The sequence below is a fragment of the Bacillus sp. CECT 9360 genome (genome assembly GCF_918741275.1).
Classification (GTDB): domain Bacteria; phylum Bacillota; class Bacilli; order Bacillales; family DSM-1321; genus Peribacillus.
Genome location: NZ_CAKKNA010000017.1, coordinates 1 through 57,671, shown reverse-complemented (window position 1 = coordinate 57,671; position 57,671 = coordinate 1). Strand labels below are relative to the sequence as shown.

Here is a 57,671-nt window from a genome sequence, read left to right as displayed (position 1 = left end):
GAAAATCTTCAGTGATTTTTTCTTCAGGAAATTGATCATCCAGACAACTGCGATATAACCGAAAATAGCAGCGGATAGCGTTGCGACTAACAGGGAAGGGAAAGAAATGTATTCAGCATTCCCGGTCAGTACAGGTTTCATTTGAAACACGATGCCTCCCGAAATCGCCGGGATCGACAGCAAAAAGGAAAAATACGCGGCGGTTGCGCGGTCCAGCTTGCAGAAAAGGCCTGCGGCGATCGTCAGGCCGGACCGCGAAAGGGCTGGCATGATTGCCGCAGCCTGGAATGAGCCGATGATGAACGCATCCTTCACAGAGATATCCTGAATTGTTTTGCGGCCGGTCTGAATGCTGTCAGCAAACCATAAAATAAACCCGGTAACAAGGAATTCCCAGCCGATAGTTACGCCGGTTCTTGATAACTCATCAAACCAATCTCCTAAGAGTACACCAGCAAACACAGCAGGAATTGTTCCAGAGATAAGTAGCAGCGTCAGTTTTGAAAAAGGATTTTTGAGCAAGGAGAACAGCTCCTCTTTATAAACGACAATGAGTGCCAGCAGCGTACCGATATGAAGCATCGTATCCAAAAAAATGCCCGCTTCATCCAGCCCGAAAAGATGGCGCCCCAAATATAAGTGGCCGGTGCTTGATATAGGCAGGAATTCAGTCAGGCCCTGAATCAGTCCAAGTATGAATGCTTGAAATTCACTTAACATAAAACTCACTCCCGTTTACATGTAAGGACAATCTGTTTAAATGTATGCCGGCAAAAGAGGAACATGTCTAAAAAATGAGCATTTTATCAAAAATGAAACCGGCATCGCAATCATACGTATAATAAAGTATAGAGACATGAAGGGGGAATTTGAAGGTGGTAAACCAAGATGAAAAATTGTTGGCAGCACTTATCTATATCGCGAGCTTTTTTACCGTTTTTATCGGCCCGCTCATTATTTGGCTGATTAAAAAGGGCGACTCCGCTTTTATTGATTATCACGGAAGGGAATACTTGAACTTTCTGATTTCCTATACAATATACGGAATTGTGGCGAGTCTGCTGATGTTTGTGCTGATTGGCTTTGTAATCCTTCCTATTCTAGGAGTGGTCGGTATTATTTTCACAATCATCGCGGCCGTCAAGGCGTATGATGGGAAAGAGTACCGCATACCGTTGATCTTCCGCATTTTATAAATGAAGAATCCTGGCCAATCGGCCAGGATTTTTTCTGCTTTTATAGACGTTCTTATTTCTTTTTAATTTCCTCGTACTTTTGGAACCAGTCCGGAAAGACCTTTTTAAACTGGACAGGCTTAAATGTATCCTTGGACACGATAATATGCGTTGTGGTTCCTTCCGCGCATACCTCATCCTTATCATTAACGATTTCAAAACCATATACCGTACGCAGCCCAAGGTTTTCCTCGATCCATGTTTTCACAAAAACCCTATCGCCTAGTTTGATCGATTTTTTATAAGTGATTTCAAGGTTATAAACAGGAGCATAATAGCCCGCTTTTTCCATTTCAAGATAGTCGTACCCTGCGTCCTCGATAAGCTGAGTTCTGCCAAATTCGAGCCATTTAACGTAATTACCGTGATAGATAACTCCCATCATGTCGGTGTCCGCATAAGAAATCTGGACTTCCTTTTTTGCTATGTAAAAATCATTCATTTGCCAAGTCCCTCTCTGTCAAATATTATCGTGATAGAAGCAATCATAGCATAAAAAAAGTGTTGATATGGAATGATAGGCTCCTTTCTCTCACTCGGAAAACTTTATAGTAGAATATAATGCTTAGTATTCTATTTATACAAACAATGAATATCATTAATAGAAATGGATCAAAAAGATAGGACTAAAAAGGATAAGATAGAAACGAAGGTGTAGAGCATGAATATCCGTACTTATTACGAAAAAACTGCCAGGATGTGTTTCCATGTTTCCTGGATCACGCTAATCATCGCCGCTGTATTTTTTGTGCTCCATGTCTGCCATGTTATTGGAGGGAACGTCATTGCCGAAACGGCGCCGTTTTTAATCCTGAGCATTGTTAATTTTATCGGGTCGCGGATTTATGAAAACAGGATGAAGGACCTGCCGGAAGAAAATGTCGTCTCGCTAATATCTCCGTTGGAAACTACGGACATTTTACTTGCGTTCATGCCCGCGCCAACATTGCGGGTGCTGCTGTTCCATCCCGATGGTTCGTTACTCGGTGAAATAAGAGACCGGAGGATGCAACGGTTTATGTGGATAATTCCCAATACCATTTCGGTTCTATTGCCAAAGCGATACGTCCTAACGAATGCTGCAGGGATAGTGCTTGCCGAATATGAAATGAAAGCAGGAATCAAGACGATGATCACGATGATGGACGGCACCGGAAATCGAGTGGGGTACTACAAGGAAAGCTTGAAAGAATCAATTGTTCGCCTGAAGGGCATGATATATACGGCAGAAGGACAAGAATGGATGCCGGTGAATGTCAGCGGGCTGCTCAATAAATTTCACATGGACACAACTGACGGGAAAACAATTGCTTCCTTTCAAAAAGGCTGGATGCCTCTTGAGTGGGCCAAGCGGTTTAAGGAAATGAATACACCGATACTCTCATTTCATGACGCTGCGACAGCAGACGAGAGAATCGCAGTTTTCGGATTTTGTGCGGCAGCTTTTAATCACCGATCCAACTAGCAATGATCCCTAATGCTTATCAGGGGCATTTTACGATAGTATCTGATATAATTTCATAAATACATAGAAATTGTGGTGATAAAAGTGACTTTGCTGAATGAAATCATTGAATTTAACAGTAAGTTTGTAGAAGAGAAAGAATACGCCAGATATCAAACCGATAAATTCCCTGATAAGAAAATGGTGGTATTAAGCTGTATGGATACGAGACTTGTGGAGTTGCTTCCGAAAGCAATGGATATCAAAAACGGCGATATTAAGCATATAAAAACGGCAGGAGCTGTCGTATCTTCGCATTTTGGAAGCGCCATGCGCAGCATTCTCGTGGCTGTCACCGAACTGAAAGCGGACGAGGTATTCGTGGTGGGGCACCACGATTGCGGCATGTCGTCAATTAATCCGGATGCAATGATTGAGAAATTGATCAGCCGGGGCATTGCACCAGAAACGATTCAAACGATGGAACATTCAGGAATCGACTTGAAAAAGTGGCTTCGCGGCTTTGAAGATGTTTCGGATAGCGTGGAGAACAGCGTCCAAATCATCCGCAACCACCCATTAATCCCGAAAGATGTATCTGTTCACGGACTTGTTATATCGCCTGAAACCGGAAAGCTTGATGTGGTGGTTGATGGTTACAAAGCTTGAACTGCAGGCGTTGCTGCAGTTCTTTTTTATGTCTGATTCAGGGTGACGATTATGATTCGAGCGGGAAAACAGGGCATTCAAGCGAAAACAGAGTTGATTTAAGCAAAAGCAAAGTCCATTTACGCGACATTTAAGCGAATACAAATGACCTGATTAAAATCACGCACTTTTCTTTCTGTATAAGGAAACCTATGCCTAATCTCCGCCTTACGGCTCGTCAATCTTTAGAAAACTTGAATATAGACAAATATCTGTTACAATCACATAGTGTGGTTTGTCACTGAAACAAACGGGTGGGAGAGGGATATTACGTAGTAAGGACACAACATGAAACAGTCAATTTTTGAAAAGATATTTCAGCTTTCTGAAAGCGGAACGACAGTAAAGCGGGAGATACTTGCCGGCTCCGTCAGTTATTTTACGATCGTTTATATTATCGTCGTCAATTCGATGATTCTTGCTGAAGCGGGCATACCGCTGGACGGCGCGATAATCGCGACCATCCTTCTTTCAGCAGTGAGTTGTTTATTGATGGGGTTTTGGGCGAATGTACCGATTATCCTGGTACCCGGTATGGGAATCAATGCTTTGTTTGCTTATACCATGGTTGGAAGTATGGGATTGTCCTGGCAAGCCGCTCTAGCCGCCGTCTTTGTATCTGGGCTTATTTTTGTTTTTGTCGCGTTCAGCCCTTTCTCCAAGGTCCTCAGCGACTCGATTCCTAATTCCCTAAAAGAAGGGATTACGGTTGGCCTCGGGTTATTTTTAATGTTTTTGGGACTGGAAAAAGGCGGATTGATTACAAAGGGCGAGACCTCGATGATAGCGCTCGGCAACCTCGGGAATCCGGACGTAATCGTTACGGTATTGACACTGTTAATCGCGCTTGTATTGTTTATCAGAAACATACAGGGGAGTTTTTTGATTACAATCATTGCAGGTTGCACCATTGCTTTTCTGTTTGGAACCATTGATTTCTCCGAACTGTCATTTGGCGGAATGGATCCAGGGGCATATAAAGAAGTGTTCTTTTCCATGTCTTTTATGGAACTAGGGAAATTTGAATTCTGGATTGCCGTATTTTCGTTGACGATGGTCATCATTTTTGAGAATATCGGCCTCGTTCACGGCCATGTTAACAGCATCAAACGGCCTGAACGATATCAAAAAGCGTTCCGGGCAACGGGTGTATCGGTTCTCTTGTCAGGCGTATTCGGCTCGAGTCCTACTGTGGCAACGGTAGAAACGGCAGCAGGTGTGGCTTCCGGCGGCCGTACCGGATTTACTTCGGTTGTGACCGGCCTTTTATTTCTTTTGTCGATGCTTTTTATACCGGTCATTAAAATCATTCCTGATAGCGCCATTGCTCCGATACTGATCATCATTGGGATACTCATGCTTGAAAATATCAAGCATCTCGATTTCAGCGATTTGTCTGAAAGCATTCCGGCTATCATGATCATCGCGATGATTCCGTTCACGTACAGCATCGCTGACGGAATGGCAGTTGGATTTGTCCTGTATCCTTTTCTAAAGGTTATGCTTGGCAAAGCGAAACAGGTTTCCATCGTCATGTATGCAATAGCAGCACTTTTCCTGGTGTACTTTGTATTCCAAGTGCTCGGGTAACAAAAAGAAGCTGTTCCTGCGTTCAGGTTTCTGCCATTTGCGGAATCCTTTGCGCGTGGAATGGCTCTTTTTATTTCATAGGCTCTGTTAAACGATAATGTTGTTTTTGGGAAGGGAATCTGCGAGACTCCTCGAAAATGCATACGCATTTTCTCGTGCGGTGTCTATTCAAGGATGATAAATCAATGTCCTGCGGAAAAACGGGCTGGCAAGACCCCGCAGCGAGGTACGAGTGAGGAGGCTTGCCAGTTCGTCCGCGGAAAGCGAGTAGATTCCATGACCATTTGAAAATCAACAATGGAATTTAACAGAGCCATTTCATAAAAAAGGCTTTTGAGGCTTGATATACCGTCTCAACTCCCCGAGCATCATTTTTTTCATCGACAGGGGACCGGAAATCGAGTTCACATCTTCAGGCAGAGGGTATATGCCAAACTCGTTTACTTTCACGCGGATACGTCCGCTCCACAATAACTGTTTATCGAAAGTTTGTATGACCGTAGTGACAGTCGCCAGTTTGGCAGGGGGCTCTTCATTTTCTATGGAAATGACCGAATCAACAAAAAAATCAAAAATGAAATGGTTTTTTCTAAAAGTAGATTTCACTTTCATAATCGCATCTCCTTTACTTAGCGCTTATTCTTTAATAGAATAATATAATAATTCACAGTTGTAACTGTTTAGGAGAAGTGACTTAGATGATTTTAGAATTGTTAAAGTGCCATGGATCTGGCAATGATTTTTTGATAATTGATGAACTGACAAAGGATCTTTCATTTTCGGAAGAAGAACGGAAAAACCTCGCGCTGGCTCTGTGTGAGCGCAATAGCGGCCTTGGCGCAGATGGGATTCTTTTTGTAATGAAGAGTGATACATGTGATGCGAGAATGCGTGTCTTTAATGCCGACGGTTCAGAGGCATCGATGTGCGGCAATGGGCTGCGCTGTGTGGCGCGGTTCACCCACGAAGTGCTTGGTAAAGACAAATTGATGATTGAGACGATGAAAGCCGATCTAGCAGTCGAGAAGGCAGAAGAAATTTATCGTGGCATACCTACCTATAAAGTGGAAATTTCACCGGTTTCCTTTCATGTCAAAGACCTGCCTCTTCAAATCGAAAGCGAGACACTGTTAAATGCGAAGCTGCCGGAGCTTTCTGATTCCCTTGATTTTACGGCGGTTGCCGTGCCGAATCCGCATTTGATTTCGATTGTTACCGATGAGATACTTGCTTCCGGCATTCAAGAAGATTTGGCGACGAAGGTGAATGGACCAAATGATTTATTCCCGGACGGGGTTAATGTAAGCTTCATCAAGCCAATTGAAACAGGGCGTATTTTTGTCCGCACCTTTGAAAGAGGCGTTGGTTTCACGAATGCATGCGGAACCGCCATGTCAGCATCGAGCCTTGTCACATGCTTAAACGGTCTCAATGAACTGGAAAAAGAAATTTCCGTTTATAATGATGGCGGACAAGTGAAATGTGTCGTTCATCATGACCCGGAAAAAGATCAATATCATATTGATCTTATCGGCAATGGAACGTATGAATATAAAGCAGAGATTAATGTCGAACTTGGAAATGAAAAGAATTTCAATATGCTTAGTCAAGATACATTCAACAATGAAACCAGTTTGTACGCTGAATTTCAAAAGGAAATCCAGGAATTTTTGCAGGGTAAATAATCGAACACGAAAAACCGGCCTGTACTCCAGCAGACCGGCTTTTTTTATGGTACATCTATTTTCGTTTCAAAAATGGGATCACTTCCTCAAACGGCTGCTCGTGCCTGGCCTTTTCATAATCTGCGAAAGGACACCCTGAACTCCTGATCCGTTTTGGAACATTCCAAACCGTATAGTCCTTTATCGATAAATCCTCGGTTAATTCCTCCCAAAAGAGCGGGGCGGCAACGCCGCCGAAATCATTTCCGCGGGGGGAGTAAGGAGAAATGATCGTCTTCCCTTCACTATGCTGGACAAAATCCAGATAAAGACGGTTATGGCGGTTTTTCTTAAGCCGCTCAACGGTAAAGTCATCCGGGAATGAGCTAGTCAGAAAGTCAGCAAGAAAATTGGTGAAAATCCGCGTGTCGTGGTAGCTGTATGTATTTGCTGGCAAGGGAATATGAATCTGCAGGCCCTTATTGCCAGAAGTTTTGATAAACGCCTTCACGTTTATCGAATCCAGGACCTTCTTGCTTTCAAGGGCAGCCTTTACTGCTAGATGAAACGATTCAGGCGCCGGCGGATCGAGATCAAGGACAAGCTCATCCGGATGGGTTTTTCCTGCTCTTTGGAAAGGCGTGTGGAACTCCAGCGCAAGCTGGTTACCGAGCCAGAGTAAAGTGTCCAAATCATTGCAGAGAATATAATCATTGTCATTCGCAAAAAAAGATTTGATGAAGTCAGGGGCATAGTCCGGCCGGTTTTTTTGAAAAAAGCGTTCTTTGCTGTGCATCGTTCCATGCGGGTACCTGATTGTCGTGAGCTCCTTATCCTTTAAGTGGGGCAAAAACCAGGATGAAACCTCGCGCAAGTATTGTAAGTATTCAATCTTTGTGATAATTTTATTGCCTGATTCCCAAATAGGCTTGCCAGGTGACGTAATCGAAATATGGGCAGGGAAGGTGAATTGGCTTTCGATAAACCCGTCCCAGGTGCATTCTTCGGGTCTGACTGTTGGTAGAAATTCCTTGAATTGCGGCTCGCGCAGTTCGGTTTCTTCATACACATGCAGAAATTCAACCGCCAGGCATATGGAAGGATGGATATAAAGGCTGCCATCGTCCTCAGAAGAAGCGTTTTGTTTAATAATATCCTGTAGGATTGACCGGTCATGTTGGTTGATCCCGTTTTTCATTTGCCCGATGCTTGTCGGTATACCATCTCTATAGACCCCTAACGCGAAATAACTATTTGCCTTATTCATGGCCGTGATAAAGCAGGCAGCCCTGCGCCAATTCTTAACCTTTACCCATTGAGACGTTCTTTTTCCCTCCTCCCACATGCTGTTTTCATGCTTGGCGACAATCCCTTCCCCGTCATACAGCACAACTTTTTCCATAAGATCTGAAAAGTTTTTGAAAAGCGGGACATATTGAATGATTGCTTCATTGATGGGATTTGGAGATAGCGGAAGTTTTGCCTCCTTGCAAAGTGTTTCGAGCCGTTCTTTTCGTTTTAAATAGGCCAATGTTTGCAGTTTTTCCTCTTTATGAACAAGGAGGTCAAACGCCAAAAACCGGACTGGGGAAACAAGAGCCGCCTCTTCAATCGTTTTTTTTGTTTTCAGGCGGCCACGCCACTGAAGATGCATGAAATCGGACTTGTATGGGTTGGCAAGCCAAACAACTTCGCCGTCGAGTTGAATCGGCAAATGCTCCGTTAATGCGGGTTTTATTCGATCAACGAATTCTTCGATTTCCGGGAATGACGGGAGCAGATTCTTACCGTTTCTGCTAGTCAGTTCGATTTTATTTTTGCCAATTGTAAGCAGGGCACGGAAGCCGTCATATTTCACTTCGTATCTCCATGGTTTTCCGGTCGGGGCACTATCATGATACGTCGGAAGCATAGGTTTCATCAGATCACTCTTTCTGTTTGCCAATTGTTTATAGGTGTTATTTTGAAGCTGGAGAGAAAAAATATGCTTAGGCAAATTAACTTTAGAAAAAGAAAATGAAGAAGGTGAAATCATGCATACGATGTGGAAGGGCAGCATCAGCTTTGGGCTGGTTAATATTCCGATAAAGCTGCATGCCGCAACAGAAGATAAGGATATATCCCTGAGGACGCTTCATAAGGAATGCCATTCTCCGATTAAGTATGAAAAAGTTTGTCCTGTCTGTGAAAAAGAGGTGGGCAAAGATGATATCGTCCGAGCTTTTGAATATACAAAAGGTAAGTTCGTCGTTATTGAAGATGAAGAATTGGAGCAGTTGAGAAAGGTAAATGAAGACAGAGCGGTCGAAATCATTGATTTTGTTAAAATAGAGGAAATTGATCCGATTTATTTTAACAAAAGCTATTACATGTCGCCCAATGAAGGCGGCGTCAAAGCGTATTCACTGCTTCGGGCTGCTCTGGCAGATTCAAAAAAGGTGGGTCTGGCAAAAATCATCATTAGAGCGAAAGAACAGATGGCGGTCATCCGGGTAGTGGAAAACACTCTGATCATGGAAACGATCCATTATCCTGATGAAGTCCGCTCTGTCGCTGACGTCCCGAATATACCCGCTGCGGATAATGTGAGCGACAGGGAGCTGTCTACGGCGATCATGCTTATTGACCAGTTAACGACCGAGTTTGAACCAAGTAAGTACAATGATGATTATCGTACCGCGCTTTTGGAACTTATTGAATCAAAAAAGACAGGCAAAACGATTACGCCAAAAGAACGAGAACCGGCTACATCCAATGTGACCGATTTAATGGCGGCACTTCAGGCGTCCATCGACAGAACAAAGCCTCCAGCAAAGAAAAAGCCGGCGCGTAAACGGGCCGCAACGAAAAAGAAAGAGGCTTGATTAATCAGAGCGGCTAAAGGAGATCTTTTCCGCTCTGATTTTTTTATATAGCGTTAAGATAAAAGTCTATGGTCTGAAACGCTAATGAGCAGATTTTTCCATTATCGAGCACAAATTCGAATCATCGAGCAGAAATCGGGATCATCGAGCAGAAATTCGGATAATCGAGCACAAATCGGGATTATCGAGCACAAATTTGGATCATCGAGCAGAAATTCAATTAATCGAGCACAAATCCGGAATATCGAGTAGAAATTCGGATCATCGAGCAGAAATCCGAATCATCGAGCAGAAATTCAATTAATCGAGCACAAATCCGGATTATCGGGCAGAAATTCAATTAATCGAGCACAAATCCTCATCATCGAGCAGAAATTCGATTAATCGAGCACAAATCCTCATCATCGAGCAGAAATTCAATTAATCGAGCAGAAATCCGGATCATCGAGCAGAAATTCAATTAATCGAGCACAAATTCGGATTATCGAGCAAAAATTCAATTAATCGAGCACAAATTCGGATCATCGAGCAGAAATTCAAATTATCGATCACAAATTCATATCATCGAGCAGAAATTCGAATGATCAAAGACAAATTTGAAGAATCGATCCACAAATCTCACATTTCGAGGTTGAAATATCATCATAAGTATTGCATCTTGTTTGAAAAGCGGGTAGTGAGGTATATTTCTTAAGAATGATATTTCGCTCGAGGTGATTTTGCTGAAAATTAAAACTATCGTATACTTTACCTTTATAGCCATGTTGTTGGCCTTATATTTTTTCACATTCACAAAATTTGCAGAAAAATTGAAAGAAAAAGAACTTGAACAGTTCGATACTCCAATCATACAATTTATTCAAGGGCGGATTTCCGATCAGCTGACGTCTATCATGAAAGTGCTGACTTTCTTTGGGTCAGTTCCATGGTTTATCATGGCAGCAATCGCCATATCGATTTTTTTGGTTCTCTTTCAAAAAAAACGATATGCCGTTTTTTTATTGTTTACCTCCTGGTCAGGGTTAGTATTGAATTTCATGCTAAAATGGATGTTTAAAAGGGAAAGGCCTGATTTGCTGCCAATCATCGCTGAAAACGGCTTTAGCTTTCCAAGCGGGCATTCCATGGGTTCGTTTGTTTTTTACGGGGCTCTGGCAGTTATCCTTGTAAGAATTTCTAAGTATGCCCTACTTGATTGGATTTTTGGCAGCTTATGTGCGCTGATCATTCTGTTAATCGGGATAAGCAGAATATATTTAGGGGTGCACTATCCAAGCGATGTAGTTGGGGGCTTTGCCGCGGGCGGAGCATGGTTGACCATTTGCGGACTAGGCTTGCGCTACTTTGAATACAGTCTTACTAAAAAAAGGAGGGGAGACCGACAATAATGCAAAAAATCTTTCCAGCTTCCAGAAATATGAAGGAATTCGAGCAATTTCTTGAAAGTTCCTATGAAATCGGTGTTTTTTTGGAAATACATATTTCGATGCTGAAATCTGTCCAAAGGCTGGCCGAGCAGCGCGGAAAAAAGATGATTTATCATATGGACCTGATCCATGGGATAAAGAACGACGACTTCGGAACCGAATACGTGTGTCAAGAGTATAACCCGTACGGACTGATCTCCACAAAAATCAACGTGATTTTAAGAGCAAAGAAAAAAGGTGTTAAAGCGATACAAAGAATGTTCTTAATCGATTCGGGGGCGCTGAAAAAAAGCTTGAAGCTGATTGAGAAAACGCAGCCGGATTGTATCGAACTATTGCCTGGCGCGATGCCATGGGTGATTGAAGAAGTCTACAGCAAGGTGAACATTCCGATTATGGCGGGCGGATTTATCAGAACAAAAGAGGATGTCGAAAATGCCTTTAAAGCGGGAGCGGTCGGGATCACCACTTCAAATATGGAGTTATGGCGATCGTTTTCGCAAGAGTAGAAGTTTTATCTTTTACAAATTTAGAAATAGGTATATAATGAAAGTAAGTTAATATTCGGTTCGAGATTTGGAGAGGCCACGATGCTGCGATTACTTTTGATAATCGTCTGTTTCGTGGCCTTTTTATATAAAGAAGCATTTATTATCATAATCATGGGGAAGTAGGGTAATACATTAACTAGAGAGACATTAAGGAGGAACTTATTATGAAGTTTTCGAATCTTGACCGCGCGCAACTGCGTGGAAAATTACAGTCGGAAGAATTTGATCTGTTGATTATCGGCGGGGGAATAACAGGCTCAGGAATTGCGCTTGATGCCGTTACCCGCGGAATGAATACAGCGTTGGTTGAAATGCAGGATTTCGCAGCAGGCACGTCAAGCCGTTCCACCAAACTCGTCCATGGCGGCCTTCGTTATCTTAAGCAGTTTGAAGTGGCGATGGTCGCGGAAGTGGGCAAGGAACGGGCGATTGTTTATGAAAACGGACCGCACGTCACTACTCCTGAATGGATGCTGCTTCCTTTCCATAAAGGCGGAACATTCGGCAAATTTACAACTTCAATTGGACTGCGAGTATATGACCTGCTTGCTGGTGTTAAGCGCAAAGAATGGCGAAAGATGTTAACAGTCGATGAAACAATTAATAAAGAACCGCTTGTAAAAAAAGAAGGCTTAATGGGAGGCGGATATTACGTTGAATACCGTACCGATGATGCCCGGTTGACGATTGAAGTCGCCAAAAAAGCAGCCGAATTCGGCGCAAATTTAATGAACTATGCTAAAGTGGTTGATTTTATCTATGAAGACGGCAAAGTGGCCGGTGCGGTTGTAGAAGACCGGTTAACGAAAGAACAATTTTCAATCAAAGCAAAGAAAATTGTCAATGCGGCTGGTCCTTGGGTGGATACGCTTCGTGAAAAGGATGGTTCCAAAAAAGGCAAAACCCTAAAATTGACAAAGGGAGCTCATGTTGTCATAGACCAATCGCGTTTCCCGTTAAAACAGGCTGTCTATTTTGATACCCCGGACGGGCGCATGGTCTTCGCGATTCCCCGTGAAGGCAAAGCGTATGTAGGGACAACCGATACCTTTTACGATAGCGATCCGGTGAATCCGAAAATGACCGCAGCCGACCGAGCCTATATTATCGAGGCGATCAACTATATGTTCCCTGAAGTCAAGATTGTGGAACAAGATGTAGAATCAAGCTGGGCAGGTGTCCGTCCATTGATCCATGAAGAAGGGAAGGATCCATCAGAAATTTCCCGTAAAGATGAAATCTGGGTATCGGATTCGGGCTTAATCACAATCGCTGGCGGAAAATTGACAGGCTACCGTAAAATGGCGGAAATGGTGCTTGACCGGGTTGCAGCCCAATTTGAAGAAGAGCTCGGCATTAAGTATGACAGCAGTCAAACGAAGCACCTCCCGATTTCGGGAGGCGACATTGGTGGTTCCGGTAACCTGGATAGTTTCAGAAAAACGGAAGCAACGGGAGGAACCCGTCTCGGTTTAAGCCAACAGACGGCCGAAAAGCTTGCACAAATGTACGGGACGAATGTTCGGAAGCTGTATGAAATCATTGAAAACAGTGGAAAAGATGCAGAAAAATATAACTTACCCGTTGAGGTATACGCTATGCTTGTCTATTCAATCGAACAGGAAGCTGCTGCAACACCGGTGGATTTTTTACTAAGAAGAACTGGTGCGATCTTGTTTAACATTGACGAGGCAAAACAGTGGAAACAGGGAGTTGTTGATTATATGAAAGAAACATTCGGTTGGGATGAGAATCAAAGACAACATTTTGAAACGGAAGCGGATGCGGCGATCGAAGAAGCGCAAACTCCCGAAATGTGAAGCTATATAAAAGAAAACTCGCCGATTGGCGAGTTTTCTTTACTAGGTATCAGTGCTTAATTCGGTTTCATCTGCAGTCAAATAAGTCGTGCAAGCAGGGCAACGCTTAGCCGAAACAGGAATTTCCGAAATACACTCCGGGCATTTTTTTGTTTCAATCTTATTGGGTTCTTCTTTTTTGTGAAAGCGATTGACTTGCTTAACAATCATGAAGATGACAAATGAGATAATTAAGAAATGGATGATATTATTAATGAAAAGACCGTAGTTGATTGTGGCCGCTCCCGCTTCCTGTGCCTCTGCAAGCGAGCTGTAATTCTTGTCTGACAGATTTATGTATAGATTACTGAAATCGACTTTGCCTACAATCAGCCCGATTGGCGGCATAATGATATCGTTTACGACAGAGTCAATGATTTTGCTGAAGGCTGCACCAATAATAACACCGATTGCGAGATCCAACACATTTCCTCTCATAATGAATTTTTTAAACTCTTTAAACAAAACTGGGTTCCCATTCCTTTCTCTGCATATGGATGTATTTATGATACCACTTGTTTGGACATCTTGTAACAATGAGAAAAGTATGATTGGCGAGCATCTTAAGACGAGGAATAAGCGTATTTGGGTATATATAGCTTGAAAATTCCATACTTTTCAAGGTACAAAAAAATCGCTCTTTGACAAACAAGAGCGAAAGAAGCGGAAATATCGATCTCTAGAATCAATATACAGGCGAACGCGATAGGGTCTCGACTATATATTGTGTTTCTATTTTACCATATCTTTTTTCACGATCGCAACTATTGTTAGAAAATTTTGACGAAACTTGACTAAATCTCTCGTTTGAGAACTAGGACAATAGTCATTATTTCACAAAAATAGAACGAGTGTTCGTAAAATAGTGTTTGTTGTGATATAATAATTGTACGATAGGACAATCCCTAGGAGGTCTCCTAAGGGCGGTCGGCTAACCCCGAGGAAAGGGGGTGAAGCCTTGACAATTTTCGAAACCTTAATGGCGATGTTTACTTTTGCTACTCTGATAATTGCCATTTTGTCATTCCAAAATAAAAAATAGACCTCCCTTGTCCGAAAAATGAGGGAGAGGTCTATTCATCCAATGTAGGCCGATCCCCTATTGGGGGGACCATGTCTATCGTAGGCCGTAAATGCTGCAACATTTACGGCTTTTTATTTAGCAGAAAGTATAAACTTTCCTTTCTGCATAAAGCAGGAAACAGACTAAGTGCGCCACGTCCTGTGGGCCTCAACTACGTCTAACCTCCGCCTTACGGTCGTCAATCGACGAGTTTTTTTTATTTTATTACATATCCTTCTTTAGAATACCACATGATTTCTTATCTGTCACGAAACCTGAAGAACGACTATAATTAATGAGCAATTCTCAAAAAAGGAGAATCAGAAAATGGGGATAACAGGAAAAATTGTTTCTTTTCAGATTGGCAGGCCACAATTGAGAGTCTTTTCCGGTGCTCAATTTAATACGGGGATCAATAAGCAGAAGGTAAAAACCGCCTTTGTAACAAAGGCTGAGATAGAAGGCGACGGCATCGGCAACAAGAAACACCATGGTGGTCCGGACAGGGTCATTTGTTTTTATCCATACGAACATTATGAGATGTGGGAGAAACGATTTGGAAAAAGAATATCGATCCCCGCTTTCGGTGAAAATTTGACGGTTTCTGGGATGAAAGAAGAACAAGTGTACATAGGAGATATTTTCAGAATTGGTGAATGCATCACTCAGATTACACAGGGACGAATACCTTGTGCGATGATATCTCATTTCAATAACGAGACTGGCTTTCTAAAGGAGGTTATCGAGACATCATACACTGGTTATTTCGCAAGAGTTTTGGAGGAAGGGCAGGTCCGTGAAGACGACAGTATCGAGCTCGTACAAAGGGTACAAAATCATGTCAGCGTTCTATCTGCGAATGAAATTTATTTTCATAACAAGGAGGGCTTGATAGGACTTGATAGATTACTTACCATTGATGAGCTGGCAATCGTATGGAAAAGCAAAATTATGCGGAAAAGAGCCGCCTTGTTAGAAACAGAAGGTTAAATCCCTCCATGCTATGTGAAAATAAATGCTGGATGACCTCTGATTTTCAATCATATATGCTTTTTTTTACAAACGCCTGTGACGCAGACTGTTAATTCGGGTTTTACTTTTTTGAATTTTACAGAAATATCCCGGAAGCCAGCATAGACTAAATCCTGTTCAATCTGGAACGCATGGGAAAATGTTTTTTCGCGGGAGGCGTCGTCTTCCCTCGGCTGGACTGTGATGGCGATTCTGCCGCCATCCTTCAACAATTGATGGATGCGCATCAATGATTTCCTTTTATTCTTCCATAACGGATAATTATTTACGGATATGACTTTATCATATTGGTACTCACGCTGATTATAATCCATTACATCTTTCTGGTAGAGATTCAGCCGTCCTTTGTCGATCGCTTTTTCATTCCGGATGTGGGCAGTCTCGAGCATCGTTTTCGAAACATCGACGCCATCTATTTTGAGGTTATCATATTTTTGCAGCATTTCTTCGATGGCATATCCGGGGCCAAAGCCGACTTCCAATATATGATCGCCCGGTTTTACTTTAAGCCGATCAATTGTCCAACGGTTAATCTTGCGGTTTTCAAAAGCCATAATCATGCCTGCTAGCCTGCCCAGTATACCTACGGGTTTGCGAAACTGCTTTGCGATGGTTTCAAGCATATCAAACCCTCCTCATGTTAGTGAATATATTATATTTTCACCAAATGAATCGTTTTAAACCACATATTTGCAAATCAAATTGATTGTAACTATTGAAATATATCCTTTCATCATGTAAAGTAATAATTATTAAATTTAGAATATGCAAACAATTATATAGTGATCTTATCGAGAGAGGTGGAGGGACTGGCCCTGTGAAACCTCAGCAACCGGCTATCGCCAAGGTGCTAAATCCAGCAAGCTCGTGCTTGGTAGATGAGGAGAATGTGACAAAAAGCCTTCTTCTTACAGAAGGCTTTTTGTTTTCCCTCACAGATTCGATAGACACAAACTGTTTGAGAGAGGGGCGCATAATGAATTTTCGTGAAGAGTTGAAGAGTAGAATACTAATAGGTGATGGGGCGATGGGTACCCTTTTATATTCAAACGGAATCGGCCACTGCTATGAAGAATTGAACATCAGTGATCCTGGCCGGATCGAAACAATCCATGCTGCCTATTTGGATGCGGGAGCGGATATCCTGCAATCCAACACTTACGGTGCCAATTATTATAAACTCAAACGCTACGGCCTTGAGGATGAGGTAAGCAATATAAACAGGAAAGGCATTTCCCTGGCAAGAAAGGCTGCTAAGGATAAAGCTTTTGTTTTTGGAACCATCGGTGCGTCAAGAAGCATCCGTAAATCTGACTTAAGTTTGGAGGAAATCAAACGGGGATTTCGCGAGCAGTTATACAGCCAGCTCGTGGAAAGTCCGGATGGCCTGCTTTTCGAAACATACTATGACTTAGAAGAACTGGAAACCGTTCTGCAAATTGCCCGCAATGAAACAGATTTACCAATCATTGCAAATGTATCAATGCATGAAATCGGTTATTTGCAAAATGGGATCCATCTGAATGAAGCGTTTCAAAGACTCGAACAATTAGGTGCTGATGTAGTTGGCATCAACTGCCGTTTAGGACCACACCATATGATTCGGTCTCTTGAAGAAGTGCAGCTTCCAAAGCAGGCGTATATTTCCGTCTATCCTAATGCGAGCCTTCCGGACTATGTGGATGGACGGTTGGTGTACGAAGCCGTTCCGGACTACTTCGGGTCAAGCGCCTTAAAGCTTCGCGAACAAGGTGCCCGTATCATCGGGGGCTGTTGTGGAACGACTCCTAAGCATATTGAATCGGTAAAGCAGGCGATTGGGAACTTGAAACCCATTACAGAAAAAGAGATTAAAGCTCGTCGGATTGAGATCATTGCAAATGACCATCACGAGAAAACGACGGCCCTCTATGAAAAAGCCAGAAAAGAACGGACCATTCTCGTCGAACTGGATCCTCCTAAGAAATTAGGCGTTGAAGCTTTTATGGCAGGCGCGAAAGCCTTGCATAAAGCCGGGGTCGATTCCATCACATTGGCGGACAATTCACTGGCAACGCCAAGAATCAGCAATGTTGCAATCGGGACGATGCTGAAAAATCAGATCGGTACTGACCCGCTTATTCACATTACCTGTAGGGATCGTAATTTAATCGGACTACAGTCCCATTTAATGGGCTTGCAAACGCTCGGATTAAATGAAATCTTAGTTGTAACGGGAGACCCTTCAAAAATCGGTGATTTTCCGGGAGCTACTTCCGTTTATGATCTTTCATCGTTTGATTTGATCAGCCTTGTGAAGCAGTTTAATGAAGGTTTGTCCTTTTCAGGTCAAAGTCTCGGACAGCGCTCGAATTTTAAAATCGCCGCAGCCTTCAATCCGAATGTTCGTTATCTTCACAAAGCAGTGGAGCGGATGGAAAAGAAAATTGCCTGTGGCGCCCAGTCATTTTTGACCCAGCCTGTTTATTCCATCAGCCAGATCGAGGAAGTCCACGCGGCAACAAAGCATCTGGAGACACCGGTTTTTATCGGGATCATGCCGCTTACGAGCTCCCGCAATGCCGAATTCATTCATAATGAGGTACCCGGCATCAAGCTTCCGGACGATGTAAGAAACGCAATGGCCACGGCCGGAAGCGATCCTGCCCGTGCTAGGGCTGAAGGAGTGGCTATCGCTAGGGAGCTAGTTGATGCGGCGCTTGATAGGTTTAAAGGAATCTATCTAATCACGCCTTTTTTACGTTATGAAATGACCGCGGAGCTTTCGCGCTATATTAGAAAAGTTGACAGTGAACGATTCGTTGAGGTGACCATACATGAATAAACGACAGATACAGGAACAAATGAAAGAGAAGATCCTCCTGCTTGATGGAGCGATGGGTACGATGATACAGGATGCCGATTTAACGCCTGAAGATTTCGGCGGGGAAGAGTACGAGGGCTGCAATGAATATTTATCGATAACCGCACCACAAGTCATTCAGTCGATTCATGAAGCTTACTTGAAGGCTGGAGCGGATATCATTGAAACAAATACATTCGGTGCGACGAGCATTGTGCTGGATGAATATGATCTTAGCTCACTTGCGTATGAACTGAACAAAAAATCGGCAGAGCTGGCAAAAGCCGCCTGTGATATATACTCGACTGACAGCTGGCCTAGATATGTCGCAGGGTCTATGGGACCAACAACCAAGACGTTATCCGTAACCGGAGGAACGACATTTGACGCGTTATCAGCCTCATATGAAGAACAGGCTCGAGGCTTGATCGATGGCGGGAGCGACCTGCTTCTTATTGAAACAAGCCAGGATATGCTCAATGTTAAGGCGGCTTTTACCGGAATAAAGCAGGCTTTCTCTTTAACCGGGACTGAACTTCCGATCATTATTTCAGGAACGATTGAACCAATGGGGACAACGCTTGCGGGACAGTCGATCGAAGCGTTCTACTTATCATGCGAACATATGAACCCGATTGCGGTCGGCCTGAATTGTGCGACAGGGCCCGAGTTTATGACTGATCATATCCGGAGCTTGTCAGAGCTCTCCATTTCGGGTGTCAGCTGCTATCCGAATGCCGGACTTCCTGATGAGGAAGGACATTATCATGAATCACCCGTGTCACTGGCCGGAAAAATGCTTCAATTTGCGGAAAAAGGCTGGGTTAATATTGTTGGAGGCTGCTGCGGAACGACACCTGCGCATATCGAGGAATTAACTAAGGTATTACAAGATATAAATCCTCGTCAACTTTCCCGAGAGCCACATCAGCATGCCGTTTCGGGAATTGAGCCGCTTTTATACGATGACTCGATGCGTCCGCTTTTCGTCGGTGAACGCACGAATGTAATTGGCTCTAAAAAATTCAAGGAGCTAATCCGCGACAAGCAATTTGAACCTGCAGCCGAGATTGCAAGGGCACAGGTAAAAAAAGGCGCGCATGTCATCGATATTTGTCTGGCTGACCCTGATGATGATGAGCTTGGCAATATGAAAGAGTTCGTCCAAGAGGTTGTGAAAAAGGTAAAGGTGCCACTTGTTATCGATTCGACTGATGAAGCTGTGCTCGAGATCGCTTTAAAGAATTCGCAGGGAAAAGCAATCATCAATTCAATCAATTTAGAGGATGGAGAGGAACGGTTTGAAAAAATCGTACCGCTCATCCATCAATATGGGGCTGCTGTTGTTGTCGGTACGATTGATGAGACAGGCATGGCGGTCGACGCTGAGCGCAAGCTCGAAATTGCAGCGCGCTCTGTGGACCTGCTCGTGAATAAGTATGGACTTAATGCCACAGATCTCATTTTTGATCCGCTCGTTTTTCCGGTTGGAACGGGGGACGAGCAGTACATTGGTGCAGCTCTGGAAACGGTGAAAGGGATTCAGGCGATTAAAGAAACGTTTCCGGACTGTTTGACGATACTCGGAATTTCAAACGTTTCATTCGGGCTACCAGCACGCGGCAGAGAAATATTAAACGCTGTGTTTTTATATCATTGCACGAAAGCAGGACTCGATTATGCGATTGTGAATACGGAAAAGCTGGAGCGGTTCGCTTCGATTCCTGAAGAAGAAATCAAGCTAGCTGAGGCGCTTCTTTTTGAAACATCAAAGGAAACGCTGCAGACGTTCACTGAATTCTATCGCGGTAAAAAAGTAGAAAAAAAGGAAAATATCGCTCTGCTTCCATTAGAGGAGAGGCTGGCCAATTATATCATTGAAGGTACAAAAGAGGGACTAATTGATGATCTTAATATAGCCTTGGAAAGAGGAGATAATCCTCTTGCTATCATCAACGGCCCGCTTATGGATGGAATGGCAGAGGTTGGCAGATTATTCAATGATAATCAGCTTATTGTCGCAGAGGTCCTCCAAAGTGCAGAAGCGATGAAAGCTTCGGTTTCCTACCTTGAGCCATTGATGGAAAACGAAGCGGACAGTGCCAGTAAAGGGAAGGTACTGCTGGCAACGGTTAAGGGCGATGTCCATGATATCGGGAAAAATCTCGTTGATATCATCCTGTCCAATAATGGGTATGAAGTCATCGATTTGGGGATTAAAATTACGTCTCAGCAAATCATCGAAGCAGTTCGGACTCACAAGCCTACTGTAGTGGGGCTATCGGGGTTACTGGTAAAATCAGCGCAACAAATGGTGCTGACCGCACAGGATTTAAAACAGACCGGGATTGATACGCCAATTTTGGTTGGCGGTGCTGCGTTATCCCGTAAGTTCACGGACTTTAAGATCGCTCCTGAATATGAAGGGCCAGTGTTATATGCAAAAGATGCAATGGACGGGCTGGCGACGGCAAACATCCTGCATGATGAAGAAAAGAAGACAGCCCATTTACAAGCACTGGATGCTAAACGTAAAATCGCAGCTTCCAATGCGGAGGCAGCGGCTCTCATCGTCAAACCTGAAGTGAAAAAATCTGTAGCTCCTGTTTTAACGAATGTTCCGGTGAAAAAACCGTCAGACTTAAAACGGCATATTTTAAAAGACTACCCCTTTGAAGTCGTACATCCTTATATCAACAAACAAATGCTGATCGGGCATCACCTTGGCTTGAAAGGCAAGGTTGACCAGTTATTGAAGCAAGGAGACGAAAGGGCCATTTTGCTGAATGATTTAACCGAAGAACTCGCTTCGTTTCTGAGAGGCAATAAGGATTATTCTTTAAACGGCGTCTATCAGTTTTTCCCGGCTCAGAGTGAAGGGAACAAAGTATGGATATATCATCCGGAAAATCACACTGAGGTACTCGAAACCTTTGATTTTCCTCGCCAGGAAACAAGTCCGTACCTTTGTCTCGCTGACTATATTAAGCCGATTTTATCAGGCGAAATGGATTATGTCGGAATGTTTGTCGTTACGGCAGGGAATGGAATCCGTGCGTTAGCGGAACAATGGAAGCATGACGGTGATTTCTTAAAAAGCCATGCGATTTCTGCATTGGCTCTGGAAACCGCCGAGGGATTCGCTGAACGGATGCACCAGTTGATGAGGGATTCCTGGGGGATTGGCGATTCAGTCGATATGACGATGAAGGATCGATTTGCAGCCAAGTATATGGGACAAAGATATTCTTTCGGGTATCCGGCTTGTCCGGATCTAGAAGACCAGGCAAAGCTATTCCGTCTCTTGAAGCCCGAGGAGATCGGCGTGAATTTGACGGAAGGATTCATGATGGAGCCTGAGGCTTCTGTTTCGGCGATTGTACTAGCGCACCCTGAAGCAAGATATTTTAATGTGAATAGATAAAATACATCTGTACGGGGCCGATCCAAAGCTGAATTTTACGCACTTTGGGTCGGTCCTTTTATTTTTGTACAGAGTGGATGTCTTAGAAAAATTAATGATCAATCCAAACACCATTCTTGGATGTTGTTTTTTGTTTGTTCATACCGAACCTGTATGAAACATAGCCCAAATGCCAACCTTAAACAGTAAAAACGAAAGGTATGTTATATTATGAGGGTTCTGTTTAGTTTTTTACTTTTCTTTGTCCTGATTTTTGATTCAGCTGAGGCACCTATGGCCGGTAAAACTGAAGCAGTTCAAGCGTCAAGCCAGACAGGTGTACGTCCTATTCCTGCTGAATTATCGCCGTTTAAACAAAATGACGAACAAAAGGTTGCTTATTTAACATTTGATGATGGGCCTTCATTGAATACAAAGAACATTCTTGATGTACTTGATCGTTACCATGTGAAGGCCACTTTTTTTGTTAAAGAAAACGAAAAACCATACGCCATGAAGGGATACCGGGAGATTAATAAACGGGGCCATGTTATTGCGCTCCACTCTTCTTCCCATGATTATTCGGTTATTTACCGTTCAAAAGATGGTTTTTTCGAGGATCTGAACCAGCTTGAAGCCTTTTTAAAAGGAAACTTCGGCATTTCATCTCGGCTAGTCCGGTTTCCCGGTGGTTCAAGGAATATCACGACGCGCCAGGCTGCAACAAAACATGTCGTCAATGAAGTGATTCAGGAGCTTTCTAAAAAAGGGTATGTGTATTGTGATTGGAATGTCGATTCGAAGGATGGATTCAGCTCTTCCATAAGCGAGCAAACCATCATCAATTCGGTCTTAAAGGGGACAAGAAACCAAAAGCAGGCGGTCATCCTGCTCCATGACATTACCGAGATGAAAAATACCGTCCGCGCGCTTCCTGAAATCATTGAAGGCTTGAAAGAACAAGGATATATTTTTGATATAATCCATGATGATTCACAGCAAGTACAATTTAAATGATGGCTGTGTTAAATTTTCTGTTGATTTTTGGGTCATTTGCTTCCCATCCATGAAACGATTGGAGAAAGCTCGCTTTCTCTTTCGGTTTCATGGATGGGAAGCTACCTTTCAGCAGAGTTGAAAGGCGTGTGAAACCCTGGTTTCACACGAATGAACCAAAAATACTATTAATGAACCATACTTTATAACAGATAAGAAGACTCCTTCTTGGTTGAACAGTTGCGTTATTTGACTATAATGAAGATATGAAGAAGGAGGCAATATCCGTGAAAGAACTATCCATTGACGAATTTATCCAGCAGTCAGATTCCGTCGCCATCGATGTTCGCTCTCCCGTTGAATTTGCGGAAGGTTCGATTCCCCATGCCGTCAACCTACCGCTGTTCACAAATGAGGAAAGAGCGGAGATAGGGACGATTTATAAACAGGAAGGATCGGAAGCGGCAAAATGGAAGGCGATGCAAATTGTTTCTCCAAAGCTTCCGCAACTTCTCGGTGAAATAAAAGCGATAAAAGAGAACGGAAACGAACCGGTTTTGTTTTGCTGGCGCGGCGGGAGCAGAAGCCAGTCAGTTGCTGCTTTTGCCACTCTATCGGGAATTGAGGTATCAAGAATTGTCGGCGGCTACCGGGCATATCGTGAAAGGATTCTTGAAAAAACGCCTGAGCTCTTGCCGGGTAAAGCAATTGTCCTTCACGGCATGACAGGAGTAGGCAAGACATCCATTCTCCATGAGCTGAAATTAAGAAGGTACCCTGTTCTTGATTTGGAAGGAATCGCGAAACATCGTGGCTCCGTTTTTGGCTCATTTGGAGAGGGCAGTGCCCATAACCAGAAAAAATTTGATGCCCTGCTCTTTGACGGACTATCATCTATCCAGCCGTCGAATTATTTTATTATGGAGGCCGAGAGTAAACGGATTGGGCATGCTACACAGCCTGATTTCCTTCTCAAATCAAAAGAAGAAGGAATTCATATTAGTGTCGATACATCAATGGAAAACCGGATTCAACGGACGTATGAGGAATATGTCGAACTCAATAAAGAAGATCCAGGGTTTAAAGCTAATGTGCTCGAAAACCTGCGCAAAATTGAGAGACGGATTAAAGATAAGGAGAAACTGAAAGACCTGTATCACGCCGTTGAAACGGAAGATTACAGAAAGCTGATTTATATTCTCTTTGTTGACTATTACGACCCGCTCTATTCACATAAAGAAAATTCTTATGATGGGAAATTTTTTTATGTCAAGGGCGATTCGATCACAGATGCGGCTGAAGAGATAACCAAAATCATCGAGAAAGCCGGATTTGATAGACCTTTATCGTCATTAATCAAATAAAACATTAGGGGATCTGTACATTTTGTGTCAGGTCCTTTTTATGGGGGGCACCTGCCGAATATGGGCTTTAACTAAATGGTTTACATTCTAACATTTTTCTGAATGACACTAATATTTATTGACATTTTTAGCTAAAAATTTCAAAATGGTACCATAGGGTTGTTTTAAAACTTTAGGGTACATTACCAGACGAAATTTAAAAGATTACTATATTAGTGTTTTACATTTACATACTACAAGAAAAGCAGAAGATGAACACCTTAATGTGTGACTTCTGCTCTTTTTTGTATAGACAAGGAGGGATTACATGAATTATATTGCTCACATCCGTGGTAGTGACAGTCAGATACAAACTGTTGAAGAGCATCTATTAGAAGTAAAACAATTAGCAGAATCATATGGGGAAAAGCTTGGTGTCAAACATTTAACTGGCTTAGCTGGTATGCTCCATGATCTAGGCAAATATACCAATGAGTTTAGAGAATACATATTAGAAGCAGTAAGTAATCCTGATTCTCCACCTAAAAGAGGAAGTGTTGATCATTCAACGGCAGGCGGAAAACTTTTATATGAACTTTTCCATACGGGGAGGGAAATTACCCTGTACAAAGGGATAGTAGCCGAAATCGTAGGAAATGCTATTATTTCTCATCATGCGTATCTCCAAGATTTTTTAAATCCAAATTTAGAATCAAATTATTTAAAAAGGGTTCGCGATAAAGAGTTAGCCGAATTTGAAAAGACTAAGGAACACTTTTTTAAACATGTTGTAAATGAGAATGATTTTTTTGAATATGTTGATCGGGCTGCAGTTGAATTGGAGAATTTTTTATTGAAAGACGCTTCGGAAACCAATGAGAAAAAAGTTATGTTTCTCACTAAATTTATTTTTAGCGCTCTAATTGATGCCGATCGCACAAATACTCGGCTTTTTGAGGAAAATAAGACTAGCGATTCTGTAGTTAACCATAAAGGGCTGTTTATTGCTTACTATGAAAGACTGTTAACAAAAATCGGATCCTTTCAAAAACATCCTGACGCAAATTCGCCTATTAATCTTTTAAGAAGAGAAATGTCAGATCAATGCGATCGTTTTGCCGAAAAGCAATCAGGAATCTATACATTGTCCATCCCAACCGGGGGAGGAAAAACATTAGCGAGTTTAAGATATGCGCTAAAGCACGCCAACCTCTATAACAAAAAACATATTATTTACGTTGTTCCCTATACCACGATTATCGAGCAGAATGCGGCAGAAGTGAGGAAAATATTAAAGGATGAGGAGGAGAATATTTTAGAGCATCATTCCAATGTAATAGAAGATGCAAATGATGATGATGAGAATCAAGATGGCAGGATGAGTGTGCAGCAAAAATTAAAGCTGGCAAAGGATAATTGGGACTCCCCAATTATTTTCACAACAATGGTCCAATTTTTGAATGTTTTCTACGCTAAGGGAAGCAGGAATATCAGAAGGCTTCATAATTTAAGTGAGTCGGTTATTGTCTTTGACGAGGTGCAGAAGGTTCCGGTTTCTTGCGTATCATTATTTAATGATGCTTTGAACTTTTTAAAGGAGAATGGGCAAACAAGCATTGTACTTTGTACAGCAACACAGCCTGCATTGGACTTTGTCGAACATAAGCTGGCAATCGATACGGATGCAGAAATAATTGAAAACCTTGATCAAGTAATTCATGCATTCAAGCGTGTTGAAATTGTCGATCTTGCAACGGATCAATCGTTCGATAATGAAAAGCTGACTGAATTGATTGATGCCAAAATAGAAGAAGTGCAGAGTATATTAGTAATTTTGAATACAAAATCAGTTGTAAAAGATTTATATGAGCGATTAAAAAACAAGGGCACTTATATCCCGGTTTATCATTTAAGCACATCGATGTGTGCTGCACATAGAAATGGAATTTTAAATGAAGTAAGATGGCAGCTTAAAGAGGGCAATAAAATCATTTGTGTGAGCACCCAGCTCATTGAAGCAGGAGTAGATGTCAGCTTTGAATGTGTCATTCGCTCACTTGCAGGACTAGACTCTATTGCTCAAGCGGCAGGCCGCTGCAATCGGCATGGGGAAATGGGAATCCAAAATGTTTATGTTATTGATCATGAGGAAGAAAACTTAACCCGTTTAAAAGAAATCAAAGTTGGCAAACAAGTTTCGAATAGAATCCTCATTGATATGAAGCAAGATGATCAGAATCATGGAGGCCATATTCTGTCAAGACAAGCTATGGAAAGATACTTTCAAGAGTACTATGCCGAATTTGAATCTGACTTAAATTACTTTATCCCTAAGTTAAAGAAGGAAATGACAGAGCTATTGGCCGCGCCTAAGTCAAAGTATAGTTATTACCAGGCTTATTTTCAAAATAATAATAAAACGCATCTTCCATTACTTATCGCTAATAGCTATCAAACAGCAGCGGAGCATTTCCATGTCATTGATAGCCTAGCAAATTCTGCGATTGTTCCATATGGAGAAGGTGAAGATATTATAGCTGAATTAAATAGCAATAGATCGATTGAGGATCTCTCCCGTTTATTACGGAAAGCCCAACAATATACGATTAATCTATTTAACTATGAAAAAGAACAATTGTCTAAAAATGATGGGCTTGTTTACTATATGGACGGAAAAATTATAGCTCTGAAAGAAGGAGCTTATAATAACGAATATGGTTTAGATCTTAATAATGAGAGCGGTTTTACATCAACAATATTTTAAAATACCTATCTCATTTAAGATAAATATATTTAACAAGAAAAAGTTATAGTTTGAAAAAACAAAAAAGGAGGTGAATGGAATTGAGAAATTCTATTGAATTTGAAATATTTGGAGATTACGCGCTATTTACGGATCCTTTGATGAAGATGGGCGGAGAAAAATTAACTTATAATGTGCCCACTTACCAGGCTTTGAAGGGAATTGTTGAATCGATTTACTGGAAGCCAACTCTACTAATGATAGTGGATGAGTTAAGGGTTCTGAATTCTATCAAAATGGAATCGAAAGGCATTCGCCCGATTGATTATGGAGGCGGGAACACACTTGCAAATTACACTTATCTTAAGGATGTCCGTTACCAGGTCAAAGCTCATTTTATCTTTAACCCACATCGGCCGGATATGGCTTTTGACCGAAATGAAAATAAGCATCATAACATCCTTAAGCGCTCCCTTAAAGCTGGAGGCCGCAGAGATATTTTTTTAGGCACAAGGGAATGCCAGGGTTATGTAGAACCATGTGAATTTGGTGAAGGCAAAGGTTTCTATGACAATTATGGCGATATTCATTTAGGAACTATGGTTCACGGGATTAATTATCCTGATGAAACGGGCAGAAACGAAATGGAAGTTCGTTTATGGAATCCGGTTATAAAAGATGGAATTATCCGATTTATTAGGCCGGATCAGTGTACGCAAATTCGCAAGATAATGGATATGGAAGCGAAATATTTTGATGGTTCAAACGTGGAATCAGCAGATGAGCTATTCAGACAATTGGAAGAGGGGGGTGAATAAATGAGCTGGTTGTTAAATCTTTATGAGACGTATCAATCCAATTTGGATCGGGTCGGCGAGATTAATAAGAAAAATAACGGCCAAGAGTATACTTTGCTGCCAATTTCCCATACCACCCAAAATGCACACATCGAAGTCTCAATAACAGAAGATGGTGAATTTCACTCAGCAGCAATTATTGATAAGAGTGATGCGAGTACGTTAATTCCATGTACGGAAGATTCAGCAAACCGGGCTGGATCAAAAATAGCACCTTATCCGCTTCACGATAAACTGAGCTATGTGGCTGGGGATTTTGTGGCCTATGGCGGAAAGATAAAAAAAGAAGAGCCCTTTTCATATTACATAAAACAACTAGAAGAATGGGCGGAATCGCCTTATAGCACAGCGAAAGTAAAAAGTATTTATAACTATTTAAGCAAAAAAACGTTGATAAAGGATCTAGTACAGGAAGGAACTTTGCATGTAGATGCTGATGGCCAGTTAATTGATACCTGGGATAAAAAGGATGAGTCATTATTCGGGCAAAAGCCACCGATCTTTTCGGCCATTACCGGCAGCCAGGAAAGCGCTTTTATCAGGTTTAATGTGTATTCTCCTAATGAAATTTTAACCAAGGTCTGGAAGGATCCTGATATGTATGAATCCTTCATCCGCTTTTACAAAGATTTTCTAAGTGATGATGATTTTTGCTATGTAACAGGAGAACTTAAGCCAGCTACTGATAAGCATGCAAACAAAATAAGGAATCCTGCGGACAAGGCGAAATTGATTTCTGCAAATGACACAAGCGGTTTTACGTTCAGAGGGAGATTTAACAAGGCAAACGAAGTAGCAAACATAAGTTACGAGGTTTCACAAAAAGCACATAATGCACTCAAATGGCTTATTAACCGCCAGGGAAAAATTGTTGATCAGCGTGTTTTCCTTGTCTGGGGGAATGACGTTACTGATATTCCAGATCCTGTAGAAGATAGTTATTCTATATTTGCAACGGCCTTGACGCCTACGGATAAAACAGAAATTAAATCTTACACAAATGAAGATTTTGCAAATGAAGTTGCTAAGGCTATCGAAGGATATAAAAATAATTTAACGTCTACGGCCAATGTGAATATTCTTATACTTGATTCAGCTACAACAGGAAGATTGGCAGTTCTATACTATCGCAATGTGGATAAGGAACTGTATTTAAATAGGCTAAAAAGCTGGCATTCGACTTGTGCATGGGTTCATCGCTACCGAAAAAATGAAGAAAGTGAATTTGTTCAATTTTATGGAGCTCCGGCTACAAAGGATATAGCATTTGCGGCATATGGGCCAAGAGCGAATGAGAAACTCGTCAAAGGACTGATGGAGCGTATGCTGCCATGTATCATCGATGAAAAAAAAATCCCTCTAGACATTGTCAAGAGTGCGTTAAATCGGGCTTCTAACCCTGTTTCAATGGAAAAGTGGGAATGGGAAAAAACACTCAGCATTACATGTGCATTAATCAATAAACTGGAGGGATATAATGTGGCTTTAGATATAGAGAATAATGACCGTGATTATTTGTTTGGCCGGTTGTTGGCTATTGCAGATGTCTTGGAAAGACGTGCACTTGGCTCTGAGGAAACACGTGCAAGCAATGCAATTCGTTATATGAATTCATTTTCCAAGCATCCTGCAAGAACATGGAAGACGATTCAAGAAAGCCTTCAGCCATATCAAGCAAGGCTGGGAACAAAAGGATTATATTTATCGAAGTTAATAGATGAAGTGGCCTCTAAAATGAATATTGAGGATTTTAATAATAAACCGTTATCCGGCAAATATTTATTAGGGTTTTACAGTCAGCGGCATGAGTTATATCAGAAAAAAGAAACCAATGATGCGAAAGAGGTAGCAACCAACTAAAGGAGGAGAAAGAAGATGACAATATTAGATCATAAAATTGATTTTGCTGTTGTATTATCCGTAACGAAGGCCAATCCTAATGGGGATCCGCTGAATGGAAATCGTCCGAGACAAAATTATGATGGGCATGGAGAAATTTCTGATGTAGCGATCAAAAGGAAAATTAGAAATCGGCTTCAGGATATGGAGGAATCTATTTTTGTCCAATCCAATGATAGAAAGGCAGATCAATTTAATAGTTTAAGGGAGAGAGCTGACGGAAATCCAGAACTGGAAAAAATATTGAAATCAAAAGACAGTTCAAGTGAACAATTTGCAATGCTTGCATGTAAAGAATGGATGGATGTGAGAAGCTTTGGCCAGGTTTTTGCCTTTAAAGGCAATGGTAAAGGTGTGTCCGTTGGTGTAAGAGGCCCTGTATCTATTCATACGGCAACAAGTGTTAATCCAATCGATATTACCAGTATGCAAATTACCAAAAGCGTTAACTCTGAACCTGGGAAGGAGAGAGGTTCAGATACAATGGGAATGAAACATCGTGTCGATTTTGGGGTTTACGTTTTTTATGGAAGCATTAACACCCAACTTGCAGAAAAAACTGGTTTCACCAATCAGGATGCGGAAAAAATAAAAAATGCACTTGTCACCCTGTTTGAAAATGATACATCAGCTGCCCGACCTGATGGAAGTATGGAAGTTCATAAAGTGTGCTGGTGGGAGCACAATTCAAAGCTCGGGCAATACTCATCTGCTAAAGTCCATCGGTTACTCGATATTAAGCCGGAAATTGAAGAGCCAAAGACAATTAACGATTATACTATTACGGTTAATGAATTAGATGGTTTGAAGGTTGAAGTCATTAATGGACTATAATGACGAAGACAGTTATTTGATGCTATCGGGCATTCAGCATTTTCAATTTTGTCGACGCCAGTGGGCTCTCATTCACATTGAACAGCAGTGGGAAGAAAATGTTAAGACGGTGGAAGGTCAACATCTCCACCGAAAAGCTGACAAGCCATTTGTAAGAGAGAAACGTGGGGATAAACTCATTGTTCGTGCGATGCCTGTAAAGTCAAATGAACTTAAAATAACAGGTATTTGTGATGTAGTAGAGTTTATTCAAGATAACCGCGGCGTTGAAATACAAGGTGCTGAAGGAAAGTACTTACCTTATCCTATCGAATATAAGCGCGGAAAGCCAAAAATGAACGATTCAGATATATTACAATTAACAGCCCAAGCTATGTGTTTAGAGGAAATGCTGCTTTGTGAAATAAGCAAAGGTTTTATGTTTTATAATGAAATAAAACATAGAGTTGAAGTATCGCTAACAGTAGATCATAAGAATAAAGTCAGGTCAATTGTCGCGGAAATGCACGAATATCATAATCGCAAGTATACACCTAAAGTAAAAACAGGATCCTTTTGCAAAAACTGTTCCCTTGAAAATATTTGCTTGCCTAAATTAATGAATAAGCGGTCTGTAAGCAGTTATATTGAAGGGAAGATCAATGAATGAAAAAACTTCTTAATACGTTATTTATTACACAGCCAGACGTTTATTTATCGTTAGACGGCGATAATATTGTCCTTCTCAAGGAACAGGAAAAATTGGGGAGGCTTCCTCTTCATAATTTAGAATCGGTTGTATCCTTTGGTTATACGGGTGCAAGTCCGGCTTTAATGGGGTATTGTGCAGAAAGAAATATTTCATTAGTTTTTCTAACAATGAACGGAAGATTTCTTGCACGAGTAATCGGAAAAAGTAAGGGTAACGTAGTTCTAAGAAAGAAACAATATGGTGTATCAGATGATGAGGCTGAGTCAGCAAAGATTGCGCGTAATTTTATTATTGGAAAGATTTACAATAATAAATGGATCATCGAAAGAATGACAAGGGATTATCCTTTACGAATAGATGTCGCACAATTTAAAGAAATATCGCAACGTTTATCTTCTATTATTCTTGAGGTAAGGATCTGTGAAGATTTAGAAAGACTACGAGGTTTAGAGGGCCAGGCTGCGATTAGTTACAATAAATTGTTTAATCAAATGATATTACAGCAAAATGAGGATTTTTATTTTAATATGCGCTCTCGGAGACCACCGTTAGACAATGTGAATGCTATGTTATCATTTGCTTATACGTTATTAGCCAATGATATGGCATCTGCGCTAGAAGGAGTTGGACTGGATGCGTATGTCGGCTTTCTTCATCGAGACCGGCCTGGAAGAGTATCTTTAGCCTTAGATGTTATGGAAGAGCTGCGAGGTGTCTATGCAGATAGGTTTGTCTTGTCATTAATCAATAAAAAAGTCCTGAACAAGGATGATTTTCTAAAAAAGGAAAATGGAGCAGTGATTATGACGGACGACGCAAGAAAGAAATTTTTAGCGGCCTGGCAAAATAAAAAGCAAGAAAAGATAACTCATCCATATCTAGGAGAAAAAATATCCTGGGGATTAGTACCACATGCACAAGCTTTATTATTGGCCCGTTATTTACGTAATGACTTAGATGAGTACCCACCATTTTTATGGAAGTAGGTGTAGCATTTGTTAGTGTTAATTACGTATGATGTAAGTACTGTTAATAATGGAGGCCAAAAAAGACTGCGGAAGGTTTCGAAAGTATGTCAAAATTATGGTCAGCGAGTCCAGAATTCAGTATTTGAATGCATTGTAGATGCAACTCAATTTGCCACTTTAAAAATAGAACTTTCTGATATTATTGACGAAGATCTAGATAGCCTCAGATTCTATCAGCTAGGTAATAATTATAAGACAAAGGTAGAACATATTGGCGTGAAAGAATCAGTCGATTTAGAAGGTCCTCTAATAATTTAGTGCGAATGTATAGTGCACATAGATTTCCTGAAACATTCGCACCTGAATTCTTGTGTTTAATTACCAATAATTATATTTTTTATATTGCTTTCTTTATTTAATTAAAGAAAATAGCGTATTTTTGATCAAAATTATGTACTATTAAATTATTTTGTTCAAAAATCGCTGTCGCATCCTTCGTGGATGCGTGGATTGAAATGTTGGCAGCCTTTTGGGATTGTGCTTTGCATCACTGTCGCATCCTTCGTGGATGCGTGGATTGAAATAGTTCATTTGCGAGGTCAATGGTTTGTATACGTAGTCGCATCCTTCGTGGATGCGTGGATTGAAATATGCAGATAACCGGGCATTTATCAAACGGTTCCTGTCGCATCCTTCGTGGATGCGTGGATTGAAATGCTCTAAGCCACTCGATCAGGGCGGTCAAGGTGAAGTCGCATCCTTCGTGGATGCGTGGATTGAAATATTATCTTTTACGTTAATATGGTCAAGTTCTAACGTCGCATCCTTCGTGGATGCGTGGATTGAAATATCGTATGTTCAAATGCTCCACCAATGGCTCCACGTCGCATCCTTCGTGGATGCGTGGATTGAAATGACTCATAGCGTGACGGTGTAGTAGATTTCATCGTCGCATCCTTCGTGGATGCGTGGATTGAAATGCTATCCGGCGGCCTTTATCATCTAAATGCTCTTGTCGCATCCTTCGTGGATGCGTGGATTGAAATTTTTTCGATATTCGCCACATTACCTTGATAGCCAGTCGCATCCTTCGTGGATGCGTGGATTGAAATGTTTTCATCATGTTGTTAGTCCACTCTAGAAACGTCGCATCCTTCGTGGATGCGTGGATTGAAATCTGTTGCTTCGATGATTTCTCTCTCATTGACTAGTCGCATCCTTCGTGGATGCGTGGATTGAAATTGTCATAACCGACTCAGCTCGGTTTATGGGTGTCGTCGCATCCTTCGTGGATGCGTGGATTGAAATATTGGATGAGGAAACAGTAAAGGTCGAGGTATGGGGTCGCATCCTTCGTGGATGCGTGGATTGAAATACTGATGCAACAGCCGGATTAGTGTATATGTTCTGTCGCATCCTTCGTGGATGCGTGGATTGAAATTGTCATAACCGACTCAGCTCGGTTTATGGGTGTCGTCGCATCCTTCGTGGATTGAAATTCTCCCGGTAACAAGTCAATAAAATAAGGCGTGACGTCGCATCCTTCGTGGATGCGTGGATTGAAATCTGCCCATTTGCGGTTAATTTTACGTTTGTTCCGGTCGCATCCTTCGTGGATGCGTGGATTGAAATACAATAAATTTCGCAATCTCGCCAATCGTGGAAGGTCGCATCCTTCGTGGATGCGTGGATTGAAATAGTAAGTATTCGTGTGGAGTCCAATCCATAATGACGTCGCATCCTTCGTGGATGCGTGGATTGAAATTCGATGGGAAAACGGTGAAAGAAGAAGCTGAAAAGTCGCATCCTTCGTGGATGCGTGGATTGAAATCCTCAAAATCACCACTGACCAAGGCTTTTATGAAGTCGCATCCTTCGTGGATGCGTGGATTGAAATAAAAAATCGAACAGCATTCACCGGATTCTTATAGTCGCATCCTTCGTGGATGCGTGGATTGAAATAAAGAAACGAAGGATAAGAGAATATCAAATTTACGTCGCATCCTTCGTGGATGCGTGGATTGAAATTCTGAAGAAAAGTACGAAAACCAATGTGAAGTGAAGTCGCATCCTTCGTGGATGCGTGGATTGAAATATCGTATGTTCAAATGTTGCTCCACCGGCTAATGTCGCATCCTTCGTGGATGCGTGGATTGAAATCTTTATTAGGAATAGGACTCGTTTTCCTGCTATTGTCGCATCCTTCGTGGATGCGTGGATTGAAATACGTCGGTGATTATGTGAAATGCCCGGGATGTGAGTCGCATCCTTCGTGGATGCGTGGATTGAAATTTATATGGCCGCAGAAGCTTTGTAACCGACTCCGGGTCGCATCCTTCGTGGATGCGTGGATTGAAATTGAATCCTATCAAAGAATTAACTTTGTCGGCACGTCGCATCCTTCGTGGATGCGTGGATTGAAATAAGAATAATAGTAAAGCTGTCTCTGATTTGCGATGTCGCATCCTTCGTGGATGCGTGGATTGAAATTATCATAGGCATCGATAAGGTGGAGAACCTTTTCGTCGCATCCTTCGTGGATGCGTGGATTGAAATCCTGCTAATTTATCTACAGATGTACTGTTTGCTGGTGTCGCATCCTTCGTGGATGCGTGGATTGAAATCCTGCTGCTGATGAAGTATTCCAAGCACAACCGAGTCGCATCCTTCGTGGATGCGTGGATTGAAATTTGCGGCTGTATATAATTTACTTCCTATTGCATCGTCGCATCCTTCGTGGATGCGTGGATTGAAATGAGAAAGATGAATAATCCATCCAATCAGAGTGAAGTCGCATCCTTCGTGGATGCGTGGATTGAAATCATGTAAGAACTGATGATGGTATACAAGGCAGGGGTCGCATCCTTCGTGGATGCGTGGATTGAAATCGATAAGGGATAAAGAAAAGGGGAAAATGATATGGTCGCATCCTTCGTGGATGCGTGGATTGAAATATAAAGTTAGATCATGTAAGGTCAACACCTTCTGTCGCATCCTTCGTGGATGCGTGGATTGAAATTAAACCACTCGACCAAGGCGGTCAAGGTGAAATGTCGCATCCTTCGTGGATGCGTGGATTGAAATAATACTGCAAAGATAAGTCACTCTACTGGCCGGCGTCGCATCCTTCGTGGATGCGTGGATTGAAATTTCACGTGTATAGTGACTACGCTGGGAAGAAAGAGTCGCATCCTTCGTGGATGCGTGGATTGAAATAGGCAGTAAATGCAACGATTGGATCCGATGCGGTGTCGCATCCTTCGTGGATGCGTGGATTGAAATGCTCAACTATACACTGGATATAAAAATCACTTATTGTCGCATCCTTCGTGGATGCGTGGATTGAAATACCAAACCTATGACAGCAATTGTCGTCAGTAATGTCGCATCCTTCGTGGATGCGTGGATTGAAATCACTCAGGAGTCGCTTTTTATTTTAGGGGGAAAGGTCGCATCCTTCGTGGATGCGTGGATTGAAATGTCCTACCTCTTATTGCTAAGACACTACATTCTTGTCGCATCCTTCGTGGATGCGTGGATTGAAATGATTAATGTGATCAATGAACAGTTTTTGAGGAAGTCGCATCCTTCGTGGATGCGTGGATTGAAATTTCGCTTTTTTGACCTCCAGCGTGCCGAGCAGTAGTCGCATCCTTCGTGGATGCGTGGATTGAAATCTCCAGCAATTAAACCTGCAGTAAACCCCTCCATGTCGCATCCTTCGTGGATGCGTGGATTGAAATTCAATCCCTTTCCGGATATTGTCCATGAAGATCTCGTCGCATCCTTCGTGGATGCGTGGATTGAAATTGAGAGGACTTGCTCGGCCTTGCGTACTGCCTTAGGTCGCATCCTTCGTGGATGCGTGGATTGAAATCTGCTTGTGTAAGCGTTGGAGCGGCTGGAGTTTTAGTCGCATCCTTCGTGGATGCGTGGATTGAAATACCACAGAAGCGATTTTATCACCTATTGATTGCCGTCGCATCCTTCGTGGATGCGTGGATTGAAATCTGCATCATATCCGCTTTCAATATCTCGCATAGTCGCATCCTTCGTGGATGCGTGGATTGAAATACCTTTCGTATCCCGATAGAGACCAAGTGCCTCGAGTCGCATCCTTCGTGGATGCGTGGATTGAAATTTCAGGCACACCCAAAAGTGCGATGGCTTTCGTGTCGCATCCTTCGTGGATGCGTGGATTGAAATCACCAATTCAGACCAATACCATGTTTGGGCGGGCGTCGCATCCTTCGTGGATGCGTGGATTGAAATATCGCTGTCCGGACCGCGTCAAAATCCGCCATCGTCGCATCCTTCGTGGATGCGTGGATTGAAATCTAAAACAACGGTCATATCCTCTACATCAAAATCCGCGTCGCATCCTTCGTGGATGCGTGGATTGAAATAACCCGTAAGCTGCAGAAGCTGGATGGGCCAGTAGTCGCATCCTTCGTGGATGCGTGGATTGAAATCTCAATAAGTTCCTTAGAATCCGCAGCTGCGCGCGTCGCATCCTTCGTGGATGCGTGGATTGAAATCTCTTTACCAAATTTATGTGTGTATTGCATAATAGTCGCATCCTTCGTGGATGCGTGGATTGAAATCTTGCTTTCGGAATTGTATTTGATGGCTCCTGAGTCGCATCCTTCGTGGATGCGTGGATTGAAATGGTTTCCATACTTCGGCTTGCTACGGCCGTTATTGTCGCATCCTTCGTGGATGCGTGGATTGAAATCGACAACCGAAGCACCTGCCCAGTAGGTGTATTTTTGTCGCATCCTTCGTGGATGCGTGGATTGAAATAATAGCAAAGCGCAAGAATTATCAGCCAATACCGTCGCATCCTTCGTGGATGCGTGGATTGAAATATTGATAAATACAAAATCCATATCATCAGTGGATGTCGCATCCTTCGTGGATGCGTGGATTGAAATCCGTATTTGCTTACAGATTTGAAGTCTGTGAAAAGTCGCATCCTTCGTGGATGCGTGGATTGAAATTTTCGAGAGGTGCTTATAAAGCTTGTATCCCCCTGTCGCATCCTTCGTGGATGCGTGGATTGAAATCCTGCTTCAATATCTTTAATCATTTGCTGTAATTGTCGCATCCTTCGTGGATGCGTGGATTGAAATTTGATGGTGAGTTATATACGATCGAGAAAAGTAAGTCGCATCCTTCGTGGATGCGTGGATTGAAATATGTTGGCATCCACAATCTTTGGAGGTTGATCTGGTCGCATCCTTCGTGGATGCGTGGATTGAAATTCAGCACGGGCTTTTATTGTTTTTGGATATAAGTCGCATCCTTCGTGGATGCGTGGATTGAAATACCGAAGTCCTGCACCGCCTGTTCATATCGTTCCGTCGCATCCTTCGTGGATGCGTGGATTGAAATACATATAACGTGTTATCCCCGATGATGATGCAGTCGTCGCATCCTTCGTGGATGCGTGGATTGAAATCTAATCATCCAAATCCATATATGGTGGCTTTTTGTCGCATCCTTCGTGGATGCGTGGATTGAAATATTTTTGTGATAATGATTAGGTTTATTTATAATAGTCGCATCCTTCGTGGATGCGTGGATTGAAATGAGTGAGTAACCCAAGGTATTGGCAATCGGTGCAGGTCGCATCCTTCGTGGATGCGTGGATTGAAATTTAACCCATACTAGTCGATCGTCTGCGATGATAAGTCGCATCCTTCGTGGATGCGTGGATTGAAATTTATCTAATGTTTTTATGGAAAATTCCTTCTTGGTCGCATCCTTCGTGGATGCGTGGATTGAAATCATACTGCTCTTTCGGAAGAGCCGTAAGAGCCGGAGGTCGCATCCTTCGTGGATGCGTGGATTGAAATAATGATAGGAAGTAGAATTTATGAAGGCGATAAAGTCGCATCCTTCGTGGATGCGTGGATTGAAATTATATGCCGGTTCCGTGGTGATGTTATATTCCGGCGTCGCATCCTTCGTGGATGCGTGGATTGAAATCCTTTGTAATACCAGTAATAACGGAATCCCCCGGTCGCATCCTTCGTGGATGCGTGGATTGAAATTGTACGCTTCATGGCGGCCGCTGCGTTATTGTAGTCGCATCCTTCGTGGATGCGTGGATTGAAATCTTTTTATAGAAATTAAAAAGACGACCTATGCAGTCGCATCCTTCGTGGATGCGTGGATTGAAATCTTTTTTGTTGTGAATGAGGGAATATCTATCCTTGTCGCATCCTTCGTGGATGCGTGGATTGAAATCCGAGTTGCGGATGTTCTCGCTCAAGCAGCTAACCGTCGCATCCTTCGTGGATGCGTGGATTGAAATACCCCATCCCCGTCATGGATAGGGATAGCAACGTCGCATCCTTCGTGGATGCGTGGATTGAAATTTTGAACTACACGCTAGATATTAAAATTACCTATGTCGCATCCTTCGTGGATGCGTGGATTGAAATATTTAAATAGACTTGACTCGTGTTGCAATCAATGTCGCATCCTTCGTGGATGCGTGGATTGAAATTTTTTTGGTATTTCCAAATACGCATATCGATAATGTCGCATCCTTCGTGGATGCGTGGATTGAAATTTTTCCATTTTTGTGATCGGATCACGAACGGAGTGTCGCATCCTTCGTGGATGCGTGGATTGAAATATTTTGGGAACTGACTAAGCCAATGTCATCGACCGTCGCATCCTTCGTGGATGCGTGGATTGAAATATATCTTTCCTGGTTCAAGATGGTTGCCACTCCCGGTCGCATCCTTCGTGGATGCGTGGATTGAAATGACTTTAATCCTGCAAACGTATTAATGCAGAATGTCGCATCCTTCGTGGATGCGTGGATTGAAATCCCCAGTTTTGGGCTAATACCTCGGCTAATCGTGTCGCATCCTTCGTGGATGCGTGGATTGAAATCATGAAGAATTGCCCACAAGATTGATTTGTTTACGTCGCATCCTTCGTGGATGCGTGGATTGAAATCGGACAGTATTGATCGATACAAGATTGCAAATGGAGGTCGCATCCTTCGTGGATGCGTGGATTGAAATTACCATACCCCCTTTATTGTAATAGAAATATAACCCGTCGCATCCTTCGTGGATGCGTGGATTGAAATTAAAATGGCACAGGCGGCCATGATTAACCCATTGCGTCGCATCCTTCGTGGATGCGTGGATTGAAATATCTATATCGGGAAACTGAATGATTAACTGCTGGGTCGCATCCTTCGTGGATGCGTGGATTGAAATCTGTATGTATCAAGGATCCAGCCGATCTGAGCATGTCGCATCCTTCGTGGATGCGTGGATTGAAATCGAATGGTTGAGTTATTAAGTTTCCGAGGAGGGGTCGCATCCTTCCTGGATGCGTGGATTGAAATATGGCCAATTCTGCTTTTGTGATTTCTTGTTTCGTCGCTTCTTTCATGGAAGCGAGGATTGAAATTTGCCAGAGCTTCTCTCGTTCGTATCCGTGTTTGGTCGCATCCTTTATGGATGCGTGGATTGAGATCCTAGTAAATTTGTAATCTCTTTTGTATTCATCAGTCGCATCTTTCATGCGAGCGAGGATTGAAAAATTATAGGCATATTTCGTATTAATGCAAGGGGAGTCGCACTTAACTGTACGCGTGTGATTTCGAGGAAAAAGAGAAAACGCCTTTACAAAAAATACATTCTTATGGTGGGCACCTTCCTAATCTGTGTTAAATGTAGAGAATCGATGGTCAGCTTCGATCTATAGGATGCAACTTGCGCAGACGCTGCACGACTGGTCAGGTTTTAGAAGAAGTTCATATTTACAATGCGCACCCACTTTTTACTCTTGAAGTGGTTTAGTTTTGACTGGTTGAGGAAAATAGAAAACAGACCAGAAAGAAGAAAGGAAACGAACATAAATATGCTTCCATCACTGTTTTTAGCACACGGAACACCATCTCTTGCCATAGAGAGTCATGGATACGCTGAGTTTTTAAAAGAATACGTCTTGGATCTTCCGATTCCAAAAGCGATCGTTATCTTGTCTGCTCACTGGGAAAGCCGTGAACAAATGATTACTGCAGTGCAGACACATGATATTTTGTACGATTTTGCAGGATTTTCAGAAGAGCTGTATAGCCTTACATATCCTGCACCCGGAACGCTTGATCTAGCGGATCATATCCTCACTCTGCTGGCTAAGGCCGGAGTATTTGCCATGCTTGATAACAAGCGACCTTTGGATCACGGGGCATGGGTACCGCTGCGTGTGATGTACCCAGAGGCAAATATCCCTGTAATTCCGCTTTCGATTAACCCAACGCTTTCGAATAATAAGCAATATGAGATCGGAAAGGCGCTGTCCGCACTGCGGAGCGAGAATGTTTTAATTATTGGCAGCGGCGGTATTGTCCATAACCCTGATGAGCTACTCCTTGAGATGGATGTTGCAGAAGGCTGGGCCTTATGCTTCGAAGAATGGGTGGAGAAAAGAATTCGCGAATGGGATTTAAACAGCTTGTTTAACTATGAACTTAGCGCGCCTTTTGCAAAAGCGGCTGTTCCGACAAAAGAACATTTTGCACCCCTATTAATAGCGATGGGGGCTGGGCATGAAAATAAAGACCCGCGACTGCTTCATAGATGTTTCCAATACGGTAATTTAAGCTTAAGTGCATGGGAATTTTAAATAAATATCTAAATATAATGAATGAAGTATTTATATTGGGAAATATTTCAGTAATGAAGCTTTGTTCCTCTTAGGAGAAAAGCTTCATTTTTTTGTCTGAGAAAAGAAGAAACTTGTAGAAATAGCGAAATTCATAGCAAATTGTGAAGAAAGTAGGATTTTGGCTTAATTTGCGCTAATAACCCGGAAATTGCGACTATTTTTCACTATTATTACAGGTATATCCTTTGGATATTTCTTCACAAACATGTTACTATAACAAATGAAAACGTTTTATGCTTTGAATTTTAATAATCTTTTAAAAAAATAACTATTTTTATATAGTTTAAAAATTTTTGGCAAGGATTTTATTTGACAGAGGTAAAACGCAGATATGAAATTCTACGAACAGTTGGGGGTTTACAAATTGACCAACCAGGATGCTAAGGCATATAACCCATGGAAAATATTCTCTGGTCCAAACCTTGGGTACGTCATGGAACAATTCGATTTATACCAAAACAATCCGGATGAAGTCGATCTGGAACTAAAAAACTTTTTTGAAACGTATGGTCCTCCTTCAGAAGAGGTTCTTTCGGGAATTTCTCAGAATGGGACTCCGCTACAACCTGTACAGCAGCCGAGCGAATCACTTTCCATGAAGAAAATGATGTCTGCTGTAAAGCTTGCTGAAAACATTCGTACATATGGACATTTAGCTGCCGATATTTATCCGTTAAATGAGGCAAGGCTTGACAGTGAGCTTCTTCATCTCGATAACTATGATTTGACAGCGGAAGACTTGAAAATCATTCCAGCAGACTTGATCTGCCCGGAAGCACCGTCAAATGTAAGAAATGGATATGAAGCGATTCAATACTTAAAAGAGCTATATACGAAAACGATTGCTTTTGAATTTTCTCAGGTGAATGATCTTGAGGAAAGGAAATGGCTGAATGATATGGTCGAGACGGGTAAGATTTTTCCTGAGATGACGAAGGAAAAGAAAACGTTATTATTAAGGCGTTTACACGAAGTAGAAGGATTTGAGAAATTCCTGCACCGGACGTATGTCGGTCAAAAGCGTTTCTCCATCGAAGGCCTTGATGCATTGGTGCCGGTTCTCGATGAAATTATAGCGGAAACTGTTCAAAACGGGACACCGAACATCAATATTGCCATGGCACACCGAGGGCGTTTGAATGTATTGGCACACGTGCTTGGGAAGCCTTATGAAGTGGTTTTTTCCGAGTTCCAGCACTCTCCTAACAAAGACTTAGTGCCATCCGAAGGCTCAACCGGAATTAACTATGGCTGGACTGGGGACGTAAAATACCATTTAGGGCTTGATAAGCAAATTACAAAAGAAAATACGCAAAAGGCAAGACTGACGCTTGCAAACAACCCAAGTCATTTAGAGGTAGTCGGTCCGATTGTTGAAGGGTATTCCCGTGCTGCACAGGAAGTAAGAACCCAGGCCGGTTTTCCTAAACAACATATTGAAAAGTCGCTCGCTATCCTCGTACATGGAGATGCCGCTTTTCCAGGTGAAGGGATTATCCCTGAAACGCTCAATTTGAGCAGGTTAAAAGGCTATCAAGTAGGCGGAGCCATTCACATTATCGCAAACAATATGATTGGCTTTACGACGGAAAGCGAAGATTCCCGTTCAACTAAATATGCGAGCGATCCGGCTAAGGGCTTCGAAATTCCGATTGTACATGTCAACGCGGATGATTTGGAAGCGTGTTTGGCTGCGGTTTCGCTTGCCCATCAATACCGTACCAAGTTTAAAAAGGATTTCCTGATCGACTTGATTGGGTACAGACGCTTCGGACATAACGAAATGGATGAACCACTTGTGACCCAGCCGCAAATGTATGCATTGATTCATAAGCATCCGACTGCAAAAGAACTTTTTGCTGAGAGGCTGCTTAGTGCTGGGGAGATTTCCAAGGAAGAACTCGCAGCTATTGAAGAACAGGTAGATGCTAAATTTTCGGAGTCTTACAATAAAGTCTCCGGGAATAAACCGGAAGAAGGCCGGGAGCTCGATCCTCCTGATAATGTTGAACACGGCATTCCAAAGCTGGATACTTCCGTTTCGGCGAATGAATTGAAAGCAATCAATGAACAGCTTTTGAAATGGCCTGAAGGTTTCAGTGTAAACAAAAAGCTTGGGCGAATCCTTACCCGCCGCCTTGATTCATTTGGTGAAAGTGGCAAGATCGATTGGGCCCATGCTGAAACATTGGCATTTGCGACCGTTTTGAAGGATGGGACGCCCATTCGATTAACAGGACAGGATTCGGAGCGTGGGACATTTGCACAGCGCAATATCGTTCTGCATGACAGTGAAACCGGGAAGACATATTCGCCACTGCACACGCTTGAGAATGTAAATGCTTCTTTTGCAGTCCATAACAGCCCGTTGACCGAAACGGCGGTTATTGCTTTTGAATATGGTTATAACGTATTCGCGCCGGAAACATTGGTGCTTTGGGAAGCCCAATTCGGGGACTTCGCAAACACAGGACAGGTTATTTTTGACCAGTTCATTGCCGCGGGACGCGCGAAATGGGGCCAAAAATCGGGTCTGGTTATGCTGCTTCCGCATGGCTATGAAGGACAGGGGCCTGAGCACTCCAGCGCACGCCTTGAAAGATTCTTGTCATTGGCCGCCGAGAAGAACTGGACGGTAGCGAACTTAAGTTCCGCTGCACAGTATTTTCATATCCTGAGAAGACAGGCAAAAATCCTCGAAATGGATGAGGTTCGTCCGCTTGTACTCATGACACCGAAGAGCTTGCTCCGAAATCAAACGATGGCTTCCGAACTGTCTGAATTCAGCGATGGAGAATTCCAGACTTTCATTGAAACACCGGGCGGAAAGCCTAAATCGGTAGAGCGAGTCGTTTTCTGTACAGGGAAAATTGCAGTGGAGCTGAGAGAAAAGGCTGCATCGGAGAAAAACCTTGAATGGTTGAAGATTGTCAGCATCGAGGAAATTTATCCGTTCCCATTCGATGGGGTTCAAGAATTGCTGAAAAAATATCCAAACTTGAAGGAAATAGCCTGGCTTCAAGAAGAGCCTAAAAATATGGGGGCGTGGTCTTTTGTTGAACCACGATTGAACGCTGCCGCACCTGCTGGAGTATCTGTATCTTATATCGGCCGGAAACGCAGATCAAGTCCTGCAGAGGGAGATCCTTTGGCTCATAAGAAAAAGCAGCAAAAAATCATTAATGAAGCAATTACACGGACGATAGAGGGGGATATGTAAGATGGCTGAAGTGAAAGTGCCAGAATTAGCGGAATCAATATCTGAAGGAACGGTGGCCCAGTGGCTGAAGCAGCCAGGGGATCATGTGGAAAAGGGAGACTACATTGTCGAGCTTGAAACAGATAAAGTAAACGTTGAAATCATTTCTGATCATGCCGGTACCTTAAAAGAGCTTCTTGCCGAAGAAGGAGATACCGTGCAAGTCGGTCAGGCAATCGCTGTAGTTGATGAGAGCGGTGCAGCAGGCGGAACGGCTCCAACGGCTGATGCTTCTAAGGCAGCTGAACCAGCACCGGAAAAAGCGGCACCTGCACCAGTTAGTACTCCTGCCCCGGAAGCAAAAGAGGAAGCCAAGGCTTCTAACGGACAAAAACCAATTGCTTCACCGGCAGCGAGAAAGCTTGCCCGTGAAAAAGGAATCGACTTAAGCGAAGTGGCTGTAACCGACCCTCTTGGCAGAGTACGCAAGCAAGATGTGGAATCAGCAGGAAAGGCTCCTGCCCAGGCAGCTCCTGCAAAACCTGCAGCGGCCGCGCCAGTACAAAATGATGGCCGTGTAGAAGTCATTAAGATGTCCCGCCGCCGCCAGACAATCGCCAAGCGCCTGGTTGAAGTACAACAGACAGCTGCGATGCTTACAACCTTTAACGAGGTAGATATGACAGCGATCATGGAATTGCGAAACCGCCGCAAGGATGCTTTCTTCAAACAGCATGAGGTGAAGCTTGGCTTTATGTCATTCTTTACAAAAGCTGTGATCGGGGCACTCAAGAAATATCCACTATTGAATGCCGAAATCAATGGCACCGAAATCATTCAGAAAAACTACTACGATATCGGTGTAGCGGTTTCCACTGAAGAAGGCCTTGTCGTCCCGGTCGTCAGAGATGCTGACAGAAAAGGCTTCGCTGAAATTGAAGGATCCATCGCAGACCTTGCAGTGAAAGCACGTAACAATAAATTGGCGCTTTCCGACCTTCAAGGCGGCACTTTCACGATTACAAACGGAGGAACATTCGGTTCATTGCTATCGACGCCAATCCTGAACGCGCCGCAGGTCGGTATCCTCGGCATGCACAAGATCCAGGTAAGACCGGTTGCGATTGACAAGGAGCGTATGGAGAACAGACCGATGATGTATCTTGCACTGTCGTATGATCACCGTATTGTCGACGGAAAAGAAGCCGTGAGCTTCCTTGTAACGGTTAAGGACTTACTCGAAGATCCAGAACAATTGCTATTAGAAGGCTGATTACCATATAAGTAAAAAGTTAGAGCCCTTCCATTCTGATTCATAGAATGGAAGGGCTTTTTTGCTGTTGATATTTTAATTGGGGTATCACCGAAATCTGAGATATATCATCGAAACTGCAGATATTTCATCAAAACTGAATATATCACCGAAACTGGAGATATATCACCCAAACTGGGGATATCACCGAAATCAAGAATATATCACCAAAATCTGAGATATATCACTGAAATTGAAAATTATCACCAAAACTTAATTTTCGAACAATTAATGAATGATTTTGATAGTTTTGTATAATTATTGATAGAAATTGAATGAGTTTGATTGTTTTTGATTGATTTATGAAAAGGCTTCCTTTATGATGGAATTAGGGAGGTGAGGATGTGCTGACAGAAGAAAGGCAGCAAATGATAATGTCGCTTCTTAAACAACAAGGAACAGTGAAGCTTCAGGAGCTTGTCGAGCATCTGCAAGCATCAGAATCGACCATCAGACGGGATTTAAGTCAATTAGAAGAGTTGACATTATTAAAACGGGTCCATGGTGGAGCTGCCCTGACACAGAGAAAAGGATTGGAGCCAACCATCCTTGAAAAAAAGAATAAAAAAGTCGCGGAAAAGCAGCGAATTGCCAAAATAGCATCCAGCTTTATTGAAAATGGGGATTGTATTTACTTGGATGCAGGGACAACAACGATGGAAATGATTCCTTTTATGAAAGATAGAAATGTAATCGTTCTCACAAACGGCTTAATGCATATTTCGAAACTAATGGAATCAGGGATAAAGACCCTCTTAGTTGGGGGACAAATCAAGGTGTCGACCAACGCAACTGTAGGCAGCACCGCGATTGAATTTTTAAAAAATTACCGGTTCGATAAATGCTTCCTTGGCATGAATGGCGTACATTCGGGACTTGGATTCACGACGCCGGACCCAGATGAAGCAATTTTAAAGAAAACAGCCTTACAGCTTTCTCTGGAAAGCTATGTTTTGGCGGATAGCACGAAGCTGAATGAGGCAACATTTACAAGAGTGGCAGATTTATCTGAAGCGACAATCATAACCGATAATCTTGACGAATCTGCGCTAGAAACAATAAGACAACATCCAAACGCAAAGGTTGTGACAGCATGATATACACTGTAACTCTGAATCCTGCGATCGATTTCATCGTCGAGGTGGATGATTTTCAGAGTAACTCCTTAAACCGTATAAAGAAAGAAGCTAAATTTCCTGGCGGTAAAGGCATCAATGTATCGAGGGTTCTAAAACGAATCGGAATCGAAAGCAAAGCACTTGGTTTTACAGGTGGCTTTACGGGAGAATTTATCAAAAACTTTTTGGAAACAGAAAATATCTCCGTGGATTTTACAGAAGTAGCAACGGATACAAGGATTAATATCAAATTAAAATCCGCAGGTGAAACCGAAATAAACGGCTTGGGTCCGGAAGTGACACAGGAAAACTATCAAGACCTTTTAAAAAAAATTAATGAACGGACTATTGATGACATCGTTGTCCTTGCCGGAAGCATTCCGCCATCTGTGCCATCTGATTTCTATGAACACGTGACGAAATTATGTTTGGATCAAGGAATACGCGTGATTGTGGATACGAGCGGTCCGTCATTAATGGATGTGATCAAGCACAAGCCTTTCCTGGTTAAACCGAATCATCATGAATTAGGAGAGATATTTTCAACTAAGATTCAAACGACAAAGGACGCTGCGAAGTATGGGCAGCAACTAATCGAGCTCGGCGCCAGAAATGTCATCGTTTCAATGGCTGGCGAGGGTGCGGTACTTTGTACGGAAAACAAAATGTACAGTGCGAATGTGCCAAGCGGAAAGGTAGTTAACTCAGTAGGTGCGGGTGATTCCGTTGTGGCAGGATTTGTTGGTACATACACTAAGACGGCTGACATTCTCGAAGCCTTCAAGTTTGGCCTCGCTGCCGGGAGCGCGACCGCTTTTTCAGCGGATTTAGCCCGTAAAGAAGATATTGAAGTTTTGATACCTCAAATAGAAATAAAAGAGTTGGTGGAGGGGATTTTATGAAGATTACAGATTTATTAAAAAAAGACACGATAATTTTGCATCTTGCTTCAAGAGAGAAAGAGCAAGTCATCGACGATCTGGTTGGAAAGCTTGCAGATGCGGGGAGATTGAATGATCGCAAGGCCTTTAAAGCGGCAATCTTGAAGCGGGAAGAGCAGGGTACAACAGGAATCGGAGAAGGAATCGCAATTCCGCATGCCAAAACCTCTGCGGTAAAAACGCCTTCGATTAGTTTTGGAAGGTCTGATCCAGGGGTTGATTACGAATCATTGGATGGCCAGCCGGCGCATTTATTTTTCATGATTGCGGCAAGTGAAGGGGCGAATGATGCTCATTTAGAAACACTTGCCCGTCTTTCCACCCTTTTGATGGATGAAGCTTTCCGTAAAAAGTTGCTTTCTGCTTCTTCTGAAGAAGAGATTATTTCGATTATTGATGAGAAAGAAAAAGAAGTTAACGAGGAAGAGGCTGCAGATGAAATCCTCGGAGAGGGAACATCATTCTCCGGCAATAAAAAAATTCTGGCAGTCACAGCCTGCCCGACCGGAATCGCCCATACTTACATGGCTGCAGATGCCTTAAAGGCAAAGGCGAAAGAAATGGGCATCGACATCAAGGTAGAAACAAACGGCTCATCAGGGATTAAAAACGGACTGACGGCAGCTGAAATTGAAGCTGCTGATGCGATCATTGTTGCGGCAGACAAACAAGTAGAAATGAACCGTTTCAAAGGCAAGCATGTCGTCATCGTTCCGGTTGCCCAGGGAATCAGGAAACCGGGTGAACTCATTCAACGCGCCATAGATAAAGAAGCTCCTGTCTATAAAGGAAGCAACGAGAAGAACGAGGGCGGCGAGTCTACAGAGAGCCGCGGCGGCTTCTATAAGCATATCATGAACGGTGTCAGCAATATGCTGCCATTCGTTGTCGGCGGCGGTATTTTAATTGCCCTTTCATTCGTTTTTGGGATTCATGCGGCCAACCCGGATCATGAGACATACAACCCCATTGCAAAAGCATTGAGTGATATCGGTGGCGGTAACGGCGCGTTCTTCTTCCTTGTCCCGATTTTAGCCGGATTTATCGCTAGTTCTATTGCGGATCGACCAGGTTTCGCGCCGGGTATGGTCGGCGGGTTGCTCGCAGCTCAAGCCGGAGCCGGATTTCTTGGAGGTTTAATTGCCGGTTTCCTTGCTGGTTACATTGTAGTGGCATTGAAAAAAGGGTTTGAGGTATTACCAAGACAACTCGAAGGAATTAAACCAGTCTTGCTTTATCCTGTTTTTGGAATGCTAATTACCGGTTTTATTATGATTTTTATTATCAACGAACCAGTTTCAGCTATTAATAAAGGGCTCACAGACTGGTTAAGCGGTTTATCGGGCGGCAACGCAATCTTGCTTGGAATCATTCTTGGCGGAATGATGGCTGTCGACATGGGAGGTCCAATCAACAAGGCCGCGTTCACATTTGGTATCGCAGCAATCGAAGCGCAAAGCTTTGGTCCGCACGCAGCGGTTATGGCTGGCGGGATGGTCCCGCCTCTTGGAATCGCGCTTGCCACAACATTCTTTAAGCATAAGTTTACAGAACCAGAAAGAAAGTCAGGTTTCACAAACTATTTCATGGGTGCATCCTTCATCACCGAGGGCGCCATCCCATTTGCGGCTGCCGATCCGGTCCGGGTGCTCACAAGCTCCATTGTCGGTTCCGCTGTAGCAGGGGCTTTATCGATGTTCTTCGAGGTAACCCTCCCGGCTCCACACGGAGGAATCTTCGTTATCGGCTTGGTGAATAATCCGTTATTATACATCCTGGCGATTTTGATTGGTGCCGCTGTGACAGCAATCATGCTCGGGGTTTGGAAAAAGAAAGCACAATAGTGAATGCAGGGATAAGCGATTTAAAGCTTATCCCTTTTTCTTTATGGTCGCCATCGCTGAATAATCCTGGAAAAAATGAGATAATGAATCAACTCTATTTTTCGAGGAGGATTTGAATGACTTTATACTTTGACCATCTTGTACACTTTATACAGGGTAACCCTATGGAAGCGGCCAAGCAGATGAAGGTTCATGGGTGGGAAGGCGTGTCCGGCGGAAGGCATGAAATGTGGGGGACTTATAATAGTTTACTGTATGCCGGATTGAGTTACATAGAGTTCTTGGCAGTTGAAGATACGGAAACAGCCGAAAAATCCACCAACCCGCTGATTCAGCTGCTTATCCAGGACCAGGAAGGATTCGGCCAGGTCTGTCTGCGCACAGATGGCATTGAAAAACAGAAAGAAGACCTGGAACACAAAGGCATACAAACGAGTTCTGTCATACATGCGGAAAGAAGAAGAGATAATGGCGATATGCTGAAATGGAAGATGCTATTCATCGAAGAAGAGAACCCGGGATTGCCTTATCCGTTTTTTATTGAATGGAGCGGGGATGATGAAAAACGGTTTTCAGAAATGAAGCAGTCGGGAATTATCCCGGAAAAACAGGCCGGGAGAAAGATTTCATCCGTCCATTTTGGGGTAGAGGATATCGAGGCAGCTTCGGAAAAATGGTCCCGCCTTCTCAATATACAAGCAGGTGAAGCATATATGGATAAGAGGCTGGGCAGCTTTTGCAAAAGCATTGCTATTGGAGAGACCGAGCTGATTTTTATCGAACCGGGCGGGAATGAGTATATAAACGAGCTTCTTGCCAAAAAAGGAGAGCGACCTTTTCTGGTCACTTTTGACGGAAATGAAGAGAGTGAGACGGTCGAGATATTTGGCGGATTATACAGGCTCTAGCTAAATGAAAAACACAAAAAGTTAGGAGGCGGACAGGATGTTGAAGAAGATGACGTTAACGACAAACAAGCGTGACGAGATGAAAGATATTACGGCCGAGGTGCAGCGGCTGATTGACGAGGCAGGCATTGAAACAGGAATCGCGATCGTCTTTTGCCCGCATACAACGGCCGGGATTACAATCAATGAAAATGCGGATCCCGATGTGAAACGGGACATGCTTCGCAGGTTTGATGAAGTATATCCATGGAACCATACGATGGATTTGCACGAGGAAGGGAACACCGCTGCACACATGAAAGCAAGCACGGTCGGTTCCTCGCAGCATGTCATCATCGAGAAAGGGAACCTGGTGCTTGGAACATGGCAGGGCATTTATTTTTGCGAATTCGACGGCCCGCGGGATCGGCATTTTTATGTGAAGCTTGTGAAAGGGTAACAATCAAATACTGGGGGATGATCGTTTGCAGGATCTCTTTCTTAGAGGGAAAAAGGTTATATTGCGGAATATAAAAAGTGAAGAGTTGGGGACGCTCTGGCAATTGCGGCATGGGGAAGATAAACCAGCGTGGAAAAAATGGGACGCCCCTTATTTTCCTTATGAGAATATGGACCTTCCACAATTCAAAGAAAATCAAGCAAAGCGTGCGGCAGCGGATCAAGTGGCGGGAGTATATTCACACCTGTTAATCCAGGTTCAATCAGACATAATCGGCACGATTGTCTACTATTGGGAAAATGAAAGCACTCGCTGGCTGGAAATCGGGATTACAATCTACAAGCCGGAATATTGGAACGGAGGCTATGGAACAGAGGCGCTGAAATTATATATCGATTATTTGTTTCACAACCTAGAGATTGAAAGAGTAGGCTTGACCACATGGTCAGGCAATGAACGAATGATGGCAGCTGCAAAAAAAGTGGGAATGCAAATGGAGGGAAGGATGAGAAAATGCCGCTATTACGATGGGTATTATTATGATTCGATTCGAATGGGAATGATTCGTGAAGAATGGAATGAAACGAAAAAGAATCTCTTGAATTAGAAGTCCTACATATATAAACCGGTATCTGCTATTTTCGCTATTATAGCAGATATCGGTTTTTCTACGCCCATTTAACCTATTGCAGTTTAAACAATCGAAAATTTGGGTAATGACCAAAAGACAGGCATAAATTGGAATAAAAGTATTAAATTATGCCTTATTCTACAAGAAAACAAAGACCGCAGACAGGCATTTTGTATTATGAATTAGGATTAAAGTCGGTGATTATTTTACAGGAAAAATAATCCATAACACCCATTACTCCAAAATTTCTACATGATATATTATAAAATGACTATATTTTTGCAGTTTTATCGTACATACAGTACATAACAGTTTGAGCAAAAAGGGGGGAAATTGATTTTGTTGGATTACTTATATGAACGCCTGGCAGAAAAGCAGGAACAACAAAGGAGATTGATAACCTGCAAGAGCAGACTGGACGGTAGCCAGGATGAATTTATCAACTATACGAGACTGTGTACCGAACCTGAACTCTCGCCGGATACCTGGCACGGAAAATGGGCTTCGGAATTCGATGATCTGAGAAGGGAAGGCATTCTTTTTTATTATAATGATCTCGGACAGCGCCAGCTGGAAAACGCGATCAGCACAGTGGAAAACGCCATTTCAAGAATGGATATTGAAATGGAGGACCTGCGCGAGCGGATTGCTTATCAAAAAGAGCAGGAACGACTTGAAAGAGAAAGAGAAATGGAAAGACGTCGAGTAAAATAAGCGGAAGGAAGTGGGAAAATGAGTGGAGAAATTAATCTCAGAATTGAAGCCATTACTGAAGCGTTAGCAAATATTAAATCTGCAGCAACCAATCTGGAGACTGCTTATCCAACTGAAGTTGGACCGCGAAACCAGCTTAATGTTGTATCAACAATGAACGAGATCAATAGAACAATGCAGCAAGCAATGGAAACATATCAAAGAATACTATTGTCCAATGTTGACGCCACTGTCATTTCTGCGGAAACCTTAAGCCGTGCTGATGAACAAGTCGCTAGCACTATAAATAACATGTAGGAAGTGAGGTGTTAAAAAGGGAAATGAAAGTCTTAGATGTCAATAGTTTAGAAAGTGGCTTGACAGAAACCCGAAAGATTTTAAACTCTCAAAAGGAGCAGGCTGAGGGAATCCATAAAAGCATTAGTGACTTAATCGGTATGAACCACCTGTTTGCAGGAAAAGGCGCTGATGCCATCCTGGATTTCTATAACGAATGCCATCTGCCCTTTCTGCAATTCTTTAAAACATTTACGGATTATTATGAAGAAGCCGTAACGAAGATGGATCAGGAATTGGATGAACTGGAACCCAATAATAACGGTTTTATTTTGCAAAGCTTTCTGGAACAAGATCTTAAACAAGCATTGAACAAAGTAAACAACATAACAAACGAGCTAACGAATGAAGTGAACGGGCATCTCAATGAAGTAGCTGACATTGTCGCAATAACTCGGCTTAATGACGATTCTTTCCAGAAAATGATTCAAGATGCCCAAGAGAAAAGGAAAGTAACAATCGAGAAGTTGATAGATTTTGATAAAAAGCACAGTGATGGATTAAATCTGTTACAAACTGAATCCAATATTATTATGGATTATATTGCCGCAATAGAATCCAGGTTCAAATCCGGCAACTTAAATATCAGTACATACAAATCAGGCAGTTTATCCGAAAACCCTTCATACAATAAACTGACGGAGACATTTGAGGATGCTAATAGAAATCATGCTTTATCAAATGTGATAGGTCCTTTGTCCTGGGTTGATGATCAATTGAGTACCGGGGATGAAATCCTGTTAGCTTCACAAACGGCATCCGTATTAATGTCTGGAGTGTTTGCAAAAACCCATAAAGTTAGATATATAGGCGGAAAACCGACTTTAATGCAGAAAATCAGGGGCGATTATCGCTTCTCTGTCCGAGCGGCAGATTCATGGACCAGCCGTGGCAATTATAGCAATTGGCTGGCAAAAAAGTTCTTGGAGCTTCAAAGGTCAAACCCCTCCAATTCTGTACTCAGAGGAATTCAAAAAGTAGCTGCTTCATTTAGGACCCCTTCTGATTTGATTAAGTTCGCCGCCGGTTACCCTAAGAATATGGTTGGGATTCAAAAAGGGAGTAGTTTTAGGAAATACACTGTTGAAAGATTTAAGGCTGGTGTGAAGGAGGCAATTGAGAAGACTGCAAACGCGAAGGGACTTGCTAGAACAGCTAAGAGAGTTCCGGTGGCAGGCAATATAATTACTGTGGCTTCAAACTTAGGAGAATTTACGGATTCAAATAACAGAAGCATGGAGAAGGGAGAAAAATTTGGTAGGTTTTTTGCTGGAACTGTAACAGATTTAGCAGCAGTAGGTGCAGGAGCCAAAGTTGGAGCAACGATAGGAAGCATAGGAGGTCCGGTCGGTATCGTTGTGGGGGGAGCAGTAGGAGGTTTAGCTGGCGCTGCTATAAGTTCCAAGTATGGTGGAAAAATCAAAGAAGCGGGCGGTAAATTAGGTAAAATTGTTAGTAAGGGTATTTCTGATCCAAAGGGTACTCTCAAGTCCATCGGCAGTTGGTTGAAATAACAAGATTTAATGAATTAAAACGAAATTATCGAAAATAAGGAGAAATTTACTTTGGTTGAGGATTTTTTATATTACTTTGAGACTTTTTATCTTATTTTTGTGGGAGCACAGTTTGCGTATGCGGTGACTATCTTATTATTAGGGGAAACCATGATGGAGTATTTTGAATGGGGTTATTATGAAATCCCTGAATCAAAGGGTGAAAAAGTGATAAACTTTGTAAGTAATGCTTTGTTTGGCTTTGGCTACCATTTCTATAAAAGATTAAGAAAATATAATTGGTTTCTAAGGAAGATTTATTTTTTTGGAATATTAATTTTATCGGGAATTGTATGTATTATCGTGTATCAAAGTATTAAATATATTTTTAACCTTTTTTAGATGAACATCATCGCGTTATAGAGTGAAGGAGGGATAAAGAATGCAATTCTTATTGACATGTACAACAGAGGAGTTAACTTTACTGGTGACTATGTGTGGATACCCTCACGTAGCTAAAGGGGTAGCCGAAGAAACACTTGGAAAAAAGAGTTCGAAAGAATGGGAAGCTATTATGGAAGCCACTACCCATCAACTAATGCTTAAGCAAATTTGGGATGATGAAAAGTTTGCCAATGATGAAGTTCCTCTAACGGAAGATATGCAAGCTTTCATAAAGAGTTATGTTGAAGCGAAATGGATGATTCGTTGTTCAGATTATCCAAGGGAAAGTGCATTAATGATCCATCATTTTGAGGGAGAAAAATGGTTACGCCATATTATCCATAAAGATATCATACATGAATTTTCATACATAGGAGCAAAAGAAATAAGTGAACAGATCAATGATTATTATTCCTTTGAAATCGATCAATCACATATAAAAGAAGAATTTATAATAACTGACGAGGCGTTTGATTTATTAAGTGACAAAAATCGAATAAAAAAAGTTCGAAAGATGTCATCATTCTCTATTGAAGAAGAAACAAGCTTCAATAAATTCATATCGGATCTCGAAAATGAACAATGGTCGCTATACAACATCTCGTATTTCAACATACCGCATTATGAAAAAGATCCATACTTGGAAAATATCGTTTTTTTCCTGCCATCTCCTAATGGTATTTGGCTTGCTGAATACACGGACAATCCAACCAAGCCGGTTCATATCCATCTCGCACCTTCAGAGGAATGGGACGATCTATTGGCTGGTGTCAGTACGGTGGCATCATACGCAATGTAGAAAAATATTTCAAGGACCGGATTTGATATGATGAATTTCGATATTATGCACATGACATTTCGAGGGAAATCCTATGTAAGGGATGAATTGACGAATTTTAAGTATGCATGGCGGCACCCTATTATTACGTGCAGGTTATGTATCAAGTATTTTTATAAATGGTTATTTTCGCTACAATATGCCTTTTCACCTGCTGTACATCGTTATTTCGTTTTTTTCTTCGCATTGGTGCTAAGGTCGTTTTTATTAAAGGCTGCGTAAGTTCAATGTTTGCATTATACATGGCAGAACGGGATTACTACAATTGGTCCATGTAAGGGCTTTTTCATTTTTGCCATTACCCTATTGACGAAACATTCTCAAAGGACTAAAATTCAGAAAACACTATTTGTTTCGATAGTCGAAACAGTCAGTCGAAAGAGGTCCTTTAGATGAAAAAGTTAATGACAGATGTCGGCCCGATTGGCTGGAATATTATTATCGGTACGATGTTTGGCAGGATGGCGACTTCGATGAGCATGCCGTTTTTGGCGATTTATTTGACGAAGTCACTCGGCGTCTCTCCGGCGATGACTGGTGCGATTGTCGCTGTGAGTGCCCTTGTCGGAGTGTTGGCGAGTTTCCTCGGGGGGTATCTGTCGGACCGGTTCGGCCGGAAAAGGATTTTAATTTTATCGATCTTTATGTGGGCGGCTGTGTTTGCAGGTTACGGCTTTTCAAAAACGATTCTGGCCTTTTTTATTATGAATTCATTAAACGGCTTGTGCCGAGCCCTGTTTGAACCGGCATCCAGGGCCTTGCTCTCTGATATTACCGAGCCTAAGAACAGGCTGCTCATCTTTAATTTAAGATATACAGCAATCAACGTTGGAGTCACCTTCGGACCACTGTTGGGCTTGAAATTGGGTTCCGCCGACTCTATGTCTTCGTTCTACGTGGCTGGTATCATTTATACATTGTATGGGCTATCACTGATTGTTTCATTAAAAAACCATCAAGATAAAACCGTTGATTTAAAAAATCGAATCACAATGAGAGAGGCAGCAGGAGTGATTAATCGAGATAAAACCTTCACGCTGGCATTAGTGGCTTTAATTCTATCGATTACCGGCTTTTCACAGTTTAATTCCACGCTCCCGCAATTCTTCTCCTCATCAGAAAGCTTTGAAAATGGAGTGGCTGTCTTTTCTTATTTGTTAACGTTAAATGCCCTGCTGGTCATAATCATCCAATATCCAATCGTGGCCATCAGCAAGAGGTTTCCGTCTATTCTGTCGATTGCAGCTGGAAATTTAATCATTTGCTTAGGGCTTATCGGATTTGCTTATGCCAAAAGTATTCCCGCTTTTATCTTGATCATTGTACTGTTCACGATTGGGGAAGTACTTATGTTTTCGATGACTGATTTGTTCATTGACGAACTAGCGGATCCGGCTATAAAGGGAACCTATTTCGGTGCATTGGGCTTTAGCGGTTTGGGAAATGTAATCGGTCCTTGGTTTGGAGGGGTATTGCTTGGTCACTTCGGAGCTGGGCAGCCGCTGTTGCTATTTGGCACGCTCAGTGCAACCGCAGTCTTTGGTGTGCCACTGTTTCTGATTGTTTATTCCCAACTGAAAAAAAGAAAGACTTTCGAACGGAATCTTTCAAACCATATTCAGACCTAGCATCATATCATTCTTTTCTTTAAAGTGGTAAAGAGTTAGGTTATAATTAACTGTATGATAATGGGGGTATAATCTCCTCTAACAAGCTAAATAAGGAGATGATATTTTGGCAGATACTCATGTTTATTCTAAAAAAGAAGAATTGGTAAACGCGATCACCCATGGAATTGGCGTGTTACTAAGCATTACAGCGCTCGTTTTCCTGATCATCTTTTCCGCCCAGGAAGGGTCAGCCTGGCATGTCGTTGCTGCAACAATCTATGGAGTCAGCATGCTCGTGCTATACACCTCATCAACGCTCGTTCACAGTTTTCCGCCTGGTAAGGCAAAGGATATATTTGAGATTTTTGATCATTCGGCGATTTACTTTTTCATTGCCGGAACATACACGCCATTTATGCTGATTGTACTGAATGGGGCCCTTGGTTGGACGCTTTTGGGAATCGTTTGGGGAGTGGCACTCGTCGGGGTGGTTTTCAAAGCATTCTTTGTGAAAAAGTTCCTTTATCTTTCCACTGTCCTGTATATCGCGATGGGCTGGTTAATTGTAGTCGCCTGGAATCCAATGGCTGCGACAATTCCGGCTGCCGGAATGCAGCTGCTTATGGTAGGCGGGTTATTATATACGCTTGGAGCTGTATTTTATGTCTGGCGCGGTTTCCCTTTTCATCACGCAGTCTGGCATTTGTTCGTGATCGGCGGCACAGCTGCACATTTCTTCGCGGTGTTGTTCTACGTTCTGCCGATTCATTTATAAGGATGTAAAAATCCTTATCATAGAGTTTTATCAAAAGGTATGTTAATGCTGACATTCGAGATCATTAAAGAGTTCTGATAGAATGTCAGACATTATATGAGGGAAATGAAAAGGATAGATCTAGCAGGAACAATAACTGCTTCATCTATCCTTTTTTGTACAATATATGACTTCATTTACTACAACATAGGGTTTTGACTGCTACGAAAAATAGAATTTGTTGTTCAACTAAACCAGCTAATAGGAGTCAATAGTTTTTTATTAAAAAGAAGTATTGCTCGTGATATACTATTCAACGACACGACAAATAACCCTCCAAATGCCGTTTGGAAGGCTTTTCTTAAGTTGCTTTT

Annotated in this window: 44 protein-coding genes, 1 CRISPR repeat array and 1 riboswitch (1 of these 46 running past the window's edge); of the genes, 38 read left to right on the top strand and 6 right to left on the bottom strand. The window is 42.4% G+C overall.

The window, feature by feature from the left end; all coding sequences use genetic code 11:
* Positions 1–720: the 5' portion of an undecaprenyl-diphosphate phosphatase gene (locus LQ216_RS17765; protein WP_230130772.1), read on the bottom strand. The gene continues 63 nt to the left of window position 1, outside the view; 720 of the gene's 783 nt are visible here — the first part of the coding sequence; it begins with the start codon at positions 718–720; its stop codon lies off the left edge, out of view.
* 155 nt (positions 721–875) lie between these two features.
* On the opposite strand from LQ216_RS17765, the gene LQ216_RS17760 reads away from it, so the two are divergent.
* The gene (locus LQ216_RS17760; RefSeq protein WP_230130771.1) at positions 876–1,196 is read left to right on the top strand and encodes a DUF4870 domain-containing protein; all 321 of its coding nucleotides are present in this window, start codon (positions 876–878) and stop codon (positions 1,194–1,196) included.
* Positions 1,197–1,248: 52 nt separating this feature from the next.
* Here LQ216_RS17760 and LQ216_RS17755 read toward each other — a convergent pair whose 3' ends face one another.
* Complete coding sequence (locus LQ216_RS17755) at positions 1,249–1,677, bottom strand: thioesterase family protein (RefSeq protein ID WP_230130770.1); 429 nt, start codon at positions 1,675–1,677, stop codon at positions 1,249–1,251.
* Between the two features lie 219 nt (positions 1,678–1,896).
* Between LQ216_RS17755 and LQ216_RS17750 the strand changes: the two genes are divergently transcribed.
* From LQ216_RS17750 to LQ216_RS17740, 3 genes are all read left to right on the top strand, one after another.
* A complete protein-coding gene (locus LQ216_RS17750; RefSeq protein WP_230130769.1) occupies positions 1,897–2,700 on the top strand; it encodes a hypothetical protein in 804 nt (267 codons plus the stop codon).
* An 84-nt stretch (positions 2,701–2,784) separates the two neighbouring features.
* Positions 2,785–3,348 carry a carbonic anhydrase gene (locus LQ216_RS17745; protein ID WP_230130768.1) on the top strand — a complete coding sequence of 188 codons (564 nt, stop codon included), beginning with the start codon at positions 2,785–2,787 and terminating at the stop codon, positions 3,346–3,348.
* A 327-nt stretch (positions 3,349–3,675) separates the two neighbouring features.
* Positions 3,676–4,977: an NCS2 family permease gene (locus LQ216_RS17740; protein WP_230130767.1), complete on the top strand. Its 1,302-nt coding sequence runs from the start codon at positions 3,676–3,678 to the stop codon at positions 4,975–4,977.
* Between the two features lie 318 nt (positions 4,978–5,295).
* On the opposite strand, the gene LQ216_RS17735 is transcribed toward LQ216_RS17740, so the two are convergent.
* Positions 5,296–5,589: a hypothetical protein gene (locus tag LQ216_RS17735; RefSeq protein ID WP_230130766.1), complete on the bottom strand. Its 294-nt coding sequence runs from the start codon at positions 5,587–5,589 to the stop codon at positions 5,296–5,298.
* A gap of 86 nt (positions 5,590–5,675) precedes the next feature.
* On the opposite strand from LQ216_RS17735, the gene dapF reads away from it, so the two are divergent.
* Positions 5,676–6,662 (top strand): diaminopimelate epimerase, encoded by a 987-nt coding sequence (dapF, locus tag LQ216_RS17730; RefSeq protein ID WP_230130765.1) that lies wholly within the window; start codon positions 5,676–5,678, stop codon positions 6,660–6,662.
* Positions 6,663–6,717: 55 nt separating this feature from the next.
* Here the strand turns inward: dapF and LQ216_RS17725 are convergent, their stop codons facing one another.
* Complete coding sequence (locus LQ216_RS17725) at positions 6,718–8,562, bottom strand: DNA ligase D (RefSeq protein WP_230130764.1); 1,845 nt, start codon at positions 8,560–8,562, stop codon at positions 6,718–6,720.
* 112 nt (positions 8,563–8,674) lie between these two features.
* On the opposite strand from LQ216_RS17725, the gene LQ216_RS17720 reads away from it, so the two are divergent.
* From LQ216_RS17720 to LQ216_RS17705, 4 genes are all read left to right on the top strand, one after another.
* Positions 8,675–9,505 carry a Ku protein gene (locus LQ216_RS17720; RefSeq protein WP_230130763.1) on the top strand — a complete coding sequence of 277 codons (831 nt, stop codon included), beginning with the start codon at positions 8,675–8,677 and terminating at the stop codon, positions 9,503–9,505.
* 719 nt (positions 9,506–10,224) lie between these two features.
* Positions 10,225–10,893, top strand: a complete 669-nt coding sequence (locus tag LQ216_RS17715; protein WP_230130762.1) for a phosphatase PAP2 family protein — start codon at positions 10,225–10,227, stop codon at positions 10,891–10,893.
* Positions 10,893–11,441 carry a glycerol-3-phosphate responsive antiterminator gene (locus LQ216_RS17710; RefSeq protein ID WP_230130761.1) on the top strand — a complete coding sequence of 183 codons (549 nt, stop codon included), beginning with the start codon at positions 10,893–10,895 and terminating at the stop codon, positions 11,439–11,441. The genes LQ216_RS17715 and LQ216_RS17710 overlap by 1 nt, the downstream gene beginning before the upstream one ends.
* A 206-nt stretch (positions 11,442–11,647) precedes the next feature.
* Positions 11,648–13,303, top strand: coding sequence for a glycerol-3-phosphate dehydrogenase/oxidase (locus LQ216_RS17705; RefSeq protein ID WP_230130760.1), 1,656 nt, complete (start codon positions 11,648–11,650; stop codon positions 13,301–13,303).
* Positions 13,304–13,345: 42 nt separating this feature from the next.
* Here the strand turns inward: LQ216_RS17705 and mscL are convergent, their stop codons facing one another.
* Entirely contained in the window at positions 13,346–13,807 is a 462-nt protein-coding gene (mscL, locus tag LQ216_RS17700) for a large conductance mechanosensitive channel protein MscL (protein WP_117306146.1), read from the bottom strand.
* A 421-nt stretch (positions 13,808–14,228) separates the two neighbouring features.
* On the opposite strand from mscL, the gene LQ216_RS20545 reads away from it, so the two are divergent.
* Both LQ216_RS20545 and LQ216_RS17695 read left to right on the top strand, forming a co-directional pair.
* On the top strand, positions 14,229–14,384 hold the full coding sequence (locus LQ216_RS20545; protein WP_354959293.1) for a putative holin-like toxin: 156 nt from the start codon (positions 14,229–14,231) through the stop codon (positions 14,382–14,384).
* 348 nt (positions 14,385–14,732) lie between these two features.
* Positions 14,733–15,395 (top strand): MOSC domain-containing protein, encoded by a 663-nt coding sequence (locus LQ216_RS17695; protein ID WP_230130759.1) that lies wholly within the window; start codon positions 14,733–14,735, stop codon positions 15,393–15,395.
* Positions 15,396–15,445: 50 nt separating this feature from the next.
* On the opposite strand, the gene LQ216_RS17690 is transcribed toward LQ216_RS17695, so the two are convergent.
* Positions 15,446–16,060 carry a class I SAM-dependent methyltransferase gene (locus tag LQ216_RS17690; protein ID WP_117306142.1) on the bottom strand — a complete coding sequence of 205 codons (615 nt, stop codon included), beginning with the start codon at positions 16,058–16,060 and terminating at the stop codon, positions 15,446–15,448.
* Between the two features lie 162 nt (positions 16,061–16,222).
* Positions 16,223–16,322, top strand: a riboswitch (SAM riboswitch).
* Between the two features lie 91 nt (positions 16,323–16,413).
* On the opposite strand from LQ216_RS17690, the gene LQ216_RS17685 reads away from it, so the two are divergent.
* The 27 genes from LQ216_RS17685 (at position 16,414) to LQ216_RS17555 (ending at position 57,318) form a co-directional block, all read left to right on the top strand.
* Positions 16,414–18,261: a bifunctional homocysteine S-methyltransferase/methylenetetrahydrofolate reductase gene (locus LQ216_RS17685; RefSeq protein ID WP_117306178.1), complete on the top strand. Its 1,848-nt coding sequence runs from the start codon at positions 16,414–16,416 to the stop codon at positions 18,259–18,261.
* Entirely contained in the window at positions 18,254–21,703 is a 3,450-nt protein-coding gene (metH, locus tag LQ216_RS17680) for a methionine synthase (protein WP_230130758.1), read from the top strand. Before LQ216_RS17685 ends, metH begins: the two co-directional genes overlap by 8 nt.
* Before the next feature lie 273 nt (positions 21,704–21,976).
* Positions 21,977–22,699 carry a polysaccharide deacetylase family protein gene (locus LQ216_RS17675; RefSeq protein WP_230130757.1) on the top strand — a complete coding sequence of 241 codons (723 nt, stop codon included), beginning with the start codon at positions 21,977–21,979 and terminating at the stop codon, positions 22,697–22,699.
* 266 nt (positions 22,700–22,965) lie between these two features.
* Positions 22,966–24,042 (top strand): tRNA 2-selenouridine(34) synthase MnmH, encoded by a 1,077-nt coding sequence (gene mnmH, locus LQ216_RS17670; RefSeq protein WP_230130756.1) that lies wholly within the window; start codon positions 22,966–22,968, stop codon positions 24,040–24,042.
* 307 nt (positions 24,043–24,349) lie between these two features.
* Positions 24,350–26,785: a CRISPR-associated helicase Cas3' gene (cas3, locus tag LQ216_RS17665; protein WP_230130755.1), complete on the top strand. Its 2,436-nt coding sequence runs from the start codon at positions 24,350–24,352 to the stop codon at positions 26,783–26,785.
* A gap of 80 nt (positions 26,786–26,865) precedes the next feature.
* Positions 26,866–27,582, top strand: coding sequence for a type I-C CRISPR-associated protein Cas5c (gene cas5c / locus LQ216_RS17660; RefSeq protein WP_230130754.1), 717 nt, complete (start codon positions 26,866–26,868; stop codon positions 27,580–27,582).
* Complete coding sequence (gene cas8c / locus LQ216_RS17655; RefSeq protein WP_230130753.1) at positions 27,583–29,481, top strand: type I-C CRISPR-associated protein Cas8c/Csd1; 1,899 nt, start codon at positions 27,583–27,585, stop codon at positions 29,479–29,481.
* 15 nt (positions 29,482–29,496) lie between these two features.
* Positions 29,497–30,354: a type I-C CRISPR-associated protein Cas7/Csd2 gene (gene cas7c / locus LQ216_RS17650; RefSeq protein ID WP_230130752.1), complete on the top strand. Its 858-nt coding sequence runs from the start codon at positions 29,497–29,499 to the stop codon at positions 30,352–30,354.
* The gene (cas4, locus tag LQ216_RS17645; RefSeq protein ID WP_230130751.1) at positions 30,344–31,003 is read left to right on the top strand and encodes a CRISPR-associated protein Cas4; all 660 of its coding nucleotides are present in this window, start codon (positions 30,344–30,346) and stop codon (positions 31,001–31,003) included. The genes cas7c and cas4 overlap by 11 nt, the downstream gene beginning before the upstream one ends.
* Positions 31,000–32,031, top strand: a complete 1,032-nt coding sequence (gene cas1c, locus LQ216_RS17640) for a type I-C CRISPR-associated endonuclease Cas1c (RefSeq protein WP_230130750.1) — start codon at positions 31,000–31,002, stop codon at positions 32,029–32,031. Before cas4 ends, cas1c begins: the two co-directional genes overlap by 4 nt.
* Before the next feature lie 9 nt (positions 32,032–32,040).
* Positions 32,041–32,331, top strand: a complete 291-nt coding sequence (cas2, locus tag LQ216_RS17635) for a CRISPR-associated endonuclease Cas2 (RefSeq protein ID WP_230130749.1) — start codon at positions 32,041–32,043, stop codon at positions 32,329–32,331.
* Positions 32,332–32,498: 167 nt separating this feature from the next.
* Positions 32,499–39,585: direct repeats of the CRISPR family, unit length 32 nt; unit sequence GTCGCATCCTTCGTGGATGCGTGGATTGAAAT.
* A 321-nt stretch (positions 39,586–39,906) separates the two neighbouring features.
* Entirely contained in the window at positions 39,907–40,674 is a 768-nt protein-coding gene (locus LQ216_RS17630) for a class III extradiol ring-cleavage dioxygenase (RefSeq protein ID WP_230130748.1), read from the top strand.
* Positions 40,675–41,080: 406 nt separating this feature from the next.
* A complete protein-coding gene (locus tag LQ216_RS17625; RefSeq protein WP_290369289.1) occupies positions 41,081–43,936 on the top strand; it encodes a 2-oxoglutarate dehydrogenase E1 component in 2,856 nt (951 codons plus the stop codon).
* A gap of 1 nt (position 43,937) precedes the next feature.
* Positions 43,938–45,188 carry a 2-oxoglutarate dehydrogenase complex dihydrolipoyllysine-residue succinyltransferase gene (gene odhB, locus LQ216_RS17620; protein ID WP_230130747.1) on the top strand — a complete coding sequence of 417 codons (1,251 nt, stop codon included), beginning with the start codon at positions 43,938–43,940 and terminating at the stop codon, positions 45,186–45,188.
* A gap of 383 nt (positions 45,189–45,571) precedes the next feature.
* A complete protein-coding gene (locus LQ216_RS17615) occupies positions 45,572–46,324 on the top strand; it encodes a DeoR/GlpR family DNA-binding transcription regulator (RefSeq protein ID WP_230130746.1) in 753 nt (250 codons plus the stop codon).
* Positions 46,321–47,247: a 1-phosphofructokinase gene (pfkB, locus tag LQ216_RS17610; RefSeq protein WP_230130745.1), complete on the top strand. Its 927-nt coding sequence runs from the start codon at positions 46,321–46,323 to the stop codon at positions 47,245–47,247. Before LQ216_RS17615 ends, pfkB begins: the two co-directional genes overlap by 4 nt.
* A complete protein-coding gene (locus LQ216_RS17605; protein WP_230130744.1) occupies positions 47,244–49,130 on the top strand; it encodes a fructose-specific PTS transporter subunit EIIC in 1,887 nt (628 codons plus the stop codon). The genes pfkB and LQ216_RS17605 overlap by 4 nt, the downstream gene beginning before the upstream one ends.
* Positions 49,131–49,246: 116 nt before the next feature.
* Complete coding sequence (locus tag LQ216_RS17600; protein ID WP_230130743.1) at positions 49,247–50,038, top strand: VOC family protein; 792 nt, start codon at positions 49,247–49,249, stop codon at positions 50,036–50,038.
* A 37-nt stretch (positions 50,039–50,075) separates the two neighbouring features.
* The gene (locus LQ216_RS17595; RefSeq protein ID WP_230130742.1) at positions 50,076–50,477 is read left to right on the top strand and encodes a secondary thiamine-phosphate synthase enzyme YjbQ; all 402 of its coding nucleotides are present in this window, start codon (positions 50,076–50,078) and stop codon (positions 50,475–50,477) included.
* 25 nt (positions 50,478–50,502) lie between these two features.
* Positions 50,503–51,084 carry a GNAT family protein gene (locus LQ216_RS17590; protein ID WP_230130741.1) on the top strand — a complete coding sequence of 194 codons (582 nt, stop codon included), beginning with the start codon at positions 50,503–50,505 and terminating at the stop codon, positions 51,082–51,084.
* Positions 51,085–51,447: 363 nt separating this feature from the next.
* Positions 51,448–51,822, top strand: a complete 375-nt coding sequence (locus tag LQ216_RS17585; protein WP_230130740.1) for a DUF5082 domain-containing protein — start codon at positions 51,448–51,450, stop codon at positions 51,820–51,822.
* Between the two features lie 18 nt (positions 51,823–51,840).
* A complete protein-coding gene (locus LQ216_RS17580; protein WP_230130739.1) occupies positions 51,841–52,119 on the top strand; it encodes a DUF5344 family protein in 279 nt (92 codons plus the stop codon).
* A 23-nt stretch (positions 52,120–52,142) separates the two neighbouring features.
* Positions 52,143–53,672, top strand: coding sequence for an LXG domain-containing protein (locus LQ216_RS17575; protein WP_230130738.1), 1,530 nt, complete (start codon positions 52,143–52,145; stop codon positions 53,670–53,672).
* A 51-nt stretch (positions 53,673–53,723) separates the two neighbouring features.
* On the top strand, positions 53,724–54,053 hold the full coding sequence (locus LQ216_RS17570) for a hypothetical protein (protein WP_230130737.1): 330 nt from the start codon (positions 53,724–53,726) through the stop codon (positions 54,051–54,053).
* 40 nt (positions 54,054–54,093) lie between these two features.
* On the top strand, positions 54,094–54,894 hold the full coding sequence (locus tag LQ216_RS17565) for a hypothetical protein (protein ID WP_230130736.1): 801 nt from the start codon (positions 54,094–54,096) through the stop codon (positions 54,892–54,894).
* A gap of 431 nt (positions 54,895–55,325) precedes the next feature.
* Entirely contained in the window at positions 55,326–56,561 is a 1,236-nt protein-coding gene (locus LQ216_RS17560) for an MFS transporter (protein WP_230130735.1), read from the top strand.
* Positions 56,562–56,667: 106 nt separating this feature from the next.
* On the top strand, positions 56,668–57,318 hold the full coding sequence (locus LQ216_RS17555; RefSeq protein ID WP_230130734.1) for a hemolysin III family protein: 651 nt from the start codon (positions 56,668–56,670) through the stop codon (positions 57,316–57,318).
* The last annotated feature ends 353 nt before the right edge of the window (positions 57,319–57,671 follow it).

Coding starts and splice junctions, on each gene's coding strand:
- LQ216_RS17755 (WP_230130770.1), bottom strand. CDS start 1,677: ATGAATGATTTTTACATAGCAAAAAAGGAAGTCCAGATTTCTTATGCG.
- LQ216_RS17750 (WP_230130769.1), top strand. CDS start 1,897: ATGAATATCCGTACTTATTACGAAAAAACTGCCAGGATGTGTTTCCAT.
- LQ216_RS17740 (WP_230130767.1), top strand. CDS start 3,676: ATGAAACAGTCAATTTTTGAAAAGATATTTCAGCTTTCTGAAAGCGGA.
- LQ216_RS17735 (WP_230130766.1), bottom strand. CDS start 5,589: ATGAAAGTGAAATCTACTTTTAGAAAAAACCATTTCATTTTTGATTTT.
- dapF (WP_230130765.1), top strand. CDS start 5,676: ATGATTTTAGAATTGTTAAAGTGCCATGGATCTGGCAATGATTTTTTG.
- LQ216_RS17725 (WP_230130764.1), bottom strand. CDS start 8,562: ATGAAACCTATGCTTCCGACGTATCATGATAGTGCCCCGACCGGAAAA.
- LQ216_RS17720 (WP_230130763.1), top strand. CDS start 8,675: ATGCATACGATGTGGAAGGGCAGCATCAGCTTTGGGCTGGTTAATATT.
- LQ216_RS17710 (WP_230130761.1), top strand. CDS start 10,893: ATGCAAAAAATCTTTCCAGCTTCCAGAAATATGAAGGAATTCGAGCAA.
- LQ216_RS17705 (WP_230130760.1), top strand. CDS start 11,648: ATGAAGTTTTCGAATCTTGACCGCGCGCAACTGCGTGGAAAATTACAG.
- LQ216_RS17695 (WP_230130759.1), top strand. CDS start 14,733: ATGGGGATAACAGGAAAAATTGTTTCTTTTCAGATTGGCAGGCCACAA.
- LQ216_RS17690 (WP_117306142.1), bottom strand. CDS start 16,060: ATGCTTGAAACCATCGCAAAGCAGTTTCGCAAACCCGTAGGTATACTG.
- LQ216_RS17685 (WP_117306178.1), top strand. CDS start 16,414: ATGAATTTTCGTGAAGAGTTGAAGAGTAGAATACTAATAGGTGATGGG.
- metH (WP_230130758.1), top strand. CDS start 18,254: ATGAATAAACGACAGATACAGGAACAAATGAAAGAGAAGATCCTCCTG.
- LQ216_RS17675 (WP_230130757.1), top strand. CDS start 21,977: ATGGCCGGTAAAACTGAAGCAGTTCAAGCGTCAAGCCAGACAGGTGTA.
- cas3 (WP_230130755.1), top strand. CDS start 24,350: ATGAATTATATTGCTCACATCCGTGGTAGTGACAGTCAGATACAAACT.
- cas8c (WP_230130753.1), top strand. CDS start 27,583: ATGAGCTGGTTGTTAAATCTTTATGAGACGTATCAATCCAATTTGGAT.
- cas7c (WP_230130752.1), top strand. CDS start 29,497: ATGACAATATTAGATCATAAAATTGATTTTGCTGTTGTATTATCCGTA.
- cas4 (WP_230130751.1), top strand. CDS start 30,344: ATGGACTATAATGACGAAGACAGTTATTTGATGCTATCGGGCATTCAG.
- cas1c (WP_230130750.1), top strand. CDS start 31,000: ATGAAAAAACTTCTTAATACGTTATTTATTACACAGCCAGACGTTTAT.
- LQ216_RS17630 (WP_230130748.1), top strand. CDS start 39,907: ATGCTTCCATCACTGTTTTTAGCACACGGAACACCATCTCTTGCCATA.
- odhB (WP_230130747.1), top strand. CDS start 43,938: ATGGCTGAAGTGAAAGTGCCAGAATTAGCGGAATCAATATCTGAAGGA.
- pfkB (WP_230130745.1), top strand. CDS start 46,321: ATGATATACACTGTAACTCTGAATCCTGCGATCGATTTCATCGTCGAG.
- LQ216_RS17605 (WP_230130744.1), top strand. CDS start 47,244: ATGAAGATTACAGATTTATTAAAAAAAGACACGATAATTTTGCATCTT.
- LQ216_RS17600 (WP_230130743.1), top strand. CDS start 49,247: ATGACTTTATACTTTGACCATCTTGTACACTTTATACAGGGTAACCCT.
- LQ216_RS17595 (WP_230130742.1), top strand. CDS start 50,076: ATGTTGAAGAAGATGACGTTAACGACAAACAAGCGTGACGAGATGAAA.
- LQ216_RS17580 (WP_230130739.1), top strand. CDS start 51,841: ATGAGTGGAGAAATTAATCTCAGAATTGAAGCCATTACTGAAGCGTTA.
- LQ216_RS17575 (WP_230130738.1), top strand. CDS start 52,143: ATGAAAGTCTTAGATGTCAATAGTTTAGAAAGTGGCTTGACAGAAACC.
- LQ216_RS17565 (WP_230130736.1), top strand. CDS start 54,094: ATGCAATTCTTATTGACATGTACAACAGAGGAGTTAACTTTACTGGTG.
- LQ216_RS17560 (WP_230130735.1), top strand. CDS start 55,326: ATGAAAAAGTTAATGACAGATGTCGGCCCGATTGGCTGGAATATTATT.